The 55,984-nt window shown below is 65.5% G+C and carries 52 protein-coding genes and 1 pseudogene (2 of these 53 cut by a window edge); 26 read left to right on the top strand and 27 right to left on the bottom strand.

All coding sequences use genetic code 11. The annotated features are described in order from the left end of the window. Window positions 1–2,224: the 5' portion of an NADP-dependent malic enzyme gene (locus tag K3M67_RS14300; RefSeq protein WP_066865740.1), read on the bottom strand. The gene continues 38 nt to the left of window position 1, outside the view; only the first 2,224 of its 2,262 coding nucleotides appear in the window; it begins with the start codon at window positions 2,222–2,224; the stop codon falls past the left edge of the window. Between the two features lie 138 nt (window positions 2,225–2,362). Between K3M67_RS14300 and mutS the strand changes: the two genes are divergently transcribed. Beyond that, a complete protein-coding gene (gene mutS, locus K3M67_RS14305; RefSeq protein ID WP_285831812.1) occupies window positions 2,363–5,014 on the top strand; it encodes a DNA mismatch repair protein MutS in 2,652 nt (883 codons plus the stop codon). 9 nt (window positions 5,015–5,023) lie between these two features. Continuing rightward, on the top strand, window positions 5,024–7,786 hold the full coding sequence (locus K3M67_RS14310) for a [protein-PII] uridylyltransferase (protein ID WP_066865747.1): 2,763 nt from the start codon (window positions 5,024–5,026) through the stop codon (window positions 7,784–7,786). 9 nt (window positions 7,787–7,795) lie between these two features. Here the strand turns inward: K3M67_RS14310 and K3M67_RS14315 are convergent, their stop codons facing one another. The 12 genes from K3M67_RS14315 to K3M67_RS14370 form a co-directional block, all read right to left on the bottom strand. Continuing rightward, window positions 7,796–8,314 (bottom strand): L,D-transpeptidase family protein, encoded by a 519-nt coding sequence (locus K3M67_RS14315; protein WP_285831813.1) that lies wholly within the window; start codon window positions 8,312–8,314, stop codon window positions 7,796–7,798. After that, window positions 8,311–9,372, bottom strand: coding sequence for a GTP cyclohydrolase II (gene ribA / locus K3M67_RS14320; protein ID WP_066865753.1), 1,062 nt, complete (start codon window positions 9,370–9,372; stop codon window positions 8,311–8,313). The genes K3M67_RS14315 and ribA overlap by 4 nt, the downstream gene beginning before the upstream one ends. Further along, window positions 9,372–10,169 (bottom strand): exodeoxyribonuclease III, encoded by a 798-nt coding sequence (gene xth, locus K3M67_RS14325; RefSeq protein ID WP_066865756.1) that lies wholly within the window; start codon window positions 10,167–10,169, stop codon window positions 9,372–9,374. Before xth ends, ribA begins: the two co-directional genes overlap by 1 nt. A gap of 246 nt (window positions 10,170–10,415) precedes the next feature. Continuing rightward, window positions 10,416–11,054, bottom strand: coding sequence for a LolA family protein (locus K3M67_RS14330; RefSeq protein WP_066865759.1), 639 nt, complete (start codon window positions 11,052–11,054; stop codon window positions 10,416–10,418). Between the two features lie 396 nt (window positions 11,055–11,450). Then, a complete protein-coding gene (locus K3M67_RS14335; protein ID WP_285831814.1) occupies window positions 11,451–13,781 on the bottom strand; it encodes an FtsK/SpoIIIE family DNA translocase in 2,331 nt (776 codons plus the stop codon). Window positions 13,782–14,141: 360 nt separating this feature from the next. After that, window positions 14,142–14,621, bottom strand: coding sequence for a GNAT family N-acetyltransferase (locus tag K3M67_RS14340; protein WP_066865765.1), 480 nt, complete (start codon window positions 14,619–14,621; stop codon window positions 14,142–14,144). Next, window positions 14,618–15,535, bottom strand: a complete 918-nt coding sequence (locus tag K3M67_RS14345) for a DMT family transporter (protein WP_285831815.1) — start codon at window positions 15,533–15,535, stop codon at window positions 14,618–14,620. The genes K3M67_RS14340 and K3M67_RS14345 overlap by 4 nt, the downstream gene beginning before the upstream one ends. Window positions 15,536–15,551: 16 nt before the next feature. Further along, window positions 15,552–16,712 (bottom strand): flavodoxin-dependent (E)-4-hydroxy-3-methylbut-2-enyl-diphosphate synthase, encoded by a 1,161-nt coding sequence (ispG, locus tag K3M67_RS14350; RefSeq protein ID WP_285831816.1) that lies wholly within the window; start codon window positions 16,710–16,712, stop codon window positions 15,552–15,554. A gap of 51 nt (window positions 16,713–16,763) precedes the next feature. Continuing rightward, window positions 16,764–18,065 (bottom strand): OmpP1/FadL family transporter, encoded by a 1,302-nt coding sequence (locus K3M67_RS14355; RefSeq protein WP_066865772.1) that lies wholly within the window; start codon window positions 18,063–18,065, stop codon window positions 16,764–16,766. Window positions 18,066–18,484: 419 nt separating this feature from the next. After that, on the bottom strand, window positions 18,485–19,867 hold the full coding sequence (gene pgmG, locus K3M67_RS14360) for a phosphoglucomutase/phosphomannomutase PgmG (protein ID WP_285831817.1): 1,383 nt from the start codon (window positions 19,865–19,867) through the stop codon (window positions 18,485–18,487). After that, complete coding sequence (locus tag K3M67_RS14365) at window positions 19,864–20,298, bottom strand: J domain-containing protein (RefSeq protein ID WP_285831818.1); 435 nt, start codon at window positions 20,296–20,298, stop codon at window positions 19,864–19,866. The genes pgmG and K3M67_RS14365 overlap by 4 nt, the downstream gene beginning before the upstream one ends. Further along, a complete protein-coding gene (locus K3M67_RS14370; RefSeq protein ID WP_285831819.1) occupies window positions 20,298–21,104 on the bottom strand; it encodes a division plane positioning ATPase MipZ in 807 nt (268 codons plus the stop codon). The genes K3M67_RS14365 and K3M67_RS14370 overlap by 1 nt, the downstream gene beginning before the upstream one ends. 107 nt (window positions 21,105–21,211) lie before the next feature. Between K3M67_RS14370 and panC the strand changes: the two genes are divergently transcribed. Beyond that, window positions 21,212–22,057 (top strand): pantoate--beta-alanine ligase, encoded by an 846-nt coding sequence (panC, locus tag K3M67_RS14375; RefSeq protein ID WP_285831820.1) that lies wholly within the window; start codon window positions 21,212–21,214, stop codon window positions 22,055–22,057. A gap of 24 nt (window positions 22,058–22,081) precedes the next feature. On the opposite strand, the gene K3M67_RS14380 is transcribed toward panC, so the two are convergent. Together K3M67_RS14380 and hemE are read right to left on the bottom strand one after the other, a co-directional pair. Continuing rightward, complete coding sequence (locus K3M67_RS14380) at window positions 22,082–22,522, bottom strand: CopD family protein (protein ID WP_066865787.1); 441 nt, start codon at window positions 22,520–22,522, stop codon at window positions 22,082–22,084. Then, window positions 22,522–23,580, bottom strand: coding sequence for a uroporphyrinogen decarboxylase (gene hemE / locus K3M67_RS14385; protein ID WP_066865791.1), 1,059 nt, complete (start codon window positions 23,578–23,580; stop codon window positions 22,522–22,524). Before hemE ends, K3M67_RS14380 begins: the two co-directional genes overlap by 1 nt. A gap of 288 nt (window positions 23,581–23,868) precedes the next feature. On the opposite strand from hemE, the gene K3M67_RS14390 reads away from it, so the two are divergent. The 11 genes from K3M67_RS14390 (at window position 23,869) to K3M67_RS14440 (ending at window position 30,950) form a co-directional block, all read left to right on the top strand. Beyond that, complete coding sequence (locus K3M67_RS14390) at window positions 23,869–24,696, top strand: pyruvate, water dikinase regulatory protein (RefSeq protein ID WP_066865794.1); 828 nt, start codon at window positions 23,869–23,871, stop codon at window positions 24,694–24,696. After that, the gene (locus K3M67_RS14395) at window positions 24,693–25,298 is read left to right on the top strand and encodes a Maf family protein (protein WP_066865796.1); all 606 of its coding nucleotides are present in this window, start codon (window positions 24,693–24,695) and stop codon (window positions 25,296–25,298) included. The genes K3M67_RS14390 and K3M67_RS14395 overlap by 4 nt, the downstream gene beginning before the upstream one ends. After that, window positions 25,295–26,137, top strand: coding sequence for a shikimate dehydrogenase (aroE, locus tag K3M67_RS14400; RefSeq protein ID WP_066865799.1), 843 nt, complete (start codon window positions 25,295–25,297; stop codon window positions 26,135–26,137). Before K3M67_RS14395 ends, aroE begins: the two co-directional genes overlap by 4 nt. Next, complete coding sequence (coaE, locus tag K3M67_RS14405; protein ID WP_066865802.1) at window positions 26,134–26,727, top strand: dephospho-CoA kinase; 594 nt, start codon at window positions 26,134–26,136, stop codon at window positions 26,725–26,727. The genes aroE and coaE overlap by 4 nt, the downstream gene beginning before the upstream one ends. A 32-nt stretch (window positions 26,728–26,759) precedes the next feature. Further along, on the top strand, window positions 26,760–27,452 hold the full coding sequence (gene dnaQ, locus K3M67_RS14410; protein ID WP_285831821.1) for a DNA polymerase III subunit epsilon: 693 nt from the start codon (window positions 26,760–26,762) through the stop codon (window positions 27,450–27,452). A gap of 85 nt (window positions 27,453–27,537) precedes the next feature. Continuing rightward, window positions 27,538–28,131: a ribosome hibernation-promoting factor, HPF/YfiA family gene (hpf, locus tag K3M67_RS14415; RefSeq protein ID WP_066865808.1), complete on the top strand. Its 594-nt coding sequence runs from the start codon at window positions 27,538–27,540 to the stop codon at window positions 28,129–28,131. 128 nt (window positions 28,132–28,259) lie between these two features. Beyond that, window positions 28,260–28,727 (top strand): PTS sugar transporter subunit IIA, encoded by a 468-nt coding sequence (locus tag K3M67_RS14420; protein ID WP_066865984.1) that lies wholly within the window; start codon window positions 28,260–28,262, stop codon window positions 28,725–28,727. Beyond that, entirely contained in the window at window positions 28,645–29,175 is a 531-nt protein-coding gene (locus tag K3M67_RS14425; RefSeq protein WP_066865811.1) for a PaaI family thioesterase, read from the top strand. The genes K3M67_RS14420 and K3M67_RS14425 overlap by 83 nt, the downstream gene beginning before the upstream one ends. Continuing rightward, a complete protein-coding gene (locus tag K3M67_RS14430) occupies window positions 29,165–29,518 on the top strand; it encodes a DUF1491 family protein (protein ID WP_066865815.1) in 354 nt (117 codons plus the stop codon). Before K3M67_RS14425 ends, K3M67_RS14430 begins: the two co-directional genes overlap by 11 nt. Window positions 29,519–29,695: 177 nt before the next feature. Next, entirely contained in the window at window positions 29,696–30,349 is a 654-nt protein-coding gene (locus tag K3M67_RS14435; protein WP_066865818.1) for a cell wall hydrolase, read from the top strand. Between the two features lie 106 nt (window positions 30,350–30,455). Continuing rightward, window positions 30,456–30,950, top strand: a complete 495-nt coding sequence (locus K3M67_RS14440; RefSeq protein WP_285831822.1) for an MmcB family DNA repair protein — start codon at window positions 30,456–30,458, stop codon at window positions 30,948–30,950. A gap of 69 nt (window positions 30,951–31,019) precedes the next feature. Here the strand turns inward: K3M67_RS14440 and K3M67_RS14445 are convergent, their stop codons facing one another. Further along, window positions 31,020–31,634 carry an ankyrin repeat domain-containing protein gene (locus tag K3M67_RS14445; RefSeq protein WP_157102680.1) on the bottom strand — a complete coding sequence of 205 codons (615 nt, stop codon included), beginning with the start codon at window positions 31,632–31,634 and terminating at the stop codon, window positions 31,020–31,022. 41 nt (window positions 31,635–31,675) lie between these two features. Here K3M67_RS14445 and K3M67_RS14450 point away from each other — a divergent pair, with 41 nt between their 5' ends. The 4 genes from K3M67_RS14450 to K3M67_RS14465 are packed head-to-tail and all read left to right on the top strand — an operon-like array spanning window position 31,676 to window position 33,726. Then, complete coding sequence (locus K3M67_RS14450) at window positions 31,676–32,344, top strand: SCO family protein (protein WP_066865828.1); 669 nt, start codon at window positions 31,676–31,678, stop codon at window positions 32,342–32,344. After that, complete coding sequence (locus tag K3M67_RS14455; RefSeq protein ID WP_066865831.1) at window positions 32,332–32,769, top strand: YcgN family cysteine cluster protein; 438 nt, start codon at window positions 32,332–32,334, stop codon at window positions 32,767–32,769. The genes K3M67_RS14450 and K3M67_RS14455 overlap by 13 nt, the downstream gene beginning before the upstream one ends. Beyond that, window positions 32,726–33,460, top strand: coding sequence for a M48 family metallopeptidase (locus K3M67_RS14460; protein ID WP_502958883.1), 735 nt, complete (start codon window positions 32,726–32,728; stop codon window positions 33,458–33,460). Before K3M67_RS14455 ends, K3M67_RS14460 begins: the two co-directional genes overlap by 44 nt. 5 nt (window positions 33,461–33,465) lie before the next feature. Beyond that, window positions 33,466–33,726 carry a hypothetical protein gene (locus tag K3M67_RS14465; RefSeq protein WP_066865837.1) on the top strand — a complete coding sequence of 87 codons (261 nt, stop codon included), beginning with the start codon at window positions 33,466–33,468 and terminating at the stop codon, window positions 33,724–33,726. Here the strand turns inward: K3M67_RS14465 and trhO are convergent. After that, window positions 33,723–34,547 carry an oxygen-dependent tRNA uridine(34) hydroxylase TrhO gene (gene trhO / locus K3M67_RS14470; protein WP_285831824.1) on the bottom strand — a complete coding sequence of 275 codons (825 nt, stop codon included), beginning with the start codon at window positions 34,545–34,547 and terminating at the stop codon, window positions 33,723–33,725. The two genes, K3M67_RS14465 and trhO, sit on opposite strands and share 4 nt — an antisense overlap. A gap of 64 nt (window positions 34,548–34,611) precedes the next feature. Here trhO and pdeM point away from each other — a divergent pair, with 64 nt between their 5' ends. Beyond that, window positions 34,612–35,271, top strand: coding sequence for a ligase-associated DNA damage response endonuclease PdeM (gene pdeM / locus K3M67_RS14475; RefSeq protein ID WP_285831825.1), 660 nt, complete (start codon window positions 34,612–34,614; stop codon window positions 35,269–35,271). A 188-nt stretch (window positions 35,272–35,459) separates the two neighbouring features. Further along, the gene (locus tag K3M67_RS14480; RefSeq protein ID WP_285831826.1) at window positions 35,460–38,282 is read left to right on the top strand and encodes a TonB-dependent receptor; all 2,823 of its coding nucleotides are present in this window, start codon (window positions 35,460–35,462) and stop codon (window positions 38,280–38,282) included. Here K3M67_RS14480 and K3M67_RS14485 read toward each other — a convergent pair. Next, window positions 38,260–39,006, bottom strand: a complete 747-nt coding sequence (locus K3M67_RS14485; protein ID WP_285831827.1) for a YggS family pyridoxal phosphate-dependent enzyme — start codon at window positions 39,004–39,006, stop codon at window positions 38,260–38,262. The genes K3M67_RS14480 and K3M67_RS14485 overlap by 23 nt on opposite strands. Window positions 39,007–39,028: 22 nt before the next feature. Between K3M67_RS14485 and K3M67_RS14490 the strand changes: the two genes are divergently transcribed. Then, window positions 39,029–39,619: a thiamine phosphate synthase gene (locus K3M67_RS14490; RefSeq protein ID WP_285831828.1), complete on the top strand. Its 591-nt coding sequence runs from the start codon at window positions 39,029–39,031 to the stop codon at window positions 39,617–39,619. Here K3M67_RS14490 and K3M67_RS14495 read toward each other — a convergent pair. The 4 genes from K3M67_RS14495 to ruvA form a co-directional block, all read right to left on the bottom strand. Then, window positions 39,616–40,116 (bottom strand): GNAT family N-acetyltransferase, encoded by a 501-nt coding sequence (locus K3M67_RS14495; RefSeq protein WP_285831829.1) that lies wholly within the window; start codon window positions 40,114–40,116, stop codon window positions 39,616–39,618. The genes K3M67_RS14490 and K3M67_RS14495 overlap by 4 nt on opposite strands. Window positions 40,117–40,182: 66 nt before the next feature. Further along, window positions 40,183–41,934, bottom strand: coding sequence for an AMP-dependent synthetase/ligase (locus tag K3M67_RS14500; RefSeq protein WP_285832947.1), 1,752 nt, complete (start codon window positions 41,932–41,934; stop codon window positions 40,183–40,185). Between the two features lie 191 nt (window positions 41,935–42,125). Continuing rightward, window positions 42,126–43,145, bottom strand: coding sequence for a Holliday junction branch migration DNA helicase RuvB (gene ruvB / locus K3M67_RS14505; RefSeq protein ID WP_066865853.1), 1,020 nt, complete (start codon window positions 43,143–43,145; stop codon window positions 42,126–42,128). Then, complete coding sequence (ruvA, locus tag K3M67_RS14510) at window positions 43,142–43,750, bottom strand: Holliday junction branch migration protein RuvA (protein ID WP_066865856.1); 609 nt, start codon at window positions 43,748–43,750, stop codon at window positions 43,142–43,144. Before ruvA ends, ruvB begins: the two co-directional genes overlap by 4 nt. 143 nt (window positions 43,751–43,893) lie before the next feature. On the opposite strand from ruvA, the gene K3M67_RS14515 reads away from it, so the two are divergent. Both K3M67_RS14515 and K3M67_RS14520 read left to right on the top strand, forming a co-directional pair. Continuing rightward, entirely contained in the window at window positions 43,894–44,469 is a 576-nt protein-coding gene (locus tag K3M67_RS14515) for a peptidase S14 (RefSeq protein ID WP_285832948.1), read from the top strand. Window positions 44,470–44,601: 132 nt separating this feature from the next. Next, complete coding sequence (locus K3M67_RS14520; protein WP_285831830.1) at window positions 44,602–45,234, top strand: DUF1345 domain-containing protein; 633 nt, start codon at window positions 44,602–44,604, stop codon at window positions 45,232–45,234. On the opposite strand, the gene K3M67_RS14525 is transcribed toward K3M67_RS14520, so the two are convergent. Next, a complete protein-coding gene (locus K3M67_RS14525; RefSeq protein WP_285831831.1) occupies window positions 45,223–45,504 on the bottom strand; it encodes a hypothetical protein in 282 nt (93 codons plus the stop codon). The two genes, K3M67_RS14520 and K3M67_RS14525, sit on opposite strands and share 12 nt — an antisense overlap. 134 nt (window positions 45,505–45,638) lie before the next feature. Between K3M67_RS14525 and K3M67_RS14530 the strand changes: the two genes are divergently transcribed. Then, the gene (locus tag K3M67_RS14530; RefSeq protein WP_066865862.1) at window positions 45,639–46,931 is read left to right on the top strand and encodes a methyltransferase family protein; all 1,293 of its coding nucleotides are present in this window, start codon (window positions 45,639–45,641) and stop codon (window positions 46,929–46,931) included. A 133-nt stretch (window positions 46,932–47,064) separates the two neighbouring features. On the opposite strand, the pseudogene K3M67_RS14535 reads toward K3M67_RS14530, so the two are convergent. Continuing rightward, window positions 47,065–48,308, bottom strand: a pseudogene (locus K3M67_RS14535) (glutamate--cysteine ligase). 98 nt (window positions 48,309–48,406) lie between these two features. Beyond that, window positions 48,407–49,153, bottom strand: a complete 747-nt coding sequence (locus tag K3M67_RS14540; RefSeq protein ID WP_285831832.1) for a 16S rRNA (uracil(1498)-N(3))-methyltransferase — start codon at window positions 49,151–49,153, stop codon at window positions 48,407–48,409. An 83-nt stretch (window positions 49,154–49,236) separates the two neighbouring features. On the opposite strand from K3M67_RS14540, the gene ubiA reads away from it, so the two are divergent. Both ubiA and K3M67_RS14550 read left to right on the top strand, forming a co-directional pair. Beyond that, window positions 49,237–50,142, top strand: coding sequence for a 4-hydroxybenzoate octaprenyltransferase (ubiA, locus tag K3M67_RS14545; protein ID WP_066865872.1), 906 nt, complete (start codon window positions 49,237–49,239; stop codon window positions 50,140–50,142). Next, window positions 50,139–51,593, top strand: a complete 1,455-nt coding sequence (locus K3M67_RS14550; RefSeq protein ID WP_285831833.1) for a phospholipase D-like domain-containing protein — start codon at window positions 50,139–50,141, stop codon at window positions 51,591–51,593. The genes ubiA and K3M67_RS14550 overlap by 4 nt, the downstream gene beginning before the upstream one ends. A gap of 6 nt (window positions 51,594–51,599) precedes the next feature. On the opposite strand, the gene K3M67_RS14555 is transcribed toward K3M67_RS14550, so the two are convergent. Beyond that, entirely contained in the window at window positions 51,600–52,709 is a 1,110-nt protein-coding gene (locus K3M67_RS14555) for a pyridoxal phosphate-dependent aminotransferase (RefSeq protein ID WP_285831834.1), read from the bottom strand. Between the two features lie 77 nt (window positions 52,710–52,786). After that, a protein-coding gene (gene smc / locus K3M67_RS14560) for a chromosome segregation protein SMC (protein ID WP_285831835.1) crosses the window boundary here: on the bottom strand, window positions 52,787–55,984 show its 3' portion. The gene runs 246 nt beyond the window's last position; 3,198 of the gene's 3,444 nt are visible here — the last part of the coding sequence; its start codon lies off the right edge, out of view; the stop codon is at window positions 52,787–52,789.

Genomic DNA, 55,984 nt, shown 5'->3' on the forward strand with positions numbered 1-55,984 from the left:
TCAGCAGTTCGGACGCATTGGAGGACATGGTGGCGATCTGCACCGATTTCTCCATGCCCACCAATATCGGTCCGATCATCGACGTACCGCCCAGTTCACGCAGCAGCTTGGCCGAGATATTGGCCGATTGCAGCCCCGGCATGACCAGCACATTGGCCGGCCCGGACAGGCGGCTGAACGGATAATTCTTCATGACGGCGGGATTGAGTGCCGCATCGGGGGTCATTTCGCCTTCATATTCGAAGTCGACGCCCCGTTCGTCCAGTACCTTCGCCGCGTCGCGCACATTGTCGAGGAAGCTGCCCGGCGGATTGCCGAAATTGGAATAGGAGAGGAAGGCGACCCGCGGATCATGCCCCATGCGGCGGGCGACTGCGACCGTGCCCTCGGCAATGTCCGCCAGTTCGCTGGCGGAAGGGCGTTCATGCACCGTCGTGTCCGCCAGGAACACCGTCTTGTCCTTTGCCACCATGACATGGATGCCGAAGGGGGTGCGGCCCGCCGCCGGGTCCATCACCCGCTTCACCTCGCGCAGCGTCTGCGCATAGGGACGGGTCACGCCGGAGATCATGGCGTCGGCAACCCCCATCTTGACCAAAAGGGTGCCAAAGATGTTGCGATCACGGTTGACCATCCGCTCGCAGTCGCGGCGCAGATGGCCACGGCGCTGAAGGCGCTTGTAGAGCAGGTCGACCATCTCGGGCACCAGGGGCGAATTGACGCTGTTGTGCAGTTCGAAGCTTTCCGGATCCTGGACGCCCAGTTCCTTGAGCTTGTCCAGAACATGGGCGCGGCCGACCAGCACCGGGATGCCATAGCCATGCTCGCGGAACTGGATGGCGGCGCGGAGCACCACCTCTTCCTCGGCCTCGGCGAAAACCACGCGCTTGGGATTGGCGCGGGCGACTTCATAGGCGGTGGTGAGGACGGTCGTAGTGGGGTTGAGACGCGCCTTGAGGGATTGGCGATAGGCCGCCATATCCTCGATCGGCTTCTGGGCCACACCCGTCTCCATCGCCGCCTGGGCGACGGCGGCGGGCACCAGTTCCATCAGGCGCGGGTCGAACGGCGCGGGGATGATGTAGTCCGGGCCGAAGCTGTGCGAACGGCCATAGGCCTTGGCCACTTCCTCCGGCACCTGCTCGCGCGCCAGGTCCGCGATCGCCTTGGCGGCGGCCAGTTTCATCGGCTCGTTGATGCCGGTCGCGCGCACGTCGAGCGCACCGCGGAAGATGAAGGGGAAGCCCAGCACATTGTTGACCTGGTTCGGGAAATCCGACCGGCCGGTGGCGACGATCGCGTCCGGCCGTACCGCCTTGGCGTCGGGCGGCAGGATTTCCGGGTCGGGATTGGCCATCGCGAAGATGATCGGCTTGTCGGCCATGGACTTCACCATGTCCTGCGACATCGCCCCCGCCACAGACAGGCCCAGGAACACGTCTGCGCCCTTGACCGCTTCGGCGAGCGTGCGGGCGTCCGTCCGGACCGCATGGGCCGACTTCCACTGATTCATGCCCTCGGTGCGACCCTGGTAGATGACGCCCTTGCTGTCGCACATGATGACATTATCGTGCGGCACGCCCAGCGCCTTGATCAGTTCGGTGCAGGAAATGGAGGCCGCACCGGCGCCGTTCACGACGACCTTCATGTCCTTCATATCACGGCCGGTCAGCATGGCCGCATTGATGACGCCCGCCGCGGCGATGATCGCGGTGCCATGCTGGTCGTCATGGAAGACCGGGATGTTCATCCGCTCCTTCAGCGTCTGTTCGATGATGAAGCATTCGGGTGCCTTGATGTCCTCAAGGTTGATACCGCCAAAGCTCGGCTCCATCAGTTCGACCGCATCGATGAAGCGATCGACATCCTCGGTCTTGAGTTCGATGTCGATGCTGTCGACATCGGCGAAGCGCTTGAACAGCACCGCCTTGCCCTCCATCACCGGCTTGGACGCCAGCGCGCCGAGATTGCCCAGGCCCAGGATGGCCGTTCCGTTTGAGATGACCGCGACCAGATTGCCCTTGGCGGTATAATCATAGGCGGTCGCCGGATCCTCCGCGATCGCCCGCACCGGCACCGCGACGCCCGGAGAGTAGGCCAGGCTCAGGTCGCGCTGCGTCGCCATCGGCTTCGAAGCGATGATCTCGATCTTGCCGGGCCTGCCCGTCGAGTGGAAGAACAGCGCCTCGCGCTCGGAAAATTCCACATTCGATCGATCGGACATCGGGACCACCCATATTTTGGAACAATAAGCCGGCCCTAGCGGCAAGATTATCCTGTGGGCAAGTGCGAGAAGCGCAATTTTCCTACCTCTTTCCGAAGCGCTGGTTTCGGCGCGGGGTTCAGGCTATCCGCTTGCCCCATGGCCAGTCCGACCGATAGCAGCACGCAGCCCACACCAATGATGGCGCAATATCTGGCGCTGAAGGCCGAAGCGCAGGACTGCCTGCTCTTCTACCGCATGGGCGATTTCTTCGAGCTGTTCTTCGACGACGCAAAAATGGCCGCCGCGACGCTCGACATCGCGCTCACCAGCCGGGGCGAGCATGGCGGCGCGCCGATCCCGATGTGCGGCGTCCCGGTGCATAGCGCCGAGGGCTATCTGGCGCGCCTCATCAAGGGCGGGCATCGCGTCGCCATCGCCGAACAGACCGAAACGCCCGCGCAGGCGAAGGCACGGGGCGGCAAGACGCTCGTGGCGCGGGCGATCGTCCGCTACGTCACCGCCGGCACGCTGACCGAGGAGACGCTGCTCGACAGCCGGCGTGACAATATGCTGGTGGCGCTGGCGCAGGTGGGGGGCGAAGCGGCGGGCGAAATCGGCATTGCCGCCGCCGACATTTCCACCGGCCGGTTCGAAACGATGACCTGCCCCCTGGCCGACCTGCCGGCCGAACTGGCCCGGCTGCGGCCGAGCGAGACGGTGGTCGCCGACGGATCGGCGATCGACCTGGCGGAAGCGCATCCGTTCGATCGTGCCGCTTTCTCCAGCAGCCGCGCAGAGGACGCTCTGAAGCGCCTGTTCGGGGTCGCGACGCTGGACGGGTTCGGCCAGTTCGGCCGCGCAGAGCTGGCCGCGATGGGCGGTCTCATCGCCTATCTCGACCATGCGGGCAAAGGCACGCTGCCCTTCCTCGCCCCGCCATTGCGCAAGACCAGCGGCGGCCATGTGGCGATCGATGCGGCGACGCGAGAGAGCCTGGAGATCGTCGCGACCATGGCCGGATCGCGCGCGGGCAGTCTGCTGGGCGCGATCGACCGCACCGTCACGGGTGCGGGCGCCCGCCTGCTGGGGCAGGATCTGTCGGCGCCGCTGATGGACCTTTCCATGATCGAGGCGCGGCTGGGCCTCGTCCGGCTGTTCCATGACGATTCCATCCTGCGCGACCAGCTCCGCGTGGCGTTGCGCGCCCTGCCCGACATCGGCCGTGCGCTGGGTCGCGTCGCCGTCGGCCGTGGCAGTCCGCGCGATCTGGGCCAGCTGCGCGACGGCCTTGGCGAAGCGCGGCTGCTGCGCGAGCGATTGGGGCGCTTGCCGGACATGCCGCAATTGCTGTTGCAACTCTTGCCCGCCCTCGACGGCCATGGCGAGTTGGTGGACGCGCTGTCGCGCGCGCTCGTGCCCGCGCCTCCGACCGAAACAGGCAATGGCGGCTATATCGCCGACGGCTATGATCCGGCGCTCGACGAATTGCGCCGCATGGCGGGTGACGGCCGGCGCGCCATTGCCGCGCTGGAAGCGAAATATCGCGAGCAGACGGGCATTGCCTCGCTCAAGATCCGCCACAATGGCGTGCTGGGCTATCATGTCGAGGTGCCGGCGCGCGCTGCCGATGCTCTGATGGCCCCCGACAGCGGCTTCACCCATCGCCAGACGCTGGCCGGGGTGGTGCGCTTCAACTCGATCGACCTGCATGAGGAAGCAGGCCGCGTCGCGCAGGCCGGCGCCCATGCGCTGGTCGCCGAAGCCGCCCATCTGGAGGAGCTGATCGGCGCAGTGCTCGATCGCAAGGCCGATATCGCCCGCGCCGCCGATGCCCTCGCCCGGCTCGACGTCGCCGCCGCGCTGGCTGAACGCGCGGCCGAGGGCGGCTGGCAGCGGCCGCATTTCTTGCCCGCCGACGGCGCGGGCCAGTGCCTGGACATTGTCGGCGGGCGGCATCCGGTGGTGGAGGATGCGCTGCGCCGCGAGGGCCAGCCCTTCGTCGCCAATGACTGCCGCCTGTCCGACACCGACCGGCTCTGGCTCGTCACCGGCCCGAACATGGGCGGCAAGTCCACCTTCCTGCGCCAGAATGCGCTGATCGTCATCCTGGCGCAGGCGGGCGGCTATGTGCCCGCCCAATCAGCGACGCTAACCTTGGTCGACCGCCTGTTCAGCCGCGTCGGCGCGTCCGACAATCTGGCCAGGGGCCGCTCCACCTTCATGGTGGAGATGGTCGAGACCGCCGCCATTCTCGCGCAGGCGACCGAGCGCAGCTTCGTCATCCTCGACGAAGTCGGGCGCGGCACTTCCACCTATGACGGGCTGGCACTGGCCTGGGCGGTGGTGGAGGCTGTGCATGAGGTCAATCGCTGCCGCTGCCTGTTCGCGACCCATTATCATGAACTGACCCGCCTCGCCGAGACCCTATCCTCCCTCTCGCTGCACCATGTCCGCGCCCGCGAATGGAAGGGCGACCTCATCCTGCTGCATGAACTGGCGCAGGGGCCGGCCGATCGCAGCTATGGCCTGGCCGTGGCGCGACTGGCGGGACTGCCGCCTGCGGTCCTGAAACGGGCCAAGGATGTGCTGGGGCGGCTGGAAGCGGGCAAGGCGAGGACCGGCGGGATCGCCGCCGGGCTGGACGATCTGCCGCTATTTGCAGCGGTCGCCGCGCAGGAGGAAGAGGACAAGACCAATCCGCTGCGCGCCGCGATCGAGGCGATCGACGCCGACGCCCTGTCCCCGCGTGAAGCGCTCGATCACATATATCGACTGAAACAACTGGCCGCCGATGCGGCACGGGACTAGATAGCAAAGATGGTCATGCAGTTCCCCGCCCTGGGAGCGCGCCGCGCAATCATCGACAGGCGTGCAATTTCCGATACGATCAACGCCCTGGCGCAGGAGCACCGGGGCGATCCTGTCCGGCTGCGCGGCCTGATCGTCAGGGAATTGAAGGCCGCGCTCGACCATGGCCGGCACGAAGTCGCCAAGCGACTGGAGGCCAAGCCCACGCGCGGGCGCGAATCCGTGACCGCCTTCGCGTTCCTGATCGACCAGATTCTTCGCCTGCTCTACGATGCGACGACGCATCATCTCTATCCTGCCGGAAACCGCAGCACCGGCGAGCGGATCGTGCTGATCGCAGTGGGCGGCTATGGCCGGGGCGAAATGGCGCCGCACAGCGATGTCGACATCGGCTTCATCACCCCGTGGAAGCCCACCGGCTGGACCGAGCAGGTGATTGAATCCATGCTCTATTCGCTCTGGGATCTGGGGCTGAAGGTGGGTCATAGCAGCCGCTCGGTCGACGAGACGATGCGGATGGCGAAAAGCGACCTGACCGTCCGCACCGCGCTGCTGGAGGCGCGCTATATCTGGGGCGACCGCGCCCTTTACGAGGAAACTTCCACGCGCTTCGATGCCGAGGTGATGCAGGGCAATGCCCGCGCCTTCGTGACCGAGAAGCTGGAAGAACGCGACGAGCGCCACAAGCGCATGGGCGACAGCCGCTATGTCGTCGAACCCAATGTGAAGGAAGGCAAGGGCGGCCTGCGCGACCTGCACACATTGTTCTGGATCGGCAAATATGTGAACCGGGTGCGATCGGTCGCCGAACTGGTCGATGTCGGTCTGCTGACGCAGACCGAATTGCGCCAGTTCCAGAAGGCCGAGGATTTCCTGTGGGCGGTGCGATGCCATCTCCACACCATCACCGGCCGGGCCGAGGACCGGCTGACCTTCGACCTCCAGCTGGAAACGGCGACGCGGATGCGCTTCACCGCGCGCGCCGGCCGGTCGGGCGTAGAGCGCTTCATGCGCTATTATTTCCTCAACGCGAAGACGGTCGGGGACCTCACCGCCGTGTTCCTGGCGCATCTGGACGACCAGATGGGGCCGAAGGGACGGCGCTATATCCCGTCCATCTTCCGCCGCCCCAAGAAGCTGGACGGATTCGTGCTGGAACGGGGACGGCTGGCGCTGCCGAGCGACGATTTCTTTCAGGCCGATCCGGTGCGGCTGCTGGACATCTTCGCCGTGGCGGACAAGCATGGCTTGCAGATTCATCCCAGCGCCATGCGCGCGGCCAGCCGCGATGCCGGGCTGATCACCGCCAAGATCCGCAAGGATCCCCGCGCCAACGCCGCCTTCATGGAGGTGCTGACCTCACCGCGCGATCCCGAAACGGTGCTGCGCTGGATGAACGAATCGACCGTGTTCGGCCGTTTCGTCCCCGACTTCCGCCGCGTCGTCGCGCAGATGCAGTTCGACATGTACCATCACTATACCGTCGATGAGCATACCATTCGCGCGGTGGGGCTGCTGGCGCGGATCGAGAAGGGCGACCTGCCGGACGACCATCCGCTGGCCACCGACCTGATGGGCAAGATATTGTCCCGCCGCGTCCTCTATGTCGCGGTACTGCTGCACGACATTGCCAAGGGGCGGGGCGGCGACCACAGCATATTGGGGGCGGAAGTGGCCGAACATCTCTGCCCGCGCCTGGGCATGACCCCGGCAGAGACGGAGACCGTAGCCTGGCTGGTCCGCTATCACCTGCTGATGTCGGCGACCGCATTCAAGCGCGACCTGGCCGACTACAAGACGATCCTCGACTTCGTCGACGTGGTGCAAAGCCCGGAACGATTGCGCCTGCTGCTCTGCCTGACCGTGGTCGATATTCGCGCCGTGGGTCCGGGCGTCTGGAACAGCTGGAAACGCCAATTGCTGGGCGATCTCTATGACGCGGCCGAGGAAGTGCTGCGCCTGGGCCATAAGCAGAAGGGCCGCGGCGAACGGGTCACCGCCAAGCAGGAAGGGCTGCGTCAGGCGCTGGGCATGGACGATGCCGCGTTCGCGGCGTTCAGCAAGCGCCTGCCCGAATCCTACTGGATCGCCGAGCCGGAGGATATTCTGGTCCATAACGCCCAGCATATCCTGGCGTCGGGCGAATCCCCGCTGTCGATCGCGGCCCATTATTACCCGCAGCGCGGCGCGACCCTCGTCACCGTCTATGCGGCGGACCATCCGGGCCTGTTCTACCGGATCGCGGGGGCCATTCATCTGGCAGGCGGCAACATCATCGACGCGCGCATCCATACGACGCGCGACGGCGTGGCGATCGACAACTTCCTGGTGCAGGACCCGCTGGGCGGCGCCTTCCACAGTCCCGAACAGCTGGCCCGCATCCGCAACGCGATCGAGGATTCGCTGTCGAACCGGCATCGCCTCATCACCAAGCTCGCGGCGCGTCCCCTGCCCCGCACCCGCGCCGAAGCCTTCCGCATCGAGCCGAATGTGCTGATCGACAACAAGGCGTCCAATCGCTTCACCGTGGTCGAGGTGAATGCCCGCGACCGGCCGGCGCTGCTGTTCAGCCTGGCCAACGCCCTGTTCCAGTCGAAGGTCACGGTCCATAGCGCCCATGTCGCCACCTATGGCGAACGCGCGGTCGACACCTTCTACGTCACCGACCTGCTGGGCGGGAAGATCGAGAGCAAGGGCCGGTTGCAGACGCTGGAGCGGCGCCTGCTCGAAGCGGCCGGCGGCGAAGTGGGTGAAGCGCTGGAAATGGCGTGAGCCGCCCCGTCAGGGCATGATCTCCATCAGATCGCCCGGCGCGAGCAGCGGCAGCAGGCGCAGCATGTCGGTCCGCTCCACCGCCACGCAACCTGCGGTCGGGCGCCCTTCGGACAGGTGGAAGAAGATGGCGCTGCCCTGTCCCGGCACGGGCGGGGCGTCATTATGGCCCAGGACGATGATGACGTCATAGGCATCGTCGCTGCGGATCAGGCTTTCGGCCGAGAAGGGACGGGGCAGGCGGACGGGGCGGTTATAGGAGGGGTCGGCGACATCATCCGACCAGCCGTCCGTCGCCCGGACCCAGCGCCAGGGGAGCACGATCCCCCTCCCCTCGGCCTTGCCCGGACGCAGCAGCACGCCGCGGATCGGCCATGTCCCGATCGGGGTGCAGCCATCGCCCTCGCGCTTGTCCGCCGCCCGGCAGGCTCCCCCGCGCCCGATGGTGCAGGACATCGTCAGATCAGCAAAGGTCAGGCGGCCCGCACCGCATTCGACGCGGATGATATTCGCCGCCGGTCGGCTCATAGCTGATGCCCGGTGCGGTCCCGCTTGGTGGCAAGATAGCGCTCATTATGCGGGTTGGACGGGAGGATGATCGGGAGACGTTCGGCTACCTTGATTCCGGCCGCTTCCAGCCCCGCCACCTTGTTCGGATTATTGGTTAGCAACCGCACCTCGCCCACCCCCAGCAGGTCCAGCATCCGCGCCGCCACCGAAAAATCGCGCGCATCGATGGCGAAGCCCAGACGGACATTGGCGTCGACCGTGTCGAATCCCTGGTCCTGCATGGCATAGGCGCGCAGCTTGTTGACCAGGCCGATGCCGCGTCCTTCCTGACGCAGATAGAGCAATATGCCCCAGGGCGCATCGGCGATCTGGTGCAGCGCCTCATGCAATTGCGGCCCGCAATCGCATTTCAGGCTGCCCAGCACGTCGCCGGTCAGGCACTCGCTGTGCAGCCGGATCACCGGGGGAGCGGAGTCGCGCTTGCCGACGATCAGCGCGACATGCTCGCGCGGCTCGTCCGGGCTGCGGAACGCGACGATCTCAGCCGATTCGCTGGCCGACACCGGCAATCGCGCGCGGGTCGCGACAGCAAGATGGACAGCATCGTCATAGGCCGCGATGTCGTCGGCACTGACCTGCGCCTCCGCCGGCCCATCGCCTTCCAGCAGGAAATAGGCCGGCAGGATACCGGCCAGCCGCGCCAGCCGCAGCGCCGCCTTGGCGGCCTGCGGCGCGGTCAGCGGACGGGCGCGGAACGGCCCCTTGAGCGGCGAGGCAAGGTCGAGCACCGGATCGGCGATCGCGGTCGCAACGTCGGCGTCGATCCACGGTGTCCGTTCGATCAGCACCGGAAGGTCCGGGTCGGCGGCGGCAAGCTGATTGGCCAGCTTCAGCGTCTCGGCGCGCGCGGCGGAGACCAAGATGTCGGCTTCGCTGTCGGGATCGAAGCCCGCCAGCGTCACCGCATCGGCGCCTTCGATCGCCATCAGCCGGATCGCGCCGTCGGGCGCGGTCAGGCGCACTGCCCAGCCCCGGCGCAGCGCGTCGATGGCGCGGGCAGCGTCCCGCCCGCTCATCAGAAGGCGAACTCGGTGATGATGGGGATATGGTCGGACGGTTTCACCCAGCTGCGCGCCGGTTCCACGACGCGGTGGCTGGTCGCCTTCTCCGCGACATCCTTCGTCATCCACATATGGTCAAGGCGGCGGCCGCGATCCGACGTCGCCCAGTCCTTCGCCCGATAGCTCCACCAGGTGTAGAGCCGCGCCGGCGCGGGATGGAAATGGCGGCCGATGTCGACCCAGTCGTTCGACGCCTGGAGCCGACCGAGAATCTCGCATTCGATCGGCGTATGGCTGACCACGTCGAGCAGCTGCTTGTGGCTCCACACGTCGCATTCCAGCGGCGCGATGTTGAAGTCGCCGGTCAGGATGGTCGGCTTGTCGTCGAGCGCGGAGGACCACTGGATCATCCGCTCCAGGAAATCGAGCTTCTGGCCGAATTTCGGATTCACGTCCCGGTCGGGAACGTCGCCGCCTGCGGGGACATAGACATTCTCGATCCGCACCCCATTTTCGAGCCGCACCCCGACATGGCGCGCCTCGCCGTTGGCCTGCCAGTCGAACCGGTCGTCCTCATGGATCGGCACCTTGCTCATGATCGCGACGCCATGATGCATACGCTGCCCGTTCAGCACCTGGTGGACATAGCCCAGCCGCCTGAACATGTCGGTGGGGAATATCTCGTTCACCACCTTGGTTTCCTGAAGGCACAATATGTCGGGCGCTTCTTCCCGGAGCAGCTGTTCGACGATGTCGATCCGCGCGCGGACGCTGTTGATGTTCCAGGAGCAAATGGAGAGGGTATCGGCCATGCGGATGCACTAGGAGGGCAAGCGGGGATGCGCAAGCGCCGGACAACGTAAGACCCCCGCTCCGGGGGCGTGGAACGGGGGTCTCGATCGCGCCCTTGAAGCGCTTCGCGGCGAAAGCTGGGGACCGGGTAACAGGGGGGAAATCCCGGTTTTGTCTCTCGCCGTGGGTTTCTGATTAGCGCCCCGGATATGAGCGGCAGATGAACGGACAGCAAAGTTTTTCGGTCCGTCCCGTCGTTTGCTCGTTCAGCCGCCGGCCGAGCGACCGCGGGGGCGCGGATCGGTCCAGCGGAATGCGGAATCGGCGACGGGCGCACCGTAACGCTGATTGGTGAGGCGCACCGCCGTGCGGTTATTCTGCGAATCGAGCGCCACCCAGCCATAGAGCTGCAAGCCCGCCGGGCTGGCGGCGTCCCGCTTGAAGATCATCGTGATCGTCCCGAACTCCGGCCGCTTGGCGTCGCGCGCCTGCACGCTCAGGATCGACGGATCGCCGGTAGGCACGACCTTGCCGAACTTCGACAGATCCTTGCTGGGATCGAGCAGGGCGCCCAGCGGCGAGTTGCCGATCGGCCAGCGTTGCACCTGCCGCACCTCATAATCGATCATCGTCAGCGCCTTGCCGTCGCCCACGATCAGCAGCGGCACGCCCTTCTGATATTGGAAGCGGATCTTGCCCGGCTGCTTCAGGGTCAGCTGACCGGTCAGCGTCTGGCCGTTGCGGTCGGTCTGGCTGAAATCGGCCGTCAAGGTCGTGACCGCGCGAATATAGGCGTTGACCTGGCCAAGGTCGGATCGACCCTGCTGCGCCGCGACGGGCAGCGCCGGTACGACCAGCGGCGCGGCGGCAAGGGCAAGCGCGAGGGGCGCAATGATGCGCTTCATGACGTTCAACTCCGGTTGTTCTGGGAGAATGGGACTAGGATATGAGGCTTGAACCCGCTGTGAACCCGGCTGTTCCGAAACTGCAAGCTTTTGGGGTCGATGGGGGAGAGCATCCGCTGCAAATCGGGACAAGCTCCATCCCCCATGCTCCCGCCTCGCCATGCCGGTCTGTCCGGCGGCACCGCTCCAATTATGTTATCGGCGCGGCAGCAGCAGGGGCACGCCTAGCCGCTTTCCGCGCGAAAAAAAAGGCCGATCGAAACGACCGGCCTGAAAGTTTTTAGGAGAGGATGCCTGAAAGGCCTGCTCTCTATGTCCCAACTGGTTCATAGCCGCAAATGCGAAGGACGAAAGCACGATTGCATGACGTGCAATCGTCATGATTTTCCAGCCGGTTCAGATCGGATTCCCATTTTCGTCGCGCAACACCTCGCGGCGGCCGACATGGTTGGGTGGACCAACCAGTCCCTCTTCCTCCATGCGCTCGATCAGCCGCGCGGCGCTGTTGTAGCCGACCCGCAACTGGCGCTGGAGCCAGCTGGTCGACGCCTTCTGGTTTTCGAACACCAGCTGGCACGCCTTGCGGAACAGCTGGGCGTCGGGGCTGTCGTCGCCCAGATCGACCCCATCGAGCGCGAAACTGCCCTCCTCCGGCTCCTCGGTGACAGCCGAGATATAGTCGGGCTGACCCTGGGCGCGCCAATGGTCGGCGACCACGCGCACCTCGTCGTCCGACACGAAGGGACCATGGACGCGGGTCAGACCCTTGCCGCCGTGCATGTAGAGCATGTCGCCCTTGCCAAGCAGCTGCTCGGCGCCCTGTTCGCCCAGGATGGTGCGGCTGTCGATCTTGGACGTGACGAAGAAGCTGATGCGGGTCGGCAGGTTCGCCTTGATGACGCCGGTGATAACGTCGACCGAAGGCCGCTGTGTCGCGAGGATCAGGTGGATGCCCGCCGCACGGGCCTTCTGCGCCAGCCGCTGGATCAGGAATTCGACTTCCTTGCCCGCCGTCATCATCAGGTCGGCCAGCTCGTCCACCACCACCACGATCTGCGGCAGCGGCTGGAAATCGAGCTGTTCCTCCTCGTAGATGGGCTTGCCGGTTTCAGGATCATAGCCGGTCTGGACGCGGCGGCCGAGCGGCTTGCCCTTCGCCTTGGCGGCGCGGACCTTCTCGTTATAATTGGCGAGATTGCGGACCGAGATCGACGCCATCATGCGGTAGCGGTCCTCCATCTGCTCCACCGCCCATTTCAGCGCACGGATCGCCTTGGCCGGTTCGGTGACGACCGGCGAGAGGAGATGCGGAATATCGTCATAGGTCGACAGTTCCAGCATCTTGGGATCGATCATGATCAGTCGCAACTGGTCCGGCGTCATGCGGTAGAGCAGCGACAGGATCATGGCGTTGAGGCCGACCGACTTGCCCGACCCGGTGGTGCCCGCGATCAGCAGGTGGGGCATGGGGGCGAGATCGGCGATGATCGGCTCGCCCGAGATATTCTTGCCCAGGATGATCGGCAGCGTCGCTTCCTGCGCGAACTGCTCCGACGTGATGAGCTCGCGGAAGGATACGCCCTCGCGATGGGCGTTGGGCAATTCGATGCCAATGACGGTGCGGCCGGGAATCGTCGCGACGCGGGCCGAGAGCGCCGACATGTTGCGGGCGATGTCGTCGGCCAGCGCGATCACCCGGCTCGCCTTGATGCCCGGCGCCGGTTCCAGCTCATACATGGTGACGACCGGGCCGGGCCGCACTTCGACGATATTGCCCTTCACATGGAAGTCGTCGAGTACGCTCTCCAGCAGGCGCGCGTTGCGCTCCAGCGCCGCCTTGTCGATCTTGCCGCCCTGGCTCGCGGGGATGGGATTGAGCAGGTCGGGCGAGGGCAGCGAGCTGTTGCCGAACAGGTCGTCCTGGCTGACCGGCGCCATGGACCGCTGCACCGGCGCGGGCTTGGGCGTCTGGATGGTGATGGGCGGCTTGGGCTCGTTCGACACCTGCTTGCGCGGCGCGATGACGCGTTCCACCGGCTCGTCATCCTCCTCCTCCTCCTCCTCGTCAGGCAGCGCCGCGCCGCCGGCAAAGGCCAGGCTGGGGCGCGGCAGGCTGAGCCGGGGGAGTGAGGGACGCCGCAGCGCGATGATCGGCTTCTCCAGCGCCAGGCTGCGGTAACAGGTGAAGAGGCCGGCGATCAGCGTGATGACGATCAGGATGCCCCTGATCCAGGGCGCGGCGACTGGCGCCTGCGCGGTCAGGCTGGCAATGCCCTTCGCGATGACAAGACCGATGACGCCCCCCCAACCGGCGGGCAGCCCGACCAGCGGCTCGCTCTGGAACAGGGCCAGCGCGATGCCGATCAGGATGATGCCGAACAGGCATTTGCCGAACTGCGCCTTCCATCCCGCCATGTCCTGATCGCCCCAGAGGCGGCGCGCGGTGATCGCCATCAAGGGCAGAACCAGCGCCACCGGCACGCCCAGCAGCCACAGGAGGAAATCGGCGACCCATGCGCCGGGCGCCTGCATGATATTGGCGACATGCTCGCCCGCGACCGTGTTCATCGACGGGTCGCTGGGCGTATAGCTCAACAGCGCCAGCGCCAGGAACAGCGTCGCGAGCATCAGCGCGAAAGCCCCGATCAGCGCCCCGCTGCGGATCAGGCTGCGCTTGAGCATTTCACGCCATTCCGGCGAGCGTTTCACGGTGCGGCCGACGGCCATATGACTGCATGTCCCCCAAATGTTCCGGATCGGCACAATGCCTCCGGCGGTGAGTCCGCGTCAAGCCTGCGGCCCTTCGGCCCGTCTCAACGGGTCCGTAACAACCCGTATCGAAGTGGCCGTGGCAGGCGCGGTACAAGCGGCGCGAAAGGAGTCCATCCCATGATCGCTGCCTATTATCCCGCCCTGGTCGTCCTCGCGCTCGGCGCCTTCGCCGCCGGCCTGCTGTTCGTCAGCACCGAGGACTGGCTGAAGGACTAGAGCATCCTGCGCAAAAGTGGGCACCGATTTTGCGCAAAACACGATGCGACAACAAACAACTAGAGCGCGCGTCCTGCGTCCGATTTAACGCAGCGCGTTCTAGGACGCGGCCAGCGCCTTCAGGGCGTTGCCGTCCAGGCGCTGTACCGTCCATTCGTCCATCGGTCGGGCGCCGATCGCGCGGTACACCGCGATGGCCGGCTCGTTCCAATCGAGCACCGACCATTCGAGCCGGGCGCAGTCGCGTTCGATGGCAAGCTGCGCCAGACGCGCCAGCAAAGCCTTGCCCGCGCCCAGTCCCCGCGCCTGCGGCAGGACGAACAGATCCTCCAGATAGAGTCCGGGCCGGCCCTCGAAGGTCGAGAAATTGTGGAAGAAGAGGGCGAAGCCGACCGGCGCACCCTGATGCTCGGCGATCAGCACCTCTGCCATCGGGCGCGGGCCGAACAGATAGCGGGCCAGCGTCTCGCGATCGGCCTTCACCTCATGGGACAGCCGTTCATAGTCAGCGAGCGCCCGGATGAAATCCTGGATGACGTCGATGTCGTCCGCCACCGCGTCCCGAATGATGATGCTCATACCGTTCCCGCTTCCACATGGGCGCCCCGACCATCAGGGACGTCCGCCCGCTTCGTGCGGGCCGCGATAAGACAGCCGGCAACGATCAGCAAGGCGCCCGCCAGTGTGGTCAGCGTCAGCCGCTCGCCAAAGACCAGCCAGCCGATGATCGCGGCCCAGACGAAGGCGCTATATTCGACCGGGATCAACCGCTGCGCCTCCGCACGGGCGTAGGCCCAGGCCAACGCCGCGAGCGAAGTGAAGGCCAGAACCGCCGCCAGCAGCACCAGAGGGATAGCCTTGATCGGCGGGAAAACCGCAAACAGCGGGGCGCCGATCGCAAAGACGCCCAGCATCACGAGATGCTGGAAGAAGGCGACTTCGATCGGCGACGCGACCTGCGCCTGCTGCCGCTGGATGATGAGGTTCCAGGCGAAGAGGACCGCCGAGATCAGGACCGCGACGGCGCCGAGCAGCGCATCGGCGTCATAATCGCCATGCAGACGGCCGGACAGGATCACGCCCACGCCGACCAGCCCGAGCAGGGACGCGCCGATCGCCTGCCGCCCGACCTTCTCGTTCAGCAGCAGCGCGGCGAGGTAGAGCGCGATGAGCGGCGCGATGAAGGACAGGGCGATGGCTTCGGCCAAAGGCAATCGCATGATCGCCCAGAAGAAGAGTGCCGCCATCAGCGCGACGACGACGCCGCGCAGCAGATGGATGCGCAACACCGCGCGCGACGGCCAGCGCTGGCGGGTCAGCAGCATGAGCGTCAGGCCAAGGAGCGTCCCGCTGACGGCGCGCCAGAACAGCGCGTTGTAGAGCCCGATGGAAAGGCTCAGTCCCTTCATCGCCGCGTCCATGACGGAGAAGAGCGTCACCCCGATGCAACATATGGCGAAGGGTATCGCGATTCCGCGACCAGTCCCGCTCATGTCCCGGCCGTCCGGCCTATTCCGCCGCCTGCGCCTTGCCCGCGTCGGTCATGTCGGCTTCGGCCTTTGCGGCCTCGATCTCCGCCGCCTTGGCCTCGACCAGCCTGACGATATGATCGACCATGTCGGCGTCGTGAATCGTGTGGTCGGTGACGCCCGAAAGATAGACCATATGCTTGCCATTGCCGCCGCCGGTCAGGCCGATGTCGGTTTCCCGCGCTTCGCCGGGACCATTGACGACGCAGCCAAGCACCGACAGCGAAAGCGGCGTATGGATATGCTGGAGCCTCTCCTCCAGCGCCTGCACCGTGCGGATGACGTCGAATCCCTGGCGCGCGCAGGACGGACAGGAGATGACCTTGACCCCGCGGGTCCGGATGCCGAGTGACTTCAATATCTCATAGCCGACCCGCACTTCCTCTTCCGGCTCGGCGGAAAGGGAGACGCGGATCGTGTCGCCGATCCCGGCCCAGAGCAGGTTGCCGATGCCGATCGCGCTCTTCACCGTGCCGCCAATCAGGCCGCCTGCCTCGGTGATGCCCAGGTGGAGGGGGCAATCGACCGCGTCGGCAAGTTGCATATAGGCAGCGACGGCGAGGAACACGTCGCTGGCCTTCACCGCGACCTTATAGTCGTGGAAATCCTGGTCCTGCAGCAGCTTGATATGGTCGAGCGCGCTTTCGACCAGCGCCTCGGGGCACGGCTCGCCATATTTTTCGAGCAGATCCTTCTCAAGGCTGCCTGCGTTGACGCCGATGCGGATCGAGCAGCCATTAGCCTTGGCCGCATCGACCACTTCCTTCACTCGTGCTTCGCTGCCGATATTGCCCGGATTGATCCGCAGGCAGGCAGCACCGGCGTCGGCCGCTTCCAGCGCGCGCTTATAGTGGAAATGGATGTCCGCGACGATCGGCACGCGCGATGCGCGGACGATCTGCCTGAGCGCCGCAGTCGATTCCTCATCGGGGCAGGACACGCGGATGATGTCGACGCCCGCCTCCTCGCATCGGCGGATCTGGTCGATCGTCGCCTTCGCGTCGGATGTCAGCGTGTTGGTCATGGTCTGGACCGTGACCGGCGCGCCGCCGCCCACCGGGACATTGCCGACCATGATCTGGCGCGACTGCCGCCGCGCGATGTCGCGCCAGGGGCGCAGGCCGGGATTATGGTCGGACATGAAATAGGGGCTCCGTGTTCACGAAGCCCCTATAGGGATTTTTGGCGCCGGTTAGAAGCGCAGGGTTAGCGATGCGGCAATCTGGTCCGCATTGCCGCTGGTCTGGGACAGGGTCGTCGCCGTCACGGTCGCAGGCGATGGATAATAGCTGTCCGGCCGAATGATGTTCGCCTTCGCCACGAAGGTGTGGGCGTAGCTGAGGTTCAGCGCCATCGATTCCGACATGTTCCACGTCCCGCCGCCGCTCAACCAGACCCGATCGCCATCGGGCACGCGCGTGGTGAGATGCTGCGCGTTGGTCGGCGACCGATCGAACATCGTTCCGGCCCGCAGGGTCAGCGCGGGACTGACGTCATATTCTCCGCCGACGCTGACCGAATAGCTGTCCCGGTAATCCAGTTCCTTGTTGGTGGTGCCCGACGCGGTGGTCACGGCGATCCCCTTGAACTTGGACCAGTTATACCATTTGCCGGTGATCATCGCCCGCAGGCCGGGCGTCAGGCGGTGCATCATGCTGACGGTGACGATATCGGGCAGGCTGAGCGGCGCGGTCGCCGCAAACGCCCCATTCGCCCCGGCGAGCAGCCCGGTCAGGCCGGAAATGCTCTGGGTGCCGGCCAGCTTATGCGTTATGCCGGCGCGATAATGAACCCCGACATTGGTGTCTCCGCTGGTATAGAACAGACCTGCGTTCCAGCCGACCGACCAATCGTCGCCCTTCAGACTGGCAAAGCCGTCGGTGGTGGCGAGCGGAGACAGTTGCGGCAGCGCATTGGTCAGTTCTGCCTTCACATATTGCACGTCGACGCCGCCGCCGATCGACAGGCTGTCGGTCAGCTTATACGCCGCGGAAGGCTGGATATTGTAGGTCTTGAGGTCGGTATAGAGCGAGTCATAGCGACCGAAGAAGCCGTCATCATATTCCAGCTTCAGACCGAAGGGTGCATTCACGCCCAGGCCCAGCCACAACCGATCGCTGACCTGCGCGCTGGCGTAGAAACTGGGGACCGGGATCACGCTCTCGAACGCGTTTCCACCGTCATTGCCGGTCACCGGCACCCGCACCGTCGATCCGGGAATGGAACGATAGCTGCCCCGGTTGGTCTGGTGCGCCGACGCCATCAGCAGCGATCCGCCGACAGAGGTCTGGATGCCCGACAACTGGGTCATGGCGGCGGGATTGAAATAAATGGTCGAGGGATCATCCGCCGCCGCCGCGCCACCGGACAGCGCGCGTCCGGTTTCGATGGGGGATTGCTCCTGCAGATAGAAACCGCCCGCCAGCGCGGGAGACGACGCGGTCATGGCCCCGGTCACGAGAAGGAAACAGCCAAGGCGGCGGCTAAGGGACATGGGCAAATCCTCTGCTTGTTGCGCTATTCTCATGCCGGCCGATGACGCGCGAACGCGCAAGCCGGGCTTATGAGTCAGGCGGCTTATCAAGAATATCGTTAATTTCCAGTGTTGAAGATCGGGCATTGCCGCGGTTTCAGGGCATTTTTCATGGTTAGCGTGACGCGGACGCTACGGCTGCAAGCGAAAAGCGGCAGCGGAAAAAAGGCAAAAAAAAAGCCGCCCGGAAGGCGGCTGTGAAGTTTTAGGAGAGGATGCCTGAAAGGCCCGTTCCTTGTGCAGTGCAGCGCGGATTGTCGCAAATGCGAAACGGGCACGCATGATTGCATTTCCTGCAATCATTCTCAAAAATCCATAATTCCGTAAGGGAATGATGATCACAAAAAATTATAGCGCTAATAGAATATGATCGTGTCGGGTCATTTTCGCGGCGTGACGCGGCTTTCGATACCCGAATCGGCGAGGTGCGAATCGATGTGCGCCAGCAACCGGGCCAGCCCCGCCTCGTCGGACGCCTCCGCCCGCGCCACCAGTTCTGCCTGCGTATTCGACGCCCGCAGCAGCCACCAGCCGTCCGCCGTCCGCACCCGTGCCCCATCGATGGCGCAAACATCGGCACCCATCATGCGAAGCCGGGCGAGGACGTCTTCCACCACCGCGAACTTGCGCGTCTCGGGCACGGGAAGGCGCAATTCGGGCGTGATGGCGCTCTCCGGCATCGCGTCGCGCAGCGCCGTGACGCCTTGGCCCAGTGTCCCCACCAGTCGGATCAGGCGAACGGCGGCATAAAGGCCGTCGTCAAACCCATAATAATCGTCAGCGAAGAAGAGATGGCCGGTGGTTTCGCCGCCGAGCACGCTGCCAATCTGCTTCATTCTGGACTTGATGTGGCTGTGGCCCGCCTTCCACATGTCCGGCTGGCCACCCAGCCCGGCAATGGCGTCGAATATGCGCTGGCTGGTCTTCACATCCGCGACGACCGTCGCGCCGGGCCGGTTCTTCAGGACATCCTGCGCGAACAGGCCCAGCAGCTGGTCGCCGGCAATCACCCTGCCCCGCCCGTCCACCACCCCGATCCGGTCGCCGTCACCATCGAAAGCCACGCCGAAATCAAGCTGCTTCTCCAGGACAAGCCCGCGCAGGTCCGCCAGATTCCGCTCCTCGGAAGGATCGGGATGATGATGGGGAAAATGACCGTCCACTTCGGTGAAGAGCAAATGATGCTCACCGGGCAGGAGTTGCACGAGCTTCTCCACCACCGGACCTGCGGCGCCATTGCCCGCATCCCAGCCGATGCGGCAGGCCGGGCCGTCAAATCCCTGCACCAGCCGGGCGGCGTAGGCGTCCGTCACCGCGACCGTTTCGATCCGTCCCGTGCCCGACTCCCAGTCGCCGCTCGCCGCCATGGCTCCCAGTCGCCGGATGTCGGCTCCGAAAAAGGGGACATGGTCCTTGACCAGCTTGAAGCCATTCTGGTCGGCGGGATTATGACTGCCGGTTATCTCTATGCCGCCATCGACATCGCCGGTCGCCTCGGCATGATATAGCATCGGCGTGGGTCCAAGGCCGATGCGGACGACGTCGATTCCGCTTTCAGTCAGCCCTTCGACCAGCGCGGATTCCAGCATCGGCGAACTCAGCCGCCCGTCATAGCCCACAGCAACGCGGTTGCCGCCGGCGCGGGCGATGACCGTGCCGAAACTGCGGCCCAGCGCCCGGGCGTCGGCGGCATGGAGCGTCTCGCCCACCGTACCGCGCAGATCATAATCGCGCAGCAGCGTCGGGTCGAAACGATGCGTCATGGGGTCTTCTGTTCTTCGAGCAACAGGTCACGCGCGGCGTTGATCTGGGCAGCCAGCGCCTCGGTGCCGCCCTTGTCGGGATGGACCGACGCGATCAGGCGGCGATGGGCGGCGCGGATCGTCCTGGCGTCCGCATCGGGCGCGACACCGAGCAGCGCGCGCGCCCTGGCGACATCCTCCGCGCTGTGCGGCGGGGGCGGTGCAATGGGACGCTTGCGCGCGCCTGTTCTGGCTTTCCCCTGCTTGACGAAGAAAAGCGCCGCGCCGATCAGCAGCGGAGCCCCGATCACCGGCTTGCCCTTGGCCGCGAAGACCGCCCCCACCAGCGCCGCTCCGAGCGCCATGCCATCCTTTGCCGTCATGCGTTGCAGCCTTCCCGTCCAGATCAGCCAGACGGCAAGCCCGGCGAGCAGCAGTGCGAACACGCCCATCAGGCGGCGCCGAGCAGGTCCACCGAGTCGACGCCCTCACGCGTGGGCAGGGCCAGCCCCGACACCATCTCGCGCAGTTCCTGCCGCGCCGCGATATGGCTGACGCCCAGTTCGCCCAGATGGCCCTTGTCGAGCAGGGTCAGGCCCGAAGGGAAGAGTTCGCGAAAGATGACGCGTTCCGACAGGCCGGGAATGACGCGGAAGCCGACGCGGCGGGACAATTCCATCAATGCATCGCCAACGCGCTTCTTGTTGCGGGCGTCATGATGCTGGACGCGGTTGCGCAGCACCACCCAGTCGATCGACACGCCATCGACCTTCGCCCGCGCCTTGCGTGTTTCGAAGATGAGTTCGGAATAGAAGGACAGGCGGCGCACGCGGAACGTTTCCGGGTCGACCTGGCCGATCAGGTCGAAATCGACGAAGCTGTCGTTCATCGGCGTGACCAGCGTGTTGGCATGGGGCGCCAGATGCCGGGCGAAGACATCGTCGCGGCCGGGCGTGTCGACGACCAGGAAATCTTTGCCCTGCGCCAGTTCGATCACCTGATCGTCCAGCGCGGCGATACTGTCGCCGGTGAATACCGAAAAAGCAGGAGTCGGCAGGTCGATTTCGCGCCGACGCGCGGTTTCACGGCGATTTTCCATGTAGCGGGTGACGGTGCGCTGGCGCGGATCGAGGTCGATCATGCCGACGTTATGACCGAGCGCCGACAATGCGATGGCGGTATGAACCGCGGTGGTCGACTTGCCCGTCCCACCCTTTTCGTTGGCGAAAACGATGAGATGCGGCTGCGGATTCGCCATTGCCCCTGATAACCCCGTTGATTGTCGCAATGTTTGTTGACGGTCGCGCCGGCACGAGCCTAGCAGGACATTCCTATCCTGTCGCCCTTATCGGAGCCATAACTTCCGTGCAAACGCTGCGTGACCTGCCCACCCTCCGCGCCGCCGTCGAAACGCTGAAGAGCGACGGAAAGCCGCTGGTTCTGGTGCCCACCATGGGCGCGTTGCATGACGGGCACATGGCTCTGGTAGACGAAGCCAGGCGGCGCGGACGGCATGTCGTCGTGTCGATCTTCGTCAACCCGAAACAGTTTGGGGAGCATGAGGATCTGGACGCCTATCCCCGGCGGGAGGCCAAGGACGCACAGATGCTGGCGGCGGCGGGGGTCGACATTCTCTGGGCGCCCGGCGTGGACATGATGTACCCCGCCGGTTTCGCGACCAATATCAGCGTGTCCGGGATCAGCGAAGGTCTGGACGGCGCGGCCCGGCCGGGCCATTTCGACGGGGTGGCGACGGTCGTCGCCAAGCTGTTCAACCAGGTGCGGCCCGACATCGCCATCTTCGGCGAGAAGGATTATCAGCAGCTCGCGGTGATCCGGCGCCTGGTCGCGGACCTGGACATGGCCGTGGAGATCGTCGGGATGCCGACCCAGCGGGCCGAGGACGGCCTCGCCCTCTCTTCCCGCAACGCCTATCTGACCGACGAAGAGCGCAAGGCGGCGCTCGCCCTGCCCCGCGCACTTGGCGAGGCGAAGCGGCAGATCGAGAAGGGCGAGCCGGTCGATGCGGCACTGGCGAAGGCGATCGCCTCGCTGGCGGCACACGGCTTTGATCCGATCGATTATGTGACGCTGTGCGATGCGGCTACACTGGCGCCGATCCATGCGCTCGACCGTCCGGCGCGGCTGCTCGGTGCGGCCAAGCTGGGCACCACCCGGCTGATCGACAATATTGCGATCGACCCTGCCTGATGCCGCCTGTTCGAACGGCAGCGCCTAAAAGGGCTTCACGATCACGGCGATGACGATGACGGCGGCGGCGATGCCGGGAATCTCGTTCAGCATCCGCAGTTGCCGGTCGGTCAGTGGGCGCTGTCCCCTTGCGAGCTTCTTCACATAGCCGGCGATCCAGCCATGATAGCCGGACAGCCCCAGCACGAAGAGCAGCTTCAGGTGGAACCAGCCGAAATGCCAGGCGCCGATCTCGACCATCAGCATCAGCCCGAACAGCCAGACGAGGATCAGCGAGGGATTGAGGATGATCTTGAGCAGCCGTCCCTCGCGCTCGATCCACCTCTTGTCCTCGGGTGATCCGGGCAGGGTTTCCTGATGATAGACGAAGAAACGCGGCATCATGAACAGCCCCGCCATCAGGAAGATGACGAAGATGACATGGGCAGCCTTCACCCAGAGATAGGCGGCACCAAGATAGGCCATCAGTCGCGAACTCCCCGTTGCCGCACATGGCGGATCAGCGCCTCGACATGCGATAGGGGCGTGTCGGGCAATATGCCATGGCCCAGATTGAAGATATGCGGGCGGTCGGCGAAGGCGGCGCGGATAGTGTCGACCGCTTCCTCAACCGCGCGGCCACCGGCGATCAGCGCCAGCGGATCGAGATTGCCCTGCACCGGCATTCCCTGCGGCAGCGCCCGGTTGGCCCAATGCGGATCGATCGTCTCGTCCACGCCTATCGCATCGACCCCGGTGCGCGCGGCATAGTCGGCCAGCTTGGCGCCCGCGCCCTTGGGAAAGCCGATGACCGGAACATCGGGATGCAGCGCCTTCAGTCGCTCGACGATCCGCCGGTTCGGCTCGATCACCCAGCGTTCGAACTGAAGCGGGGCAAGGCTGCCTGCCCAGCTGTCAAACAGTTGCACGGCTTCCACGCCTGCCTGAATCTGGCCGGAAAGATAGACGACGGTGGCGTCGATGATCGCGTCGATCAAAGCCGCGAAACTGTCTGGTTCGTTGTAGGCCATGCGACGGGCGGCACCATGATCCTTGCTGCCCTGCCCCGCGACCATATAGGTGGCGATGGTCCAGGGGCTGCCGGCGAAGCCCAGGAAGGTGACATGGGGATCAAGGGCGGCCTTTACCCGTCTTACCGTCTCATAGACCGCCTCGAACCGGCTGAAATCCGGCTTCAGCACCGACAGCGCGGTTTCGGCCAATATCGGTGCCAGGCGCGGACCTTCCCCCGCCTCGAACCAGAGATCCTGCCCCATGGCATAGGGCACGATCAAAATGTCCGAAAAGAGGATGGCGCCGTCGAATCCGAAACGCCGGAGCGGCTGGAGAGTCACTTCGGCCGCAGCTTCGCTGTCATAGACGAGTTCCAGGAATCCGCCTTTCTCCGCCCGCAAGGCGCGATATTCGGGCAGATATCGTCCAGCCTGGCGCATCAGCCACATGGGCGGCACGGCTGGGCGTTCACCCTGGAGGACGCCCAGGAGGGGTTTTTCGGCGAGGCGCGCCGGGGCGTCAAAGCTCATCAGACTCTCTCTTATATTTAGATTCAAAGGATGGTGGTGATTGTTGGTCCGTTGGCAGCGGGGTTTATGCGCTGTGCCCGCTTTTGCCAACAACTTGACTCCGCAGAGTCACGCAAGGCGGTACGAGTCAGCGTGACTATCCCCGTTATCCACAGGTTGTGGATGAAAATTCGGGGCTGTTGGGCTGTTGTGGATAAGAATCCGGGCAGCGGGGACGGGGAAATGAGGGAAACTTATCCCCGGATTCATCCCTTGCTTTATCCACAGCCTCCCCACAGAGATGTGCCCATGGCGCGTATTCATCTGCATCTTCTGTCCGACTCTACCGGCGAAACGCTGGAGAATATCGCCAAGGCGGCGATCGGCCTGTTCGAGAATGTCGAGGCAATCCGCCATTTCTGGCCAATGGTGCGGTCGGAGGTGCATCTCGACCGGATCATGGAGGAAATCGCCGCCAATCCCGGCCTCGTCCTCTTCACGCTGACCAATCATATGCTGCGCCGCCGGCTGGAAACGCGGTGCCGCGCGCTGGGGCTGCCCCATGTCGCCGCGCTCGACAGCGTGGCGGACGCGCTGTCCAACATATTGGGGCAGGAAACGCGGACCCGGCCGGGACGCAAACATATATTGGACGAAGCCTATTTCGCGCGGATCGAAGCGATCCAGTTCACGATCGCCCATGATGACGGGGTGGGGCATGAAAATTGGGAGGAGGCCGACATCGTGCTGGCGGGCGTATCGCGCGCGTCCAAGACGCCGACCTCCATCTATCTGGCCAATCGCGGCTACAAGACCGCCAATATCCCGCTCGTCCCGGAATCGCCGCCGCCACGCAGCCTTTTCAACCTGCGCCATCCGATGGTCGTGGGCCTGACCGTCAGCCCCGAGCGTCTGGTGCAGATCCGTCGCAACCGGCTGCTTTCGCTCAACCAGGCGCCCGAGACCGCCTATGTCGATATCGACAAGGTGCAGGATGAACTGTCCTTCGCCCGGCGCATGTTCGCCGACCAGGGCTGGCCGGTGATCGACATGACGCGCCGGTCGATCGAGGAGGCTGCGGCAGCGATCATCAATCTGTTCAACGACCGCGAACTTGGCGAAGGAGCCCATCCATGATCGTGCTGGCATCGCAGAGCGCAAGCCGCCGGGCGCTGCTTGCCGCCGCTCAGGTGCCGTTCGAGGCGCTGTCGCCGGGCGTGGACGAGGATGCGGCCAAGGACGCGCTGCGCGCCGACGGGCTGGATGCGCGCGCCCTGGCCGACGCGCTGGCGGAGTTGAAGGCGCTCAAGGTGTCGCGTCGGGTGCCGGGCGGGCTGGTGCTGGGTTGCGACCAGACGCTGAGCATCGGCGATGGCGAGGATCGCGGCGAGATGATCGACAAGGCGATCGACCGGGCCGATGCCGAGCGGATTCTCCGGCTGCTGTCGGGCCGGGTGCATCATCTCCACAGCGCGGCGGTGATCGCGCTCAATGGCGAGCCGATCTGGCGCCATGTCGAACGGGTGCGGATGACGGTCCGTCCGCTGTCGGACGCCTTCATCGCGTCCTATCTCGATTCCGAATGGGACGCGTGCCGCTGGTGTGTCGGCTGCTACCGGATCGAGGGACCGGGGGTGCAGCTGTTCAGCAAGGTCGAGGGCAGCCAGTTCGCGATTCAGGGGCTTCCCTTGCTGCCTTTGCTTGACTTTCTGCGCGTGCGCGGCGTTTTGGCGGCATGACCGACAAGCTGCCCCATGCCCCCCTCCCCTATGCCGAGGTGATCGGCGATCCGATCGAACACAGCAAATCCCCGCTGATTCACAATTTCTGGCTCAGGGCGCTGGATATCGAGGCGGAGTATCGCAAGACCCATGTGCCGCCTGAGGGGCTGGCCGCCTATTTCCTGGCGCGTCGGGCCGATCCCGACTGGCTCGGCTGCAACGTCACCATTCCGCACAAGATTGCGGTGATGGACTATACCGATGATCCGGGCGGCGTGCGCGAACGGATCGGCGCGATGAACACGATCGCATCGGAAGCCGGCGGGCCGCTGATCGGGACCAATACTGACGCGGGCGGGTTCCTCCAGCCGCTGCTGCGCGACAAGTGGAAGGGTCAGAGCGCCGTCATCGTCGGGTCCGGCGGCGCGGCGCGCGCAATCCTGTTCGCGCTTGCCAGCCTGGGCGTGCCCGACATCAGCATCATGGCGCGCGATCCTGCCAGGGGCCAGGCACTGCTCGACCGCGCCGGGGTGCGGGGGCGGGCGATCGGCATGGAGGATGCACTGCCCGCCGCCGACCTGCTGGTCAATGCGACCTCGCTGGGCATGGTGGGCCAGCCGCCGCTCCATCTGGACCTCACGCCCTTGGCCGATGATGCGACCGTCTATGACATCGTCTATGCGCCCCTGGAGACGGACCTGCTCAAGGCGGCGAAGGCGCGCGGCCTCAGGACGCTCGACGGGCTGGAAATGCTGATCGGGCAGGCGGCGCTCGCCTTCGACATCTTCTTCGACGCCGAAGCGCCGCGCGAACTGGACGCGGAATTGCGCGCGCTGCTGCTTTCGGGCGAGGAATGAAGGTCTATGGCCTCACCGGGTCGATCGGCATGGGCAAGTCGGCGGTGGCGGCGATGTTCCGGCGCGAGGGCGTCCCGCTTTTCGATGCCGATGCCGAGGTGCACCGGCTCCAGGGGCCAGGGGGCGCGCTGCTCCCCGCGATCGAGGCGCGCTTTCCCGGCACCACCGGGCCGCAGGGCGTCGACCGGGCGAAGCTGGGCGCGGCGGTGTTCGGCCATCCCCACGCCCGCCGGGCGCTGGAGGCGATCGTCCATCCGGCGGTGCAGCAGTCGCGGCGCGCCTTTCTGCGCCGGCACCGGTCGCGCACGTTCGTCATTCTCGACATTCCGCTGCTGTTCGAGACCGGCGGGCAGAAGCGGCTGGCCGGGGTGATCGTCGTGACCGCGCCGGCCTGGAAGCAGCGCCGGCGGGTCCTGGCGCGGCCGGGCATGACCGCAGCGAAATTCCGCCAGATTGTCCATCTGCAAACACCCGATGCTGAAAAGCGTCGCCGGGCCGACTATATCATCCATACGGGTACGACATTTGCCGCGACCCGTGCACAGGTCAGGCGTCTGGTCGCTTGCCTTGGCGCGAAGACAGGCAGATAAGGGTTGGCCCACAGAGTCGAATGAAGAGGGCGATGCGCGAGGTCATTTTCGATACCGAAACGACGGGATTCGATCCCGCATCCGGCGACCGACTGGTCGAAATCGGCTGTATCGAACTCATCAACCGCGTGCCGAGTGGCCGGACCTTCCACGCTTATTATAATCCGGAACGGGACATGCCCGCCGCCGCCTTCGCGGTGCATGGGCTGTCGAGCGAGTTTTTGCGCGACAAGCCGCTGTTCGGGCTGGGCGCGCGGGAACTGCTCGACTTCATCGAGGATAGCCCGCTGGTTGCGCACAATGCGCGTTTCGACTTCGGATTCCTCAATCACGAACTCAGGCTGTGCGGCCATTCCGAAGTCGGGCTGGATCGGATGATCGACACCGTCGCGATCGCGCGGCAACTACATCCCGGCGCCAAGCATAGCCTCGACGCGCTCTGCACCCGCTACGGCATCGACCGCAGCCACCGGGTAAAGCATGGCGCCCTTCTCGACGCCGAACTGCTGGCGCAACTCTACATCGAACTGACCGGGGGCCGTCAGATCGGCCTTGGTCTTGCACAGGAGGAAGCGAAACAGATCATCAGGGTGGAACTGACGGAAACCACCGTGGTTCGCCCTGTTCGTCCCGCGCGGGTCTTCGCGGCCAGCGCGCAGGAGCTGGAACGGCACGCAGCGTTCGTCGCGACGCTGAAGGAGCCGCTCTGGTTGCAGGAGGCATAGGCCGACGGCCAGGCTGCCGGCCTTCCTGCCTCCCCGCTAACCGGGCCGCCTTTCCGGCGACCCGGCAAGAACAAGGAGAAGGCATATGGATATTCGTGTTTCCGGGCATCAGGTCGACACGGGCGACGCGCTCAAGCAGCATGTCAGGGACCGGCTGGAGGCGATGGCCGAGAAATATTTCTCCCGCACGATTTCCGCCCAGGTGACCTTTCGCAAGGCTCCGCATGGCGCATTTCATTGTGATATCGTGTGCCATGTGATGACCGGCCTGATCCTCAAGGGCGCGGGCGAGGCCCAGGAAGCGCATCCCGCCTTCGACCAGGCTTCGGACCGGATCGAGAAGCAGTTGCGCCGCTATATGCGCCGCCTGAAGGATCGCAGTGTCCAGGCGGCCGCGGCGGAGGCGCAGCGCGCCAATGGCTACAGCGTCGATGATATCGACGGCGCGGGCTACACCATTTTCGCCACCGCGGCGGAAGAAGAGGAGCCGGCGGACGCCCCGCTGATCGTGGCCGAGACGCGGGTCGACATTCCCGAAGCAAGCGTGTCGGACGCCGTGATGATGCTCGACCTGCGCAACACCAACGCCTTGCTGTTCCTCAATGCCGGAACGGCCGCCTACAACATGGTCTATCGCCGCCATGACGGGACCATCGGCTGGGTCGAGCCGCGGGGCTGACCCATTCTGCCCGGCCCTGCGGCTGTTGACCTTCGGGTGCAGGCGGCCTATGGGGCCGGGCTTCATATTCCCCGAGCAGACGCGCATGATTGACTGGCTGGGCGCGGCTCGGCTGGTTCGGATTTGTCATGGTGCATTTCAACGATATCGTTTCGCCTGACGCGCTTGCCACGAGCCTGTCGGTGAACGGCAAGAAGCAGTTGTTCCAGAAAATCGCCGCGCTTGCCGCCGGCGCTTACGGCCTTGACGCCGATAGCGTCGCTGACGCGCTGTTCGAGCGTGAACGGCTCGGGTCGACCGGTTTCGGCGGCGGGGTCGCCATTCCCCACGCCAAGATACCCGATCTTTCCAGGATGTGCGGCGTCGTCGTGCTGCTCGATCCGCCTGCGCCGTTCGACGCGGTCGACGAGGCGCCGGTCGATATCGTCTTCGCCCTGCTGTCGCCGGTCGACAGCGGCGCGGAGCATCTCAAGACGCTGGCGCGCGTGTCGCGCTATCTGCGCGATGAGAATAATGTCGTGCGATTGCGGGGCGCGGGTTCCACCGAAGCGCTGCACGCACTGCTCGCGGGCGGCGAGGCGCGTGACGCAGCCTGAGGCGCCCAGCGGCGAGGCGGCGCATTTTCGCGCGCTGGAACAGCTTTACCGTTCCGCGCCGATCAACCGGATGTTCCGGTCGGATCTGACCATTACCGAGCCTGGCCGGTCGGTCATCGACTTTGACGTTGACGAAAGCCAGTTCCACGCCGCAGGCGCGGTGCATGGCACCGTCTATTTCAAGATGCTGGACGATGCGGCCTTCTACGCCGCCAACAGCCTGGTCAGCGATCGCTTCCTGCTGACCACCGCCTTCAACCTGCTTTTCACCCGGCCGATCGGTCCGGGGCGAATCCGCGCCGAGGGCCGCTGGATCAGCGGCAAGCGCCGCGTCTATGTCGCCGAGGCGAGCCTGATCGATTCCACCGGCGAGGAGGTGGGCCGCGGCACCGGCACCTTCATGCGCTCGCAATTTCCGCTGTCATCGCTCCCGGGATATGGCGCCTGAATCGGATCCCACCGCCCGGCTGACCAGCGCCATGCTCGTCGGCGCGCTGCGGCGCCGCGTCGCCGCGGCGGGCGGCTTCGCGACGGTGCTGGCCAAGGGTGACGAAATCAGCGGCGTTATCCTGGTGCAAACACTTGAAAAAGGTCAGGAAACTGGTCTTTTTGAGCGAGTGCCGAACTTTGCCGGAGGTTATGCGTTGATGCGCTGTGGACCCTCTCCTGCAGAGGGTTCGGAGTCGCTGTCACATTATGTGACGCGACGGCGCAGGGCGGACCCCGACCTGTGGCTGATCGAACTCGATGTCCCAGAAGCGGAACGCTTCGCCGCTGAAACGATTTGCTGATCGTTGACTCATCGTCATGAGCCGTGCAGAGGCGCCCAACGCCAACGCGCAGGTTGCCGAATTCGCCCAATGGGGGGCGGGCGCGGTAAACACGCAGACGGGGGGCGGCCGGTCGTCGCGGTGAATATGGGTTAAATGACGACGCCCCGGCCAAGAACCGCATGTCTTTGAGCCACGATGAGTTTCCGCCTGAAAGCTGCGATCTTAGCAGCCTTTGCCCTGTCCACCGCCGCTGCGGTGTCCGCTTCCGACATGTCGATCGCAGGTGAATCTGTCGCCTCGGTTGCTTCTCTTCCCCAGACGAACCACGCCGGTGCTAAGCCCGCTGTCGTCTTCGCCGCGCCGCGCGAAATCGCGCAGCCGCTGGCTTCGGCCCCCAGGGCCGACAATGGTTTTTCCACCGATTCCGATTTTCAGGCGAACAGCCTCGCTGCTCTGGTCGACGCCCAAGGCGAACCCGAGGAGCTGGACGGCGATATGAAGTGCCTGGCCGGAGCGGTCTATTTCGAATCCAAGGGCGAAAGCCTGGAAGGCCAGCTGGCCGTCGCGCGCGTGATTATCAACCGCGCCAAGTCCGGCCGCTTCGCCAGCAGCCTTTGCGGCGTCGTCTATCAGCCGAGCCAGTTCAGCTTCGTGCGCGGCGGCGGTATGCCCCCGATTCGCACGGAAGGCCGCGGTTGGCGGCAGGCCGTCGCCATCGCCCAGATCGCTGCCAACGACAGCTGGGACAGCTTGGCCGAAGGCGCACTCTATTTCCATGCGCGCCGCGTGTCGCCGGGCTGGGGCAAGGCCCGGCTGGCGTCGATCGACAATCACGTCTTCTATCGCTGAGATAGCCGCCCATCGCTGGCGGAGCGCAGGCGAACGATATGGTAGGCCGGTTCGGGATCACCGAATCGGCCTTTTCTTTTGTTCCCATAATGTTCTAATATGGGGCATGAGCACCGTTCCTGCAGATGCCTGTTCTCCGCTGACCGACGGCACTGCGCTGGCGGTGGCGCGGGGCACGCTGCGCCTCTTCTTCCGCCATGACATGAGCGGGATATTGGAAGTGCCGCTCCCCAATGGCCGGCGCGCCGACATCATGGCAATCGACGGTGCCGGGCGGCTCACCATCGTCGAGATCAAGTGCAGCCGCGCGGACCTGCTGGGCGACATGAAGTGGCCCGATTATTTCGATTATTGCGACCGCTTTTTCTGGGCGGTGCCGGCGGGGTTCGACCTGACTCTGTTCGACAGTGAGGCGCTGTGGCCTGCTCGCACGGGCCTGATCGTCGCCGACCAATATGATGCCGAACTGGTGCGGCCCGCGCCGGTCGAGCCGCTGGCGGCGGCGCGGCGCAAGGCGGAGACGCTGCGCTTCGCCCGGCGCGCGGCCCGGCGGCTGACCGCGCTTGGCGACCCGGATCATGCAGCGGAACTGGGATGGTAGAGACCAGATCATCCTCTCCCGCGCCGGGGGCGGATAATCTTGTCTCTGTACTATCGGGCTTTTAGGTGGTCAGAATACCGGACCCTGTACAGGTCCTGTCGGCTTGACGCCATTTCCCTTGGCGGCGTCCAGCGCTTCGCTGAGGCCGGGCGTGCGATTGTCGCGGGCCGCATAGTCGCGGGCGGACATGCCGGCGATGGTGTCGCGCTTGTCGGGGTTGGCGCCCTGCGCAACCAGCAGGCGGACGAGGCCGACGTCGCGCAGTTGCACCGCGCGGATCAGCGGCGTTTCGCCGCTGTCATTGGTCTTGTCGACCTGTGCCTTGTAGCTCAGCAGGGTACGCACCCCTTCCTCGAACCGGCCCTGCACCGCGTCCATCAACGGGGTGTTGCCGTCATTGTCCGTCAGGTTGGGGTTGGCGCCCTTGGCGAGCAGGAAGGTCAGCCAGGTCGCGTCGCGGCGGGCGACGATGATGTGGAGCGCATTTTCGCCGGTGGACACATCGCGGCTGTTGATGACGGTGGAGCCGGGCTTCTGGATGAAGTCGGTGACTTTCTGACCGTCCTTGTCCTTGACCGCCTTCAGGAAATTATAATTGTCCGAAAACTGGGCCTGGGCCGGTCCCGGGACCAGCAGTGCCAGCGCCATCGAACCCAGGAAAGCGGAAAGGAACTTCGTCTTCATCTTGGCGCCCCGTTGCATTGCAAATCGCGTCCTAGCAGGGCATGGCTGGCCACGCCATGAACAAAGCCGTCTCCGCCTTCGCCCTGCCAATGCTCGCCCTGCTGGCCGCCTGCAATATGGGCGCGGGTGGCAATGGATCAAGCGGATCAAGCGAGCCGGGCGAATTGGCCGGCGCCAGGATCGGCGCGCCCTTCACCCTGACCGACCAGGATGGCCAGCCTGCGCGTTGGGACGATTACAAGGGGCAGTATCGCCTCGTCTATTTCGGCTACACCTATTGCCCGGATGTCTGCCCGGTCGATCTGCAAAAGATCATGCAGGCCTTCGCCCGGTTCGAGAAGGACAAGCCTGCGCTGGCGGCCAAGGTGCAGCCCATGCTTATCAGCGTCGATCCCGACCGCGACACGCCGGAGATACTCAAGACCTATGTCGCGGCCTTCCACCCGCGCCTGATTGGCCTCACCGGCACGAAAGAACAGATCGCGAAGGTCGCCAGGGATTTCGTGGTGATCTATAATCCGGAAAAGAGCAGCCCGGAAAAGACCGGCGGCACAAGCGACTATCTGGTCAGCCACAGCCGCACGCCCTATCTGTTCGATGGCGACGGCAAGCCGGTTGCGCTGGTGCCAGTGGATGATCCGGGCACGCCGGATACGGACGAGGGCGCACCTGACAAGGTGCTCGCCTTCCTTGAAAAATGGGTCAAGTGACGAACTTCTGGGACAAGCCCCTCGACAAGCTCGACCGTGCCGAATGGGAGGCGCTATGCGACGGCTGCGGCAAATGCTGCCTGCACAAGGCCGAGGACGAGGATACGGGGCATATCTATCCCACCAATGTCGCCTGCCGCCTGCTCGACCGGCAGAGCGGACAATGCAGCAACTACAAGGATCGGCGCACATTCGTTCCCGATTGCGTGCGGCTGACTCCGACCAAGGTGAAACAGATCAGCTGGCTGCCCCGTACCTGCGCCTATCGGTTGCGGGGGGAAGGCTTGCCGCTGCCGGAGTGGCATTATCTGGTCTGCGGCGACCGGGAGGCGGTCCATCGCGCCGGGGAGTCGGTCCGCGGCTGGACGGTGGCCGAAGCCGATGCGGGCGATTGGGAACATCATCTTGTCGACCGAGACATTTGACGCGGCGATCCTGATCGACGGCGCCGCGATGCCGGTGCGGGTGCGCCGGTCCGCGCGGGCGCGGGCCTATCGGCTGACGATCGACAGCGCCCGCGGTGAATTGCGACTGTCGCTGCCTGCGCGCGCGAACCTCAAGAAGGCGCTGGGATGGGCGCAGGACCATGAAGCCTGGGTGCGCGCGCAGATGGCGAAGCAGCCGGTCGTGACGCAGCTGGCACATGGCGCGACCTTCCCGCTGGAGGGGCGCGAAATCGAAATTGTCTGGGTCGAGGGTGCGACGCGCACGATTCGCCTGGAAGGCGACCGGCTGCTGCTGGGCGGGGCGACGGAATCGGTCGGCGCGCGCGTCCAACGCTGGCTGGTGGCCCGCGCCAAGGCGGTGCTGGAGACCGAAAGTCATGAACTGGCGCGCGAGCATGGACTGATCGTCGCCTCGGTCGGCGTCGGCGATCCGCGCAGCCGTTGGGGCAGTTGCACCTCTTCCGGCGCGATCCGCTATAGCTGGAGGCTGATCCTCTGTCCGCCGGAGGTTCGGCGGGCGACGGTGGCGCATGAACTGGCGCACCTGCTGCACATGGACCATAGCCAGGCGTTCCACGCCGCGCACCGCCGTATCTACGGTGCCGATCCCCGGCCCGCGCGCGAATGGCTGCGGGCACATGGCGCGGGCCTGCATCGCTATCGGGGTTAGGGGATATGGCGCGCCGGAAACGCTATCTGACGGCGACCATGCCGGATGGCTATGTGAAGACGATCGGGCCGACGGCCGACCCCTTCACCCATTATTGGCGGATCGTCGCCGAACTGGACAATGGCAAGACCGAGGTTTTCTGGGGCCATACACGCTCCCTCGCCGAGGCGAAGAAGCTGAAGGGGCCGGCGGCCGACGGCGCGCGGATGCGGGGGTGGAAAAGCTACCGGTTCGAGATCGCCGAACTGGTCGAGACGCCAGCCTAGTTCCGGTGCGGCCAGGCGCCCGATGCGTCGCCCGGACAGTCATGCGCGACATCGCGCGGGTGGGGCAAGCCACAGGCGCGGCAGGTGACATAATCGCCGGGCTTGAGGCCATGCCCCACCGTCACCCGCTCGTCGAAGACATAGCAATCGCCCTGCCAGCGACTGTCAGCCTCCGGCATCTCCTCCAGATAGCGCAGGATGCCACCCTTGAGGTGATAGACCTCGTCGAAACCCCGCGCCTTTACCAGTGCGGTCGATTTCTCGCAGCGTATCCCACCGGTGCAGAACATGGCGATCCTGGGCGTGCGGCCTTGCGCCTTCAGGTCGGCGGCGAAATCGTCAAACCAGGCGGGAAAGTCGCGGAAGGAGCGGGTGGCCGGGTCGATCGCGCCATCGAAGGTGCCGCAGGCGACCTCATAGGCGTTGCGGGTGTCGATGACGACCGTCTCGGGATCGGCGATCAGCGCGTTCCATGCGACCGGGTCGAGATGCGTGCCCGCCCGGGTCGCCGGATCGAGGTCGCCGGCGCCCAGCGTGACGATCTCTGCCTTCACCTTCACTTTCATCCGGGCGAAAGGCGCTGCCTGCGCCTGCGAATATTTGACGTCGAGTTCGGCGCAGCCCGGCAGGGCGCGGATATGCGCGACCAACGCGGCGATGGCGTCGCCATCCCCGGCGACGGTTCCGTTGATCCCTTCCCCCGCCACGATCAGCGTACCGCAGGTGCGCAAATGGGCGCACAGCGCCTTGAGATCGGTTGCGATGGCCTGCGGATCGCCAAAGCGGGTGAAATGATAGAGGGCGGCGACGGTGTAGGACATGGCGCGCCTATAAGCGAACCGCCGGCCTCTTGAAAGCCGGGGCGGACAGGCGCATAGGCGGGACATGGTTCCCCTTTCGTTCGCAGGTCATGAGTTTCTGGCGCTGCCCGAGGCTGCGCTTTTCTGGCCGGATCAGGGCGCCTTGCTGGTGGCCGACCTTCATTTCGAGAAGGCGAGCTGGTATGCCCGTTTCGGTCAGTTTCTGCCGCCCCATGACAGTCAGGCGACGCTGGACATGGTCGAGGCGCTGGTGGCGCGGACCGGCGCGCGATCCGTTTTTTCGCTGGGAGACAGTTTCCATGACAGCGATGGTGCCGCGCGGCTCGACCGGAAAACGCGCGATCGGTTGATTTCCCTTACGGAAAGGCTGGACTGGACGTGGATTACCGGCAATCATGATGTCGGTGTCACGGCCATGCCGGGGGGAAGGCGGATGGCGGAGGCGGAGGTCGAGGGAATCCGGTTGAGGCATGAGGCGGAGCCGGACGATCCCCGACCCGAAATTTCCGGTCATTTCCACCCCAAGCTGCGCCTGTCGTTGCGCGGACGGCATGTGTCGCGGCGCTGTTTCGTGGGATCGGCAACCAAGCTGATCCTGCCCGCGCTGGGAGCGCTGACGGGAGGACTGGATGCGGGTCATGGGGAGATTCGCCGGGCGGTGGGACCGGGAGCGGCCGCTCTGGTGCCGGTCGCGGACCGGCTGCTGCGCTTTCCCTTATCGTAAAGCGACGTTACGGAAACCGGAAATTAAGCCGTGGCCGATAGGCAACACAGCATGATTATCCGCCCGCTTCATCGTTTACAACGCCCGGAAAAGCTGGGGTATCTTGCCTTGTCCCTGCTGTGGCAGCATAATCACCCGCATCCCGACGCGACAGATAGACGCGCGGGCCAGGAGAGGATCAGACCATCATGACAGACAAGAGTCTCTGGCTGACGAGCGTCGGTGCCGTTGCACTGGCCATGACCGCGCCGGCCATGGCGCAGCAGAGCGCCGCGCCGCAGGCAGCAGAGGAAGAGCCGGGCGCCGACATCATCGTGACCGCGACCCGCCGCGCCAGTCCCTTGTCCGACGTGCCGATCGCGGTGTCGGCGGTGGGCGCGCAGGCGATGCAGAATAGCGGCGCCAGCGACATCCGCACGCTGAACCAGCTTGCCCCCTCGCTCCTAGTTTCCTCGACCGGATCGGAAGCCAATGCCTCGGCGCGTATCCGCGGCATCGGCACGGTGGGTGACAATCCGGGGCTGGAAAGTTCGGTCGCGGTATTCATTGACGGCGTCTATCGCTCGCGCACGGGTGCGGGCCTCAACGAACTGGGCGAGATCGAACGAGTGGAGGTGCTGCGCGGGCCGCAGGGGACGCTGTTCGGCCGCAACGCGTCGGCCGGTCTCATCAACATTATCAGCAAGGCGCCGGAAAAGACCTTCCATGCGAAGGGCGAGATAACCTACGGCAATTACGACTATTGGCGCCTGTCGGGTCGCGTGACCGGGCCGGTCGCCGAAGGCGTCGCGCTGGCGCTGGACGGCGTGTGGTCGAAGCGCGACGGTTTCTACAAGTTGGTGGACGCCAGCGGCGCGACGATCGGCGATACCAACGACCGCGACCGTTACTTCTTGCGCGGCCAAGCGTTGATCGAGCCGAACGACGCGCTCTCCATCCGCCTGATCGGCGATTATACCAATCGCGACGAAAGCTGCTGCGGGGCGGCCTATATAGAGGCGAGCGAACGGCGCCCGGCGGCGGGCGGCGGCTATACCACGGCCCCGTTCAACCGCATCACGGCCATTCTGGCGGGGCAGGGGAGCACCATCCCCGCCGATCCCTATGACCGGGAATTGTCCATCACGCCGGGTCGCGATTATGTCAGCAAACTCAGGGACTGGGGCCTGTCTGGTGAGGTGAATTACGACTTCGGGGGCGCCAAGCTGACCAGCATCACCGCCTATCGCGACTATAAATCCCGCGACTATGGCGATTATGACTATAATCGCGCCGACCTGCTCTATCGCGATCCCAACACCTATCGCCAGTTCAAGACCTTCACCCAGGAATTGCGGCTCCAGGGATCGGCCTTCGGCGACATGCTCGACTGGCTGGTCGGCGGCTATTATGCCAATGAAAAGCTGACCTTGCAGGACAATATCGTCTTCGGCGCGGATTATGGTCGCTTTGCCGCCTGCCGCCTGATGGCGGGCTCCAGCCTCAACAGCAATTTCACCGCGCAGCAACTGGCGGCCTGCGGCAGCGGTCTTGCCACCTCGGCGCTGATCACCGGCACCCAGGCGCAATTGAATGGAGGAATTGCGACGGCGATTTCCAACAGCTTAATTGCTCAAGGCGTTCCTCGGATGCAGGCTGCGATAATTGCAGGCAATCAGGCGTCCGCCATATCGACCGGCCTTGGCAATGGCCTGCGCGCGCTGTCCGCCATCCCCGCCGGCACCGGTGATGTCGCGTCGCTCTATCGCCAGAAAAGCGAGAATTGGGCGCTCTTCACCCATAATATCATTCATGTGACGAACCGGTTCGATCTGACGCTCGGCCTTCGCTACACCCATGAAAGCAAGCGTTTTTCTGCAGATCTCAACAACAATAACGCCACGTGCGCGGCGCTCCAGTCCTCGGCGCTGCCGGGGATCGCGACCAATGCGGCGCTGGGCAGCGCGGCGGCGCTCGCCGGGGGCATCCTGACCCTCGGATGCCTCGGCAACGGCTCCACCACGCTCAATGCGCTCGACCTTAATGACAAGATCAGCGATGGCGAATTTTCCGGTACGGCAGTGCTGTCCTGGAAGCCCATCGACGATCTGCTGCTCTATGGCAGCTATTCGAAGGGCTATAAGGCCGGGGGTTACAATCTCGACCGGTTCCAGCTGGGATCGACGGGCCTGAATGCCGTGCCCGCCGTCTTCGCGCCGCGCACCAACGCCGACGTCACCAGCCTGCGCTTCGCGGCGGAGAAGGTCGATGCGTTCGAAGTGGGCCTGAAATACAGCCAGCCCAAATGGAGCGCGAACATCGCCGCCTTCCGGCAGGAGTTCAAGAATTTCCAATTGAACACCTTCAACGGCACCAGCTTCGTCGTGCAGAATATCAATGGCTGCGATAGCGCCTTGAGCGCCACGCGCACCTGCGACAGCGGCGATGTCGGGCCGGGGCTGATCAGCCAGGGCATCGAGTTGGAACTGACCGCGACTCCGGCGCGCAATTTCCGCGTGTCGGGCGGCTTCACCTATGCCAGCGCCAAGTTCGCCAACCGGCTGGTGGGCAGCAGCGACGGCAGCGTGCCGCTCGACCCCGCGCTGTTCCTGCTGCCCGGCTCGATCAACAGCAACGCGCCCAAGGTCGTCACGACGGCCAGTGCCGCATGGACGCCGGAGATCGGGTCATCGGGTCTGTCCGCCCTCTTCTATGTCGATGGCCGCATGACCAGCGACTATAATACGGGGTCGGACCTGTTCCCCGAAAAGGCGCAGGACGGCTACGCCATCGTCAACGCCCGCGTCGGTATTCGCGGGCCGAACCAGCGCTGGGCAGTCGAATTCTGGGGCCAGAATATCTTCAACCAAGATTATACCCAGGTCGCTTTCTCCAGCCCGCTCCAGTCGAGCAGCCCGGCGACGTCGACTACCGGCCAGTTCGCGGCGGGCGCGCCGATGGCGAACCAGCTCATCTCGGCCTATCTCGCCGAACCGCGCACCTACGGCATTACCCTGCGCGGGAGTTTCTGAGCATTCCTCTCCCGCTCGCCGGCACCGGGCGAGCGGGGGAGGGCCTCTCCCCGAACAGTGCCGTGCCGACGCGTATGTCGGTCGCGCCCAGCATGATCGCCGTCTCATAATCGCCCGACATGCCCATGGAGAGGCGCGGCAGGCCTTCCTCCCGCGCCATCTTCGCCAGCAGCGCGAAGAAAGGCGCGGACTCGATGTCGGCGGGCGGGACGCACATCAAGCCCAGCAGCGGAATGTCGGCGGCGCGCGCGGCAGCGATCAGCGTGGCCGTGTCGGCAATCGCGCAGCCGCCCTTCTGCTCTTCGGCGCCGATATTGACCTGGATGAAACAGGGGATGCGCCTGCCCGCCACGTCCATCGCCCTGGCCAGCGCGGTCAGCAGGGAGGGGCGATCGAGCCCGTGGATCACGTCGAACAAAGCGACCGCCTCGGCCGCTTTGTTCGACTGGAGCTGGCCAACCAGATGCAATTCGATGTCGGCAAATTCCTCGCGCAGGGCGGGCCATTTGTCCTGGCTTTCCTGCACCCGATTTTCACCGAACACGCACTGCCCGGCCGCGATCAGCGGGCGGATCGCGTCGGCGCCATGGGTCTTGGATACGGCGATGAGCTTGACATCATCGGCGGTGCGGTCGGTCAGGCGGGCGGCGCGTTCGATGGATTCGCGCACGGCGGCCAGGCGCTGGGCCGCGTCGCGGCTATCGGGGATGCTGGCGGTCGTCATGCGCGCTGCTATAGGCAGGGCCATGCACCGCCGCCACCGCAAAAAGCTGCCCGGCCTCTGGCTGATCACCGATGAGCGGGTGACGGACGATGCGCTGCTGGAGGCGGCCGAGCGGTTGCCGAAGGGCAGGGCGGGCATCATCTTCCGCCATTATCGCACCGAAAGGGACGGACGGCGGGCCTTGTTTGCTGCCGTGCGCGAGATCGCGAGGCGTCGGCGGCTGGTGCTTCTGCTGGCAGGGGACAGACGGGATGCCGCCGCCTGGAAGGCTGACGGCTGGCATGGCCATGGGAGGAAGCGCCTGGGGCGCGGCATGATCCGCAGCGCGCCGGCGCATGATGCCTGCGAAATGGCTGCGGCGCGTCTTGTGCGAGCGGATATGATCCTGCTGTCGCCACTTTTCCCAACCCGGTCGCATCCCGGGGCACGGTCTCTCGGCCGCGTGCGCTTCGCGGCGCTGGCGCGGGTGGCGGACGGGTTTGTCCTGGCGTTGGGAGGGGTGAACGCAGCGCATGAGCCCATGCTGCGTGCCATTGGCGCGAAGGGCTGGGCGGCGATCGATGGGCTGACACGTAGCCCGCCAGCGCGGAGAAAAGCCGATATTCCGGACTAGCCGCGCGCGCCGAGCGTCAACCGATAGAAACAGCTATCTACCGCCATGCGGGGGAAAGTGGACGGCAGGCTATCGGCATTGACCAGGATAAATCCGTTGCGCTCGTAGAAGCGGTGGGCCGCCAGAAATGCATCGGTGGTGCCCAGCAGGACTTCAGCGACGCCGCGTTCCCGTGCAAGGTGGAGCAGCGCGTTAAGCAAGGCCTGGGCGACGCCGTTTTTCTGCCCCCGCCGGGGCGCGGCCACGAACATCTTGCGCAGCGCGACCCGGTCCGCGCCGATATCCTTCATCGCGATCGTGCCGACGATTCTGCCTTTCGCCTCTGCGACCAGAAAATCGCCTGTACCGCTCCGGTAGAAGGCCGGAATCTCGGACAGATCAGGCTGGTCCTGCGCGGTGATGTCGATGCCATATTCCTCGCGCTGGATCGACAGGATGAGGTCGATCACGCCCTGGGTGTCTGCGGGCGTGAAGCTGCGGATGTGAAAGGCGGTCATGCTGTTGGCTTAGCGGGGCGACCTGCCGGGTCAATCAGACTGCTGGCCTCGACAGGCGCGTATCCCTCACCCCTTGTACAGCGCGTCCAGCTGGTCAGCGTAGCGCTTGCGGATCACATGGCGGCGGATCTTCATCGAAGGCGTCATTTCCTCATTCTCGATGGTGAAAGGCTCATCCGCCAGAATGAAGCGACGGACGCGCTCGATTACCGACAGGTCGTCGTTCACCCTGTCCACCGCCGCGCGCAGCGCCGCCTGATAGGCGGGGTTGGCCGCGGCGGCGTCGGGCGCTATAGCTTGCGCCGACGCCCATTCGCGGGTCCATTCCGCATCCGGTACGATCAGCCCGACCAGATAGGGGCGGCGGTCGCCATGGACCATGGCCTGGCCGATCTCGCTCTGGAGCGTGAGCATTCCCTCGATCTTCTGCGGCGAGACATTGTCGCCCTTGTCGTTGACGATAAGATCCTTCTTGCGGTCGGTGATTCGGATGCGGCCCCGTTCGTCGATCTCACCGATGTCGCCGGTGTGGAGCCACCCGTTCTTCAGCACTTTCTCCGTCTCGGCCGGGTTGCGCCAATAGCCGTGCATGACCAGCTCGCCGCGCACCAGTATCTCTCCATCCTCGGCGATCCTGACCTCTACCCCGTCCAGGGGCGGGCCGACCGTGTCCATCGCAATGCCGGCCGCGGGGCGGTTGCAACTGACCACTGGCCCCGCCTCGGTCTGGCCATAGCCTTGCAGCAGAGTGAGGCCCATGGCGTCGAAGAAGAGGCCGACATCAGGGTTGAGCGGCGCGCCACCCGACACCAGCGCCTTCATCCGGCCGCCGAAGCGCGCCCGGATCTTGGGTATAAGGGTGCGGGAGAGGAGCAGCTTCATCGGCAAATCGAGCACAGAGCCCTTGCCGGCCTGCTCCTTCGCCGCGATGCGCAGGGCCTGACCCAGCAGATAGGTTGGAAATTTCCCCTGCTTCTCGATCGACTTGATGATGCGGGTGCGCAGCACCTCGAACAGGCGGGGGACGACGACCATGATCGTCGGGCGCGCTTCCTCGATATTGGAAGCCAGCTTTTCCAGACCTTCCGCATAATAGATCTGCCCGGCCAGCAGCATGGGCAGGAACTGGCCGCCGCTATGCTCATAGGCGTGGGAGAGGGGAAGGAAGGAAAGGAATATCTCATCCCCCCAGCCGAAATCCTCCGCGACGATCTTGCCCGCCCCCTCCACATTGGCAAGGATCGCGCCATGATGCTGCATCACGCCGCGCGGCGCGCCGCCGGTGCCGCTTGTGTAGATGATGCAGGCCTGGTCGTTTCGGGTGGCGGTCTGGGTGACGGCGAAGGCATCGACATCGGCGGCACGGACGGCATGGGCTGCGATCAGATCGCTCCACAAATGGCAGGCGCAGCCGCCCTGCGCTCCGCGCAGAGGCTCCATGCCGATGACGAAGCTGGCTTGCGAGCGGACGACGGCGGGCATCAGCGCCTGCGCCAGCTTGGCGGTGGAGACGATGACGGCGCGGGCGCCGCTGTCGGTCAATATATGCTGATGATCGCGCGTCGTGTTGGTGGTGTAGGTCGGCACGGTGACACAGCCCGCCGCCATGATCGCGAGGTCGGCGATGCAGAATTCGGGACGGTTTTCGCTGACCAGCATTACCGGGTCGCCCGGACTCAGTCCTTGCGCCTTCAATGCTGCGGCGAGCGCGACGACCTGGCCTGCGACCTCGGCCCAGCTTTGGCTGCGCCATTGGCCGCCGCTTTTGCGCCAGAGGAAGGGGGCGTCACCCTTTTCGGCAGCGCGGGCGAAGAACATCGTCACCAGGTTGGGGAATTTCTCGATGGCCCTCAAGGCTCAACTCCTGTGCTTTTCGGCGCGTCTGGCGCGCGCCTGATCGTAAGGCAAGGCTATAACCATGCCTCGCCGTAACGGCCATGCTTTTCCAAGGTTTCGCTCTGGCGTTTCGCGATTTCCGGGGCGTCGATTTCATCCGACCGCAAATCGCCTCAGTCGAAAAGTCCGTCCTGTGACCCTGCGGGCGGATTGAGGCCCAGATGCTTCCAGCCCGGCCCGTTGAGGCATCGCCCCCGGGCCGTGCGGGCGATGAGGCCAAGCTGGATGAGATAAGGCTCGATCACCTCCTCGATCGTGTCGCGCGCCTCGGAAAGGCCCGCCGCGAGGGTTTCGACGCCGACCGGGCCACCACGATAGATGTCGGCAATCATCATCAGGTACCGCCGGTCCATCAGGTCGAGGCCGAGCTGGTCGACCTCGAGCCGGCGGAGCGAGGCGTCGGCGACCTTCGCGTCGACAGCAGGCGCACCGGCGACATTGGCGAAATCGCGCACCCGGCGCAGCAGCCGCCCGGCGATGCGCGGGGTGCCCCGCGATCGGCGGGCAATCTCTATCGCGCCGTCCGGGGTGATCGCCAGGTCGAGCAGCCGCGCGGCGCGGCGCACGACCAGTTCCAGTTCCTCGACCGTATAGAATTGCAGCCGCACGGGAATTCCGAAGCGGTCGCGCAGTGGCGTGGTGAGCAGCCCCTGACGCGTCGTCGCGCCGACGAGGGTGAAGCGCGGCAGATCGATGCGGACAGAACGGGCGGACGGCCCCTCGCCGATCATCAGGTCGAGCGCGCGGTCCTCCATCGCCGGGTAGAGGACTTCCTCGACCGCCGGATTGAGGCGATGGATTTCGTCCACGAACAGGACATCGCCCTCATCCAGGTTGGTGAGCAAAGCGGCCAGATCGCCCGACTTGGCGATAACCGGGCCGGAGGTCGCGCGAAAGCCTACGCCCATTTCCTTGGCGACGATCTGCGCCAGCGTGGTCTTGCCCAGGCCCGGCGGCCCGAAGAAGAGCACATGGTCCAGCGCATCGCCCCGCGACTTGGCCGCCTGGATGAAGATGCGCAGATTTTCACGCGCCGCCTGCTGGCCGACGAACTCGTCCAGCGATTTCGGACGCAACGCGGCATCGACATCCTCGGGACGGCGCGCGGGGGTGAGGAGGCGGTCGTCGGTCACTTCGCCGCCTTCCGCAGCGCCAGGCGCACCAGCGCGTCAAGGCTGGCGGTGTCGCCCAGTTCCTCTTCGGCGGCTGCGACGGCAGTGCTGGCTTCGTGCGGCTTGAAGCCCAGATTCTGGAGCGCGGACAGGGCGTCGGCGGCGAAACCGCCGGTCGGCACCGCCACTGGCCCGCCCATGCCCGCCGGGCCACCAGCAGGAGCCGCGCCGATCTTGTCCTTCAATTCATTGACGATGCGCTGGGCGAGTTTTGGGCCGACGCCGTTCGCCCGCGCGATCATCGCCTTGTCCCCCATCGCCACGGCGCGGTGCAGGTCGTGCGGTTCGAGGGCGGAGAGGATGGCCAGCGCGACGCGCGATCCCACGCCCTGGACATGGGTGAGCAGCCGATACCAGTCGCGCTCCTCGGCGCGGGCAAAGCCGACAAGGCGGATCGCATCGTCGGACACCAGCATTTCGGTGTGGATCGTCACCGCTTCGCCCACTGGCCCCAGCGCCGCGAGAGTCCGCGACGATGCGCCGACCAGATAGCCCACGCCGCCGACATCGATGATGGCGTGGTCGATACCGGTGCTGTCCAGCAAGCCCTTCAGTTTCGCGATCATCTGCCTTGCCCTTCGGCGCGCTGCCCTTTGGTCATGATCTGTTCTTTACAGCCTGTTGCGCCGCGCGCCAGTGGGAAAGCACGGCACCTTTTGTCCGCCCATGCGTAGTGCAGCGCGACCTTCCCGAACATGAGGATGACCGGATGCTGATGACCGCGCCGTTGCTTGGCCCCAAGGATTTCGAATTTCCCTCGATCATGCTGTCGGGAATCGTCGACCATGGCATGTACCTGCATTTCAAGAATTGCCTGTCCACCGCGCCGCAGCAGGGGCTGGTCGTGGTCGAAATCTCCACTCTGGGCGGCGACCCGGAAATCGCCCGGCTGATGGGCGAGGACATCCGCTTCCATTCCGAACTCTATCCCGAGCGGCGGCTGGTATTCATGGGCCGCACGGCGGTCTATTCGGCGGGGGCGACCTTCATGAGCTTCTTCGCGACCGAGAATCGCTATTTGACGCGCGGCACGCGGCTGATGATCCATGAACGGATCATCACCAAGTCGATCCAGCTGGCCGGGCCGCTTTCCACCTGCATTGCGACGCTGAAGGCGACGCTCAACGAGATCGAATCATCCATCGCCATCCAGAATGAGGGATTCCAGAACCTGATCCTGGGATCGCAGGTGACGATGGAGCAACTGTTGGAAAAGGCGCCGGAAAACTGGTATCTGGAGGCGAATGAAGCGCAGGTGCTGGGGCTGATCGCCGGCGTGCTGTGACGGAATGATCGCTTCGTCATCGCGAGTACCTCGAAGCAATCCATGTTGCGACGATGGATTGGTTCGCGGCGCTCGCAACCACAGGTTAATTTGCCTCTTGCCACAGGCTTCCCTCTCGCTTTGATATCCGCCATGCGATCCCGGCCCCTCTTTCCCTGGCGTTACGGTATGTTCCTGGCGCTGCTTGCGCTCGCGGCGCCGCTTGCGGTGCTGCTGCCCTGGCATGAGGCGGTGATGGCCGGGTTCGATCTGGCTGCGATCGCCTTCATGGCTTCGGTCGCGCCGCTCATTGATGCCGCCCCCGATACGATGCGTCGCAATGCGCAAGCAAACGACGCCAATCGCGGCCTGATGCTGCTGCTGACCGGAATCGTCAGTCTGGTAATCCTGGTGGCGGTGGGGGTCGCGATCAGCCAGCATGGCGGACCGGACGGAGCGATGATCGCGCTTTTGCTGGCTACGCTGCTGATCGCCTGGGTTTTCTCGAACCTCGTCTATGCCATGCATTATGCCCATATCTTCTACCTGCCCGATGGCCTCGGGAAGGATCGGGGCGGCCTGGATTTTCCGGCGACGAATGAACCGGGCTACTGGGATTTCCTCTATTTCGCCTTCACCCTGGGCATGACCTTCCAGACGTCGGACGTCTCAGTGACGACGAGCGCGATGCGCCGGACGGTGCTGTTCCAGTGCCTGGCGGCGTTCCTCTTCAACATCGGCATCCTCGCCTTCACCATCAACGTGTTGGGCGGGTCAGGCAGCTGATTCCCAACGCGTCTCAGGTAGCGGTTCATCGTCCGCCATCGCGCGGATCGAACGCCACCACTCGTCTACCGGCGGGCAAAAGGGAGTGACGTGGCCGGACCGGGGACGGGCGAACCAGCTTTTCCCGCTGCGATAGTAGATCCAGCGGGAGTCGCAGTGGAGCGGTACCTGTTCAAAGGAAGGCGGTTCCTTCGGCGGATCATCGATCTGCCGCAAATGCCCCGGAACGGCGCGGACGCTTCCGTCGGGAAATCGCACGGCGATCGACATGATGCTCTCCTCATTTTTTTGCCCGCTCTCTCGCCATAACGATCTGATATTCTTTCGGTTCATGGGCAGTATGGGGATTTGCGACGAAATGCCTTCATGGCTTGATTACCATTTTCCGCTAGAGGCCGAGCGTCATGAGCAAGGCCGATCCCTGTCCCAAATCCTCGGTGAGCCATGGCGTCGGCATCGCCGGCCTGGTTGGGCTGGGCGTCTGGACGCTGATAGCGCGTCATTATGGGATGAACGGTCCCCACGCAGGACTTGCCGCCGTGGTCGCGTGCGGGTTGCCCATGGTGCTCTGGTCGCTGATCGTAGACAAGGTGCATCGCAATGCATCGACGGGGATCGACTGGGAAGCCGCGCCCCGCCCGGTCCGGCAAATGCTGGATATCAGCATCATCAAGATCGCCGGACTATGGGCGACATGGCTGGCCATCGCCATCTTCTACTGCATCGCCCGCTGGTACTGGAGCGGCAATTACCGCTTTTCCATGGACTTGTTCATCAATGCGGCGCCCTGGCTGCTGGTGTTTTCCATCCCCTATGTCGTCTGGATCGACCGGCGCCTGATCGAGCCAAGGGATGCCTCCTACAGTTTCGGACAATGGGTGATCGGCGGCGCGGCCGGCAAACCCGACATGGAGCAGGTGGCGCATCATGCTCGCGCCTGGGCGGTGAAGGGATTTTTCCTCGCCTTCATGATCTCGATCGTGCCGGGCAATTTCACCAACGTTGTGAACTGGCGGATCGAGGATAGCTTCGCCAACCCCGTGGCGCTGGCAGGGTTCCTGATCGCGGCCATGTTCATGATCGACGTCTGTCTGGCGACGGTCGGTTACATCCTGACATTCAAACCTCTGGATTCCCATATCCGCACCGCCAATCCCTATCTGGGCGGCTGGCTGGCGGCGCTGATCTGCTACCCGCCCTTCGTGCTGATGGGCGGCGGCGGGCCGCTCGACTATCATGCCGGTGGGGCGGAATGGGATTATTGGACGCAGGGCGCGCTGCAATGGCTATTGGGCGGCTGGCTTGTGCTGCTGACCGCCATCTATGCCTGGGCGACGGTGGCGTTCGGCCTGCGCTTTTCCAACCTGACCCATCGGGGCATCCTGACCCATGGTCCTTACCGCTGGACGCGGCACCCGGCCTATCTGTCGAAGAATCTCTTCTGGTGGTTTTCGGCGCTGCCTTTCCTGACGGTCAGCGGGTCGATGACCGACATGGTCCGCAACTGCGCGATGCTGGCGCTAACCAACGCGGTCTATTATTGGCGCGCCAGGACCGAAGAACAGCATCTGTCGGCCGATCCCGACTATCGCGCCTATAGCGACTGGATGGAGCGTAACGCACCGGTCCCGCGCTTCTTCGCCTGGATGACGGGCAGGAAGCGCGAGACGGCGGTGGTGGCCCAGCCGGCGGAGTAGACGCTAGAAGCTCTCTTCCGCATAAATGCGGCTGAGATCCCCCTGCCATTCGCCATGATAGCGGTCGAGCAGCCGCTCCGCATGGGTCTTGCCCGAGGCGATCACCTCGTCGAGCGCCGAGAGATAGCCGGTCTCATTGTCGCCTGAGGCGTTTGAGACGCCCGCGGGCGGCGAGGCCCGATCGGGCGATATCCACCACTTCCCCCGCAATATCGCGCAGCTTGCGCCCGCCGCCGACCGGCGCGTCGAGGCCCAGTTTCGGCACGGAATCGCGCAGGACCTGCCGTTCCTCCATGCTCCAGTCCTTGACCATGTCCCAAGCCGCGTCGAGCGCGCCCTGATCGTAGAGCAGACCGACCCACAAGGCCGGCAGCGCACAGATGCGGCTCCAGGGGCCACCATCGGCGCCGCGCATTTCCAGAAAGCTCTTCATTCGCACTTCGGGAAAGGCGGTGGAAAGATGATCCTCCCAATCCTTCTCGGTCGGCTTTTCGCCGGGTAGGACGGCCAGCTTGCCGGCAAGGAAGTCGCGGAAGCTGTGGCCCGCCGCATCGATATATTTGCCGTCGCGGTAGACGAAATACATCGGCACATCGAGCGCATAGTCGGCATAGCGCTCATAGCCGAAGCCGTCCTCGAACACGAAGGGCAGCATTCCGGTGCGGTGCGGATCGGTGTCCGACCAGATATGGCTGCGGTAGGAGAGATAGCCGTTGGGCTTGCCGTCGGTGAAGGGCGAGTTGGCGAAGAGTGCGGTGGCGAGCGGCTGGAGCGCGAGGCTGACCCGGAATTTCTGCGCCATGTCTGCTTCACTGCCATAGTCCAGGTTGGTCTGGATCGTGCAGGTGCGCAGCATCATGTCCAGGCCCATCGATCCCACGCGGGGCATGTGCCGCAACATGATATCGTAGCGACCCTTGGGCATGATCGGCAATTCTTCGCGGTTCTTGTCGGGCCACATGCCCAGGCCAGGAAGCCCAGTCCCAGCATGTCGCCCACATATTTCACCTGCTCCAGATGCCGGCCGGTTTCGGCGCAGGTCTGGTGGAGATTTTCCAACGGCGCGCCCGACAGTTCGAGTTGGCCTGCGGGTTCCAGGCTGACCGTGCCGTCGCTGCCGGAGAGGGCGATGATATTCTCGCCCTCGAACACCGGGCTCCAGCCATAGCGCGTGAGGCCGATCAGCAACGTATGGATGCCGCCCATCTCCTCATAGGAAGGGGCGTGATGATCCTTGCGGCTGTAGACGAATTTTTCATGCTCGGTGCCGATGCGCCAGCGATCCTTGGGCTTCTCGCCCTTGGAAAAGGCCGCGATCAGCTGGTCGCGGCTTTCGATGACGGGATCATGTCCCCCGGAGTCGGTTCTGGTGCTCATGCCCGCCCTTAGTGCTTCCCCTCTGCGCGTCAAACAAGAGCGCGCGGCGCACAGATAAGTTGCGCCTATCCGTTGCGCAATAACATAGCGAAATGAAACTAGTCCCAATCGCCATTAATCGCCATCCAGGCGGCCGTGGCGGCGATTGCCGCCGTCTCTGCCCGCAGGATACGGGGGCCAAGCGATACTGGCACGGCGCCCGGCGTGGCGCGGATCGCCTCCCGCTCGGCGGGATCGAATCCCCCCTCCGGTCCGACCAGGAAGGCGGCGGGGCCGATATGGGCGCGCAGGCTTTCGGCCAGCGGTTCGCCGCCCGTTTCGTCGGCGAAAAAGAGATGGCGATCGGCGGACCAGCCTTTGAGCAACGCATCGAGCTTCACCATATTGGCGAGGTCGGGCAATGCTGTGCGGCCGCATTGCTCTGCCGCTTCGACCAGATGGGCATGGAGCCGGTCGAGATTGAGCTTGTCCACCACGGCGCGGCGGGTGAGCACCGGCTGGAGCCGGGCGACGCCCAGTTCGCACGCTTTTTCCGCGATCAGGTCGATCCGTCCTTTCTTGATCGGCGCGCAGCAGAGCCAGAAATCAGGGACGATTTCGGGTGGCCTGGTCTGGCTGATGCACTCCAGCACCAAATCCCGTTTACGAATGTCGCGGGCACGTGCCGCCCATTCGCCGGACCGGCCGTCGAACAGGAGCACGATGTCGTCGGGCTTCACTCGCATGACGCTGATCAGATAATGGGCCGGGTTGCCGTCGACCGGCACGGCGACCCCCTCGCCGAGCTGGGTTTCGACATGGAGGCGCGGGGCGCTTTGCGGCGGCCAGGCTGGGGTTGCGGTCATGATCTCTCTTGGCTTGTCGGATGCCCATTCTTCCCTAAAGAGAAGAATGGGGCTTCGACAAGCTCAGCCCGAACGGAGTCGTAGTGAATCAGACGATCGTCCCCGACAGCGAAGCGCGCGGCCTGCTGGCGCGGCTGCCGGAAACCCCGCGCACGCTGGCGCAGCTGGCGCGGTTCGACCGGCCGATCGGGTGGTGGCTGCTCTTCTGGCCCGGCGCCTGGGCCGTGGCGCTCGCGGGCGGCGGATTCGCCCGCTGGCCGCTGGTCGCCTGGTTGCTGCTGGGCAGCATCGCGATGCGCGGCGCGGGTTGCGTGTTCAACGACATCGTCGACCGCGATCTCGACCGCAAGGTGGCGCGTACCGCCGCCCGGCCGCTGGCGAGTGGGGCGATGTCGGTAAAGACCGCCTGGGCCTGGCTCATCGGCCTGTGTCTCATCGGCCTGATCGTTTTGCTCCAACTCCACCTCTACGCGCAGATCGTGGCGCTGGGCAGTCTTGCGCTGGTCGCGGCCTATCCCTTCATGAAGCGGATCACCGGCTGGCCGCAGCTCTGGCTGGGCCTGGTCTTTTCCTGGGCGGCGCTGGTGGGATGGAGCGAGGTCGTCGGCGCACTCACCCTGCCTGGCTTGCTGCTCTACGGCGGAACTATTTTCTGGGTCGTGGGCTATGACACCATCTATGCGCTGCAGGACCGGGAGGATGATGCGCTGATCGGGATCGGTTCGAGCGCATTGTCGATGGGGCGGCATGTCCGGGCGGGCGTGACTTTCTGCTACGCGCTGGCCCTGACCCTTTGGGCCTGTGCGATCTGGCAGGTGCGCGCCGACGCGCTGGCGCTTGCGGCGCTGCTGCCGATGGCGGCGCATCTGTCGTGGCAGGTGGCGACCCTCAAGCAGGATGGCGTCGATCCGCTGGCCAAATTCCGGTCCAACCGTTTTTCCGGCTTCCTGATGTTCCTAGGTTGCCTGGTGGTGGGGAGCGCCGCATGACGCCGCAGCCCGGCGAGGACTGCTGGCGCATCGCGCGCGCCGACAAGGCCAGCGTCATCATCGACGCCGACGCCTATTTCCGTCATGCCCGCGCGGCGATGATGAAGGCCAGGCGCCGCATCATGCTGATAGGCTGGGATTTCGACGCCGCAATCAGCCTGATCCGCGAGGATGAGGCGGAGGATGACGCGCCGCTGGTCATCGGCGACTTCATCAGCTGGCTCGTCGATCAGACGCCTGAGCTGGAGATTTTCCTGCTGCGCTGGGATGTCGGCGCGATGAAGTCGATGGCGCGGCCGAGCAATCTCTACACCACGCTCAAATGGATGGCGCATCCGCGCGTCACGGTGAAGCTGGACAGTCATCATCCGCCGGCCGCATCGCACCACCAGAAGATCGTTGTGATCGACGATTGCTTCGCTTTCTGCGGCGGCATCGACATGACCGGCGATCGTTGGGACACGCGCCATCATCGCGACGAAGATCCGGGTCGTCGTCACCCGGACGGGTCGCCCTACGGCCCCTGGCATGATGCGACCACGGCGCTGAAGGGGCCGGTGGCGGCCGCGCTGGGCGATCATGCGCGGGCGCGATGGAAGGGGGCGGGTGGCGATGCGCTGGAGCCAGTCGAAGGCAGCCATGACTGCTGGCCGGACCGGCTGCCGGTGCAATTCGAGCAGGTCGATGTCGCCATCGCCCGGACCGCGCCGAAGATGGACGACCAGGAAGAACTGACCGAGATCGAGCGGCTATATCTGAACCAGATCGCGGCGGCGCGGCGGCATATCTATGCCGAGAGCCAATATTTCGCCTCGCGTCGGATTGCCGAGGCGATCGCGAAGCGACTGGTGGAAGCCGACCCCCCCGAAATCGTCATCGTCAATCCGGAGCAGGCCGATGGCTGGCTGGAGCAGCAGGCGATGGACACGGCCCGCGCCCGGCTGTTCGAGGCGTTGAAGGCGCGCGACGCGCACGGGCGCTTCCGCATCTATCACCCGTTCACCCAGCGTGGCGCCCCCATCTACGTCCATGCCAAGATATTGATCGTGGACGACCGGCTGATCCGCGTCGGATCGTCCAACATGAACAATCGATCGATGCGGCTGGACACCGAATGCGACATCTCCATCGACACCGCGCTGCCGGCCAATGACGGACGGCAGGCGACGATATTGCGGATTCGCGACGAGTTGATCGCCGAACATCTCGACCTGCCGGTGGAGCGGGTGGCGACGGTGATCGCCGAGCGCGGCCTGATCGCGGCGATCGAGGAGTTGCGACAGAAGCCGGGACGGACCTTGCGCCCCTATGTGACCCCGGACCTGAACGAGGTGCAGGCCTGGCTCGCGGACCATGAGGTGCTGGACCCCGAAGGTCCGGAGGAGATGTTCGAGGCGGTCAGCGAACGTGGCCTCTTCCGCCGGATGCGTGGCTGGTTCGGCCGGGGGTAACGGTCGCTACAGAGCTTCGAGCGCCTCGGCGATCCGGCCGACCGCAACATCGAACCCGTCCACCTGCTGGGCGAAACCCATTCGCATATGGGCGGGATGGCCGAAACAGTCGCCGGGCGCGAGCAGCACGCCCTGCGCCGCGAGCGCCTGGCAGAAGGGGCGGCTGTCACGGCCGTCGCTGAGCCAGGGGAAGGCGGTGGTGCCGCCGTTAGGGCGCACCCAGGCGAGTCGGCCGTCGGATTGCGCCACCAGCGCGTCCAGCATCGCCATATTGCGCTGGGCCACCACACTTAGCCGAGGGAGGATGGCGTCGCAGTGGCGCAGAGCCTGTGTCGCCAGTCGTTCGAGCAGGGGCGACGCGCTGATGGTGAAATAGCTGCGCGCATCCACGATGCGGGCGCGCCGATCTGCGTCCACGTCGATCAGCCAGCCCATGCGCAGCCCTGGAAGCGACAGCGACTTGGACAGGTCGCTGGTGACGATGACATTGGCGATACCGGCTGCGGACCGCTGGGGCGCGGCGAAATAGAGCGGATGATAGACTTCATCCACCAGCAGCGGGACGCCGCGCTCCGCGAGGGCTGCGGCAAGGGCTTCGATGTCGGGGCGGGGCATGACCGTGCCGGTCGGATTATGGGGGGTGTTGAGGATGACCAGGCTGGTGTCGGCATCGACCTGCGCCAGGATCGCATCCGCGCGCTGGGCGAAGCCGTCCTCGCGGTCCAGTCGATAGGTGCGGGCCGCCAGGCCCCAGGCTCGGCTCACGGCCGCATAGGCGGGATAGCCGGGATCGGGCAGGACGATGTTCGCGCCCGGTCGCGCGCACAGGCAGAAGAGGATCGAGAGTGCCTCCGACGCGCCGGTGGTGGCGATGACCGCGTCTGGATCAGCGCCATGGAAGGCGGCGATGGCCTCGCGCAACTGCCGGCTTCCCTCCGGCGGGGCATAGCTCAGGACTACATCGTCAATCGCCAGCGGGGCGTCGCCCAGCGCGCAGAGGTCGGCCACGCTCCAGCGCGGGCCGGTGCTCGATGCCAGATTATAGGCGATGGGCGGGGTCGCGAAATCATAGGCCGATAGCCAGTGATCGAGCGCGAAGGGAGGCAGATCTACCATGGTCGCTCCTTGTCGTTGGCGCGCGATGCTGGGATGCGAACCGGGCGGGAACAAGGACCGACCGGGGCGGAGTGGCCTTATTCCGCCGCCAGCAGGGCTTCGGCACCATGAAGATTGACCGAAACGAGACGGCTGACGCCGCGTTCGACCATGGTGACCCCGAACAGGCGGTGCATCCGCGCCATGCTGACGGCATTATGGGTGACGATCAGGTAGCGCGTGTCGGTCTGCGCCACCATGGCGTCGAGCAGATCGCAGAAACGCTCGACATTGGCGTCGTCGAGCGGCGCGTCGACTTCGTCCAGCACGCAGATTGGGGCGGGGTTGGTCAGGAACAGGCCGAAGATGAGCGCGACGGCGGTCAGCGCCTGCTCGCCGCCCGAGAGCAAAGTGAGCGCGGCCAGCTTCTTGCCCGGCGGCTGGGCCATGATTTCGAGGCCGGCCTCCAGGGGATCGTCGCTGTCGATCAGTTCCAGATGCGCCTGGCCGCCGTTGAACAAGGTGGTGAAGAGGCGGCGGAAATGGCCGTCCACTGCTTCGAACGCGGCGAGCAGGCGCTGGCGCCCTTCGCGGTTGAGGCTGCCGATCGAGCCGCGCAGCCGGTGGATCGCCTGGGTCAGTTCCTCGCTTTCGGCGCGCATGGTCGCCTGGGTGGCTTCCAGCTCCTCCAGTTCCTGCGCGGCGACGAGATTGACCGGACCGATCCGTTCACGATCAGCCACGAAACGGTCATGTTCGGCCTGCTCAGTCTGGGCCGGCCGCACGTCGGCGCTGGCGAATCCCAGTTTTTCGGGCAGGACCGGGGGCGGACATTCGAAGCGCTCGCCCGACAGCCGGTTGGTCTCTATGCGGCGTTCGTCGGCAGCCTCGGCGCGGGCGACGGCGGTGGCGCGGGATTCGCGCGCGGCCGCGAGGGTCTCGCCCGCCTCGGCGGCGCGCGCTTCGGCGGCGCGCAACTCGGCTTCGGCGTCCTGCTCGGCGCGGCGGGCCTGATCGGCGGCGTCGGTCAGGGCCGAGCCCTGGTCGCTGAGGGCGGCGATGGCCTGCGCCAGCCGATCGGGCTGGATCTCGATCGTCGCGCGCTCGGTCGCGATCTCGTCGGCGCGGGCGACCATGGCGGCGATGCGCTTGGCCGCTTCGCCGGCGCGCGCGCGCCAGCCCTTGATCTCGGCATCGGCGGCGGCCTGCCGCTCGCGGTCGCTGCCAAGCGCGCGGTCGGCGAGCGCCTGGTCGGCCTGAAGCTGACTGACGGCAGTGCGGGCCTTCTCGCTCGCCTGGACAAGGGTCGCGACGAGCGCGCGCGTTTCGGCGCCGTCGGGCACGGCGGCGCGCGCTACCTTGGCCTTTTCATGCTCGACCTGCGCGCCATCCCGGTCTTGCCGGGCGGCCGCAAGCCGTTCCTCGATCACGTCGCGCCGGCCGGCAAGCCGTTCGAGCGCGGTAGTTGCCTCGTCAGCGGCGCGCAGGGCGGTGCGGAGCCGTTGTTCAGCCTGCGAGAGGGCGGTGCGGCCTGCGGCCAGCGCCTGCGCGGCGGCCTGTTCACGTACCTTGGCTTGTTCCTGTGCGGTGGCGGCCTGTTCGACTTCGGCCTGCGCGGCGGGGCGGGTGGCGGCGATCGCATCCAGCCGGTTGAGGCGGATCAGCCGTTCCGCCGCCGCCGCGCCGCCTTCGAGTGCGACATAGCCGTCCCAGCGGCGGAGCTGGCCGTCGAGGGTGACGAGTCGCTGGCCGACGGCGAGCGGATGGCCCCCGTCGCTTTCGGCCACCGCAATCTGCGCCAGGCGGCGGGCCAGTTCGGGTGGGGCGGAGACATGGCTGGCCAGAGATGTAGTGCCAGTAGGCAGGGCGGGATCAGCCGGCAATGCCTCCGCGCCGGCCCAGCGGCGCTTGCCCTCGGTTCCGACGGGCGCTTCCAGATCGTCGCCCAGGGCGGCGGCGAGCGCGCGTTCATAGCCAGGGGCGGCCTTCAGCCGGTCGAGCGCGCGGGCCTTGCCGGCTGCGCCGCTCTCCACGGCGCGCTTGAGGGCGGCCGATTCACTGTCGAGCGCGGCGAGCGCGGCGCGGGCGGAGGCGAGTGTCGCTTCGGCGGCCGCCCGCGCGTCCGCTGCCCCCTGGCGATCGGCATCGGCGCACTGGATCGCAGCGTCGGCAGCATCGCGATCCACCTTCGCCCGTTCCTGATCGGCGAGGGCGGCGGTCCGCTGCGCCTCCAGCGGGGCGGCATCGGGCAGGCCGGCCGCTTCGGCGGCGAGCCGCGCGACGTCCCGTTCGGCCCGGTCTAGATGCCCGCGCGCGGCGGTGAGAGCCGCATCGGAGACCCGCAGTTCGGCCTGTTCGGCCGCCTGCTTCGCCATGGCCTTCGCCAGTGCCAGTTCGGCGTCGCGCGCGCCATCTTCGGCGGCGGAAATGCGGGCGGCGAAATCGGGGCGCAGCCTTTCAGTCTCGGCGATGCGCGCCTTGAGCGTGGCGATCTCGGCGGTCAGCCGGGCGATGGCGTCCGCCGCGTCGTTGGCCAGCGTGCCTTCGCGCGCCCGGTCCTCCTCCAGCCGGCTTACCTGCTGGGCCAGGTCGGCGAGGCGGCGGACGACCGAATCCCGCTCCGTGCGCAGCGCGGCGAGGCGGTGGCCGGCCTCATTGGCGGCGTCGCGGGCGTTCTGGGCGGCGGCGCGCCTGTCGGCCAGGGTTGCGACTGCGGCCTGGGCATAGGCGGCGGCGGCCATCTGTCCTTCCTGCGCGGCGGCTACGGCGGCGTCGGCCTGCTTCGCTTCGGCGCGGGCGGCCTCGGCGCTGGCGTTCGCCTCGCGCCAGCGGGCGAAGAGTGTGCGGCCTTCGGCCACGCGAATCTGTTCGGACAGGCGGATATAGCGTTCCGCCGCCTTGGCCTGGCGGCGCAGGCTGTTGGCGCGTGCGTCCATGTCGAGCAGGATCTCGTCGAGCCGAGCGAGATTGGCCTCGGCCGCACGCAGCTTCTGCTCGGCATCCTTGCGCCGGACATGCAGGCCGGCGATGCCCGCTGCTTCCTCCAGCATCGCGCGACGTTCCTGCGGGCGGGCGGCGATGACGGCGGCGATGCGGCCCTGGCTGACCAGCGCCGGGCTGTGCGGGCCGGTGGCGGCGTCGGCGAAGATCAGCGCGACATCCTTGGCGCGCACGTCCCTGCCATTGGCACGGTAGGCGCTGCCCGCACCGCGCTCGATCCGGCGGGTGACTTCCAGTTCGCCGTCCGCGCCGACATCGACGGCGGAGAAGAGTTCGCCCTGTTCCTGGACGGTGAG

Origin of the sequence: Sphingobium sp. V4 (assembly GCF_029590555.1) — a bacterium.
GTDB lineage: Bacteria > Pseudomonadota > Alphaproteobacteria > Sphingomonadales > Sphingomonadaceae > Sphingobium.

What these genes read in the sequence shown, in the direction of transcription:
- mutS (WP_285831812.1), top strand. Translation starts at nt 2,363, where the DNA reads ATGGCCAGTCCGACCGATAGCAGCACGCAGCCCACACCAATGATGGCG.
- K3M67_RS14310 (WP_066865747.1), top strand. Translation starts at nt 5,024, where the DNA reads ATGGTCATGCAGTTCCCCGCCCTGGGAGCGCGCCGCGCAATCATCGAC.
- K3M67_RS14315 (WP_285831813.1), bottom strand. Translation starts at nt 8,314, where the DNA reads ATGAGCCGACCGGCGGCGAATATCATCCGCGTCGAATGCGGTGCGGGC.
- ribA (WP_066865753.1), bottom strand. Translation starts at nt 9,372, where the DNA reads ATGAGCGGGCGGGACGCTGCCCGCGCCATCGACGCGCTGCGCCGGGGC.
- xth (WP_066865756.1), bottom strand. Translation starts at nt 10,169, where the DNA reads ATGGCCGATACCCTCTCCATTTGCTCCTGGAACATCAACAGCGTCCGC.
- K3M67_RS14330 (WP_066865759.1), bottom strand. Translation starts at nt 11,054, where the DNA reads ATGAAGCGCATCATTGCGCCCCTCGCGCTTGCCCTTGCCGCCGCGCCG.
- K3M67_RS14335 (WP_285831814.1), bottom strand. Translation starts at nt 13,781, where the DNA reads ATGGCCGTCGGCCGCACCGTGAAACGCTCGCCGGAATGGCGTGAAATG.
- K3M67_RS14340 (WP_066865765.1), bottom strand. Translation starts at nt 14,621, where the DNA reads ATGAGCATCATCATTCGGGACGCGGTGGCGGACGACATCGACGTCATC.
- K3M67_RS14345 (WP_285831815.1), bottom strand. Translation starts at nt 15,535, where the DNA reads ATGAGCGGGACTGGTCGCGGAATCGCGATACCCTTCGCCATATGTTGC.
- ispG (WP_285831816.1), bottom strand. Translation starts at nt 16,712, where the DNA reads ATGTCCGACCATAATCCCGGCCTGCGCCCCTGGCGCGACATCGCGCGG.
- K3M67_RS14355 (WP_066865772.1), bottom strand. Translation starts at nt 18,065, where the DNA reads ATGTCCCTTAGCCGCCGCCTTGGCTGTTTCCTTCTCGTGACCGGGGCC.
- pgmG (WP_285831817.1), bottom strand. Translation starts at nt 19,867, where the DNA reads ATGACGCATCGTTTCGACCCGACGCTGCTGCGCGATTATGATCTGCGC.
- K3M67_RS14365 (WP_285831818.1), bottom strand. Translation starts at nt 20,298, where the DNA reads ATGGGCGTGTTCGCACTGCTGCTCGCCGGGCTTGCCGTCTGGCTGATC.
- K3M67_RS14370 (WP_285831819.1), bottom strand. Translation starts at nt 21,104, where the DNA reads ATGGCGAATCCGCAGCCGCATCTCATCGTTTTCGCCAACGAAAAGGGT.
- K3M67_RS14380 (WP_066865787.1), bottom strand. Translation starts at nt 22,522, where the DNA reads ATGGCCTATCTTGGTGCCGCCTATCTCTGGGTGAAGGCTGCCCATGTC.
- hemE (WP_066865791.1), bottom strand. Translation starts at nt 23,580, where the DNA reads ATGAGCTTTGACGCCCCGGCGCGCCTCGCCGAAAAACCCCTCCTGGGC.
- K3M67_RS14390 (WP_066865794.1), top strand. Translation starts at nt 23,869, where the DNA reads ATGGCGCGTATTCATCTGCATCTTCTGTCCGACTCTACCGGCGAAACG.
- K3M67_RS14395 (WP_066865796.1), top strand. Translation starts at nt 24,693, where the DNA reads ATGATCGTGCTGGCATCGCAGAGCGCAAGCCGCCGGGCGCTGCTTGCC.
- aroE (WP_066865799.1), top strand. Translation starts at nt 25,295, where the DNA reads ATGACCGACAAGCTGCCCCATGCCCCCCTCCCCTATGCCGAGGTGATC.
- coaE (WP_066865802.1), top strand. Translation starts at nt 26,134, where the DNA reads ATGAAGGTCTATGGCCTCACCGGGTCGATCGGCATGGGCAAGTCGGCG.
- dnaQ (WP_285831821.1), top strand. Translation starts at nt 26,760, where the DNA reads ATGCGCGAGGTCATTTTCGATACCGAAACGACGGGATTCGATCCCGCA.
- hpf (WP_066865808.1), top strand. Translation starts at nt 27,538, where the DNA reads ATGGATATTCGTGTTTCCGGGCATCAGGTCGACACGGGCGACGCGCTC.
- K3M67_RS14420 (WP_066865984.1), top strand. Translation starts at nt 28,260, where the DNA reads ATGGTGCATTTCAACGATATCGTTTCGCCTGACGCGCTTGCCACGAGC.
- K3M67_RS14425 (WP_066865811.1), top strand. Translation starts at nt 28,645, where the DNA reads ATGTCGTGCGATTGCGGGGCGCGGGTTCCACCGAAGCGCTGCACGCAC.
- K3M67_RS14430 (WP_066865815.1), top strand. Translation starts at nt 29,165, where the DNA reads ATGGCGCCTGAATCGGATCCCACCGCCCGGCTGACCAGCGCCATGCTC.
- K3M67_RS14435 (WP_066865818.1), top strand. Translation starts at nt 29,696, where the DNA reads ATGAGTTTCCGCCTGAAAGCTGCGATCTTAGCAGCCTTTGCCCTGTCC.
- K3M67_RS14440 (WP_285831822.1), top strand. Translation starts at nt 30,456, where the DNA reads ATGAGCACCGTTCCTGCAGATGCCTGTTCTCCGCTGACCGACGGCACT.
- K3M67_RS14445 (WP_157102680.1), bottom strand. Translation starts at nt 31,634, where the DNA reads ATGAAGACGAAGTTCCTTTCCGCTTTCCTGGGTTCGATGGCGCTGGCA.
- K3M67_RS14450 (WP_066865828.1), top strand. Translation starts at nt 31,676, where the DNA reads ATGGCTGGCCACGCCATGAACAAAGCCGTCTCCGCCTTCGCCCTGCCA.
- K3M67_RS14455 (WP_066865831.1), top strand. Translation starts at nt 32,332, where the DNA reads ATGGGTCAAGTGACGAACTTCTGGGACAAGCCCCTCGACAAGCTCGAC.
- K3M67_RS14460 (WP_502958883.1), top strand. Translation starts at nt 32,726, where the DNA reads ATGCGGGCGATTGGGAACATCATCTTGTCGACCGAGACATTTGACGCG.
- K3M67_RS14465 (WP_066865837.1), top strand. Translation starts at nt 33,466, where the DNA reads ATGGCGCGCCGGAAACGCTATCTGACGGCGACCATGCCGGATGGCTAT.
- trhO (WP_285831824.1), bottom strand. Translation starts at nt 34,547, where the DNA reads ATGTCCTACACCGTCGCCGCCCTCTATCATTTCACCCGCTTTGGCGAT.
- pdeM (WP_285831825.1), top strand. Translation starts at nt 34,612, where the DNA reads ATGGTTCCCCTTTCGTTCGCAGGTCATGAGTTTCTGGCGCTGCCCGAG.
- K3M67_RS14480 (WP_285831826.1), top strand. Translation starts at nt 35,460, where the DNA reads ATGACAGACAAGAGTCTCTGGCTGACGAGCGTCGGTGCCGTTGCACTG.
- K3M67_RS14485 (WP_285831827.1), bottom strand. Translation starts at nt 39,006, where the DNA reads ATGACGACCGCCAGCATCCCCGATAGCCGCGACGCGGCCCAGCGCCTG.
- K3M67_RS14490 (WP_285831828.1), top strand. Translation starts at nt 39,029, where the DNA reads ATGCACCGCCGCCACCGCAAAAAGCTGCCCGGCCTCTGGCTGATCACC.
- K3M67_RS14495 (WP_285831829.1), bottom strand. Translation starts at nt 40,116, where the DNA reads ATGACCGCCTTTCACATCCGCAGCTTCACGCCCGCAGACACCCAGGGC.
- K3M67_RS14500 (WP_285832947.1), bottom strand. Translation starts at nt 41,934, where the DNA reads ATGTTCTTCGCCCGCGCTGCCGAAAAGGGTGACGCCCCCTTCCTCTGG.
- ruvA (WP_066865856.1), bottom strand. Translation starts at nt 43,750, where the DNA reads ATGATCGCGAAACTGAAGGGCTTGCTGGACAGCACCGGTATCGACCAC.
- K3M67_RS14515 (WP_285832948.1), top strand. Translation starts at nt 43,894, where the DNA reads ATGCTGATGACCGCGCCGTTGCTTGGCCCCAAGGATTTCGAATTTCCC.
- K3M67_RS14520 (WP_285831830.1), top strand. Translation starts at nt 44,602, where the DNA reads ATGCGATCCCGGCCCCTCTTTCCCTGGCGTTACGGTATGTTCCTGGCG.
- K3M67_RS14525 (WP_285831831.1), bottom strand. Translation starts at nt 45,504, where the DNA reads ATGTCGATCGCCGTGCGATTTCCCGACGGAAGCGTCCGCGCCGTTCCG.
- K3M67_RS14530 (WP_066865862.1), top strand. Translation starts at nt 45,639, where the DNA reads ATGAGCAAGGCCGATCCCTGTCCCAAATCCTCGGTGAGCCATGGCGTC.
- K3M67_RS14540 (WP_285831832.1), bottom strand. Translation starts at nt 49,153, where the DNA reads ATGACCGCAACCCCAGCCTGGCCGCCGCAAAGCGCCCCGCGCCTCCAT.
- K3M67_RS14550 (WP_285831833.1), top strand. Translation starts at nt 50,139, where the DNA reads ATGACGCCGCAGCCCGGCGAGGACTGCTGGCGCATCGCGCGCGCCGAC.
- K3M67_RS14555 (WP_285831834.1), bottom strand. Translation starts at nt 52,709, where the DNA reads ATGGTAGATCTGCCTCCCTTCGCGCTCGATCACTGGCTATCGGCCTAT.